At 72.2% G+C, this 55,637-nt stretch carries 57 protein-coding genes (2 of these 57 running past the window's edge); 39 read left to right on the top strand and 18 right to left on the bottom strand.

The window, feature by feature from the left end; genetic code table 11:
- Positions 1-191, top strand: partial view of a hypothetical protein gene (locus tag POL25_RS02955; RefSeq protein WP_272084260.1) — the final stretch only. 418 nt of this gene lie to the left of the window's left edge; 191 of the gene's 609 nt are visible here — the last part of the coding sequence; the start codon falls outside the window, past its left edge; it ends in the stop codon at positions 189-191.
- A 93-nt stretch (positions 192-284) separates the two neighbouring features.
- On the opposite strand, the gene POL25_RS02950 is transcribed toward POL25_RS02955, so the two are convergent.
- From POL25_RS02950 to POL25_RS02940, 3 genes are all read right to left on the bottom strand, one after another.
- On the bottom strand, positions 285-2,048 hold the full coding sequence (locus POL25_RS02950; protein ID WP_272084259.1) for an NAD(P)/FAD-dependent oxidoreductase: 1,764 nt from the start codon (positions 2,046-2,048) through the stop codon (positions 285-287).
- A 556-nt stretch (positions 2,049-2,604) separates the two neighbouring features.
- The gene (locus tag POL25_RS02945; RefSeq protein ID WP_272084258.1) at positions 2,605-3,069 is read right to left on the bottom strand and encodes a hypothetical protein; all 465 of its coding nucleotides are present in this window, start codon (positions 3,067-3,069) and stop codon (positions 2,605-2,607) included.
- A complete protein-coding gene (locus tag POL25_RS02940; protein WP_272084257.1) occupies positions 3,066-3,275 on the bottom strand; it encodes a hypothetical protein in 210 nt (69 codons plus the stop codon). The genes POL25_RS02945 and POL25_RS02940 overlap by 4 nt, the downstream gene beginning before the upstream one ends.
- 319 nt (positions 3,276-3,594) lie before the next feature.
- Here POL25_RS02940 and POL25_RS02935 point away from each other — a divergent pair, with 319 nt between their 5' ends.
- Both POL25_RS02935 and POL25_RS02930 read left to right on the top strand, forming a co-directional pair.
- Positions 3,595-4,110, top strand: coding sequence for a hypothetical protein (locus POL25_RS02935; protein WP_272084256.1), 516 nt, complete (start codon positions 3,595-3,597; stop codon positions 4,108-4,110).
- Between the two features lie 2 nt (positions 4,111-4,112).
- Complete coding sequence (locus tag POL25_RS02930; RefSeq protein WP_272084255.1) at positions 4,113-4,481, top strand: hypothetical protein; 369 nt, start codon at positions 4,113-4,115, stop codon at positions 4,479-4,481.
- Positions 4,482-4,536: 55 nt separating this feature from the next.
- Here POL25_RS02930 and POL25_RS02925 read toward each other — a convergent pair whose 3' ends face one another.
- Positions 4,537-4,683 carry a hypothetical protein gene (locus POL25_RS02925; protein WP_272084254.1) on the bottom strand — a complete coding sequence of 49 codons (147 nt, stop codon included), beginning with the start codon at positions 4,681-4,683 and terminating at the stop codon, positions 4,537-4,539.
- A 57-nt stretch (positions 4,684-4,740) separates the two neighbouring features.
- Positions 4,741-5,094, bottom strand: a complete 354-nt coding sequence (locus POL25_RS02920) for a hypothetical protein (protein ID WP_272084253.1) — start codon at positions 5,092-5,094, stop codon at positions 4,741-4,743.
- A gap of 217 nt (positions 5,095-5,311) precedes the next feature.
- On the opposite strand from POL25_RS02920, the gene POL25_RS02915 reads away from it, so the two are divergent.
- Complete coding sequence (locus POL25_RS02915; RefSeq protein WP_272084252.1) at positions 5,312-5,824, top strand: hypothetical protein; 513 nt, start codon at positions 5,312-5,314, stop codon at positions 5,822-5,824.
- Between the two features lie 122 nt (positions 5,825-5,946).
- On the opposite strand, the gene POL25_RS02910 is transcribed toward POL25_RS02915, so the two are convergent.
- Together POL25_RS02910 and POL25_RS02905 are read right to left on the bottom strand one after the other, a co-directional pair.
- Positions 5,947-6,966 (bottom strand): GAF domain-containing protein, encoded by a 1,020-nt coding sequence (locus POL25_RS02910; protein ID WP_272084251.1) that lies wholly within the window; start codon positions 6,964-6,966, stop codon positions 5,947-5,949.
- A gap of 75 nt (positions 6,967-7,041) precedes the next feature.
- The gene (locus tag POL25_RS02905) at positions 7,042-9,156 is read right to left on the bottom strand and encodes an SUMF1/EgtB/PvdO family nonheme iron enzyme (protein WP_272084250.1); all 2,115 of its coding nucleotides are present in this window, start codon (positions 9,154-9,156) and stop codon (positions 7,042-7,044) included.
- 134 nt (positions 9,157-9,290) lie between these two features.
- Here POL25_RS02905 and POL25_RS02900 point away from each other — a divergent pair, with 134 nt between their 5' ends.
- A complete protein-coding gene (locus POL25_RS02900; protein ID WP_272084249.1) occupies positions 9,291-9,791 on the top strand; it encodes an HIT family protein in 501 nt (166 codons plus the stop codon).
- Here POL25_RS02900 and POL25_RS02895 read toward each other — a convergent pair.
- Positions 9,764-10,753, bottom strand: coding sequence for a hypothetical protein (locus POL25_RS02895; protein WP_272084248.1), 990 nt, complete (start codon positions 10,751-10,753; stop codon positions 9,764-9,766). The two genes, POL25_RS02900 and POL25_RS02895, sit on opposite strands and share 28 nt — an antisense overlap.
- A gap of 547 nt (positions 10,754-11,300) precedes the next feature.
- On the opposite strand from POL25_RS02895, the gene POL25_RS02890 reads away from it, so the two are divergent.
- The 12 genes from POL25_RS02890 (at position 11,301) to POL25_RS02835 (ending at position 20,542) form a co-directional block, all read left to right on the top strand.
- Positions 11,301-11,468, top strand: coding sequence for a hypothetical protein (locus POL25_RS02890; RefSeq protein WP_272084247.1), 168 nt, complete (start codon positions 11,301-11,303; stop codon positions 11,466-11,468).
- Positions 11,469-11,550: 82 nt separating this feature from the next.
- Positions 11,551-11,721, top strand: a complete 171-nt coding sequence (locus POL25_RS02885; RefSeq protein ID WP_272084246.1) for a hypothetical protein — start codon at positions 11,551-11,553, stop codon at positions 11,719-11,721.
- A 107-nt stretch (positions 11,722-11,828) separates the two neighbouring features.
- Positions 11,829-11,990, top strand: a complete 162-nt coding sequence (locus tag POL25_RS02880; RefSeq protein WP_272084245.1) for a hypothetical protein — start codon at positions 11,829-11,831, stop codon at positions 11,988-11,990.
- 92 nt (positions 11,991-12,082) lie between these two features.
- On the top strand, positions 12,083-13,078 hold the full coding sequence (gene gwsG, locus POL25_RS02875) for a grasp-with-spasm system ATP-grasp peptide maturase (protein WP_272084244.1): 996 nt from the start codon (positions 12,083-12,085) through the stop codon (positions 13,076-13,078).
- Positions 13,079-13,082: 4 nt separating this feature from the next.
- Positions 13,083-13,262, top strand: a complete 180-nt coding sequence (locus POL25_RS02870; protein WP_272084243.1) for a hypothetical protein — start codon at positions 13,083-13,085, stop codon at positions 13,260-13,262.
- A gap of 3 nt (positions 13,263-13,265) precedes the next feature.
- Entirely contained in the window at positions 13,266-14,411 is a 1,146-nt protein-coding gene (gene gwsS, locus POL25_RS02865; RefSeq protein ID WP_272084242.1) for a grasp-with-spasm system SPASM domain peptide maturase, read from the top strand.
- A 17-nt stretch (positions 14,412-14,428) separates the two neighbouring features.
- Entirely contained in the window at positions 14,429-15,625 is a 1,197-nt protein-coding gene (locus POL25_RS02860) for an erythromycin esterase family protein (RefSeq protein ID WP_272084241.1), read from the top strand.
- Positions 15,622-16,587, top strand: a complete 966-nt coding sequence (locus POL25_RS02855; protein ID WP_272084240.1) for an efflux RND transporter periplasmic adaptor subunit — start codon at positions 15,622-15,624, stop codon at positions 16,585-16,587. Before POL25_RS02860 ends, POL25_RS02855 begins: the two co-directional genes overlap by 4 nt.
- A 6-nt stretch (positions 16,588-16,593) precedes the next feature.
- The gene (locus POL25_RS02850) at positions 16,594-18,801 is read left to right on the top strand and encodes a peptidase domain-containing ABC transporter (RefSeq protein WP_272084239.1); all 2,208 of its coding nucleotides are present in this window, start codon (positions 16,594-16,596) and stop codon (positions 18,799-18,801) included.
- A gap of 71 nt (positions 18,802-18,872) precedes the next feature.
- Positions 18,873-19,715, top strand: coding sequence for an efflux RND transporter periplasmic adaptor subunit (locus POL25_RS02845; RefSeq protein ID WP_272084238.1), 843 nt, complete (start codon positions 18,873-18,875; stop codon positions 19,713-19,715).
- A gap of 105 nt (positions 19,716-19,820) precedes the next feature.
- Positions 19,821-20,222 carry a hypothetical protein gene (locus POL25_RS02840; protein WP_272084237.1) on the top strand — a complete coding sequence of 134 codons (402 nt, stop codon included), beginning with the start codon at positions 19,821-19,823 and terminating at the stop codon, positions 20,220-20,222.
- The gene (locus POL25_RS02835) at positions 20,222-20,542 is read left to right on the top strand and encodes a hypothetical protein (protein ID WP_272084236.1); all 321 of its coding nucleotides are present in this window, start codon (positions 20,222-20,224) and stop codon (positions 20,540-20,542) included. The genes POL25_RS02840 and POL25_RS02835 overlap by 1 nt, the downstream gene beginning before the upstream one ends.
- Before the next feature lie 201 nt (positions 20,543-20,743).
- Here the strand turns inward: POL25_RS02835 and POL25_RS02830 are convergent, their stop codons facing one another.
- The gene (locus tag POL25_RS02830) at positions 20,744-21,961 is read right to left on the bottom strand and encodes an MFS transporter (protein ID WP_272084235.1); all 1,218 of its coding nucleotides are present in this window, start codon (positions 21,959-21,961) and stop codon (positions 20,744-20,746) included.
- A gap of 275 nt (positions 21,962-22,236) precedes the next feature.
- Between POL25_RS02830 and POL25_RS02825 the strand changes: the two genes are divergently transcribed.
- Positions 22,237-23,451 (top strand): hypothetical protein, encoded by a 1,215-nt coding sequence (locus tag POL25_RS02825; protein WP_272084234.1) that lies wholly within the window; start codon positions 22,237-22,239, stop codon positions 23,449-23,451.
- A 71-nt stretch (positions 23,452-23,522) separates the two neighbouring features.
- Here POL25_RS02825 and POL25_RS02820 read toward each other — a convergent pair whose 3' ends face one another.
- Positions 23,523-23,924: a hypothetical protein gene (locus POL25_RS02820; RefSeq protein ID WP_272084233.1), complete on the bottom strand. Its 402-nt coding sequence runs from the start codon at positions 23,922-23,924 to the stop codon at positions 23,523-23,525.
- A gap of 427 nt (positions 23,925-24,351) precedes the next feature.
- Here POL25_RS02820 and POL25_RS02815 point away from each other — a divergent pair, with 427 nt between their 5' ends.
- Positions 24,352-24,783 carry an OsmC family peroxiredoxin gene (locus POL25_RS02815; protein ID WP_272084232.1) on the top strand — a complete coding sequence of 144 codons (432 nt, stop codon included), beginning with the start codon at positions 24,352-24,354 and terminating at the stop codon, positions 24,781-24,783.
- Positions 24,784-24,869: 86 nt separating this feature from the next.
- Here POL25_RS02815 and POL25_RS02810 read toward each other — a convergent pair whose 3' ends face one another.
- Positions 24,870-27,044, bottom strand: a complete 2,175-nt coding sequence (locus POL25_RS02810; protein WP_272084231.1) for an amylo-alpha-1,6-glucosidase — start codon at positions 27,042-27,044, stop codon at positions 24,870-24,872.
- 263 nt (positions 27,045-27,307) lie between these two features.
- On the opposite strand from POL25_RS02810, the gene POL25_RS02805 reads away from it, so the two are divergent.
- Both POL25_RS02805 and POL25_RS02800 read left to right on the top strand, forming a co-directional pair.
- The gene (locus POL25_RS02805; protein ID WP_272084230.1) at positions 27,308-28,522 is read left to right on the top strand and encodes a zinc-dependent alcohol dehydrogenase; all 1,215 of its coding nucleotides are present in this window, start codon (positions 27,308-27,310) and stop codon (positions 28,520-28,522) included.
- Positions 28,522-29,025 carry a hypothetical protein gene (locus POL25_RS02800; protein ID WP_272084229.1) on the top strand — a complete coding sequence of 168 codons (504 nt, stop codon included), beginning with the start codon at positions 28,522-28,524 and terminating at the stop codon, positions 29,023-29,025. The genes POL25_RS02805 and POL25_RS02800 overlap by 1 nt, the downstream gene beginning before the upstream one ends.
- A 101-nt stretch (positions 29,026-29,126) precedes the next feature.
- Here POL25_RS02800 and POL25_RS02795 read toward each other — a convergent pair whose 3' ends face one another.
- On the bottom strand, positions 29,127-29,348 hold the full coding sequence (locus POL25_RS02795; RefSeq protein ID WP_272084228.1) for a hypothetical protein: 222 nt from the start codon (positions 29,346-29,348) through the stop codon (positions 29,127-29,129).
- On the opposite strand from POL25_RS02795, the gene POL25_RS02790 reads away from it, so the two are divergent.
- Complete coding sequence (locus tag POL25_RS02790) at positions 29,341-29,838, top strand: SMI1/KNR4 family protein (RefSeq protein ID WP_272084227.1); 498 nt, start codon at positions 29,341-29,343, stop codon at positions 29,836-29,838. The two genes, POL25_RS02795 and POL25_RS02790, sit on opposite strands and share 8 nt — an antisense overlap.
- 41 nt (positions 29,839-29,879) lie before the next feature.
- Here POL25_RS02790 and POL25_RS02785 read toward each other — a convergent pair whose 3' ends face one another.
- Positions 29,880-30,734 carry a hypothetical protein gene (locus POL25_RS02785; RefSeq protein WP_272084226.1) on the bottom strand — a complete coding sequence of 285 codons (855 nt, stop codon included), beginning with the start codon at positions 30,732-30,734 and terminating at the stop codon, positions 29,880-29,882.
- Positions 30,735-30,927: 193 nt separating this feature from the next.
- Here POL25_RS02785 and POL25_RS02780 point away from each other — a divergent pair, with 193 nt between their 5' ends.
- From POL25_RS02780 to POL25_RS02725, 12 genes are all read left to right on the top strand, one after another.
- Positions 30,928-31,392 (top strand): hypothetical protein, encoded by a 465-nt coding sequence (locus tag POL25_RS02780; RefSeq protein WP_272084225.1) that lies wholly within the window; start codon positions 30,928-30,930, stop codon positions 31,390-31,392.
- Positions 31,373-32,233: an HTTM domain-containing protein gene (locus tag POL25_RS02775; protein ID WP_272084224.1), complete on the top strand. Its 861-nt coding sequence runs from the start codon at positions 31,373-31,375 to the stop codon at positions 32,231-32,233. The genes POL25_RS02780 and POL25_RS02775 overlap by 20 nt, the downstream gene beginning before the upstream one ends.
- A 132-nt stretch (positions 32,234-32,365) precedes the next feature.
- Positions 32,366-33,157, top strand: a complete 792-nt coding sequence (locus POL25_RS02770) for an acyl-CoA desaturase (RefSeq protein ID WP_272084223.1) — start codon at positions 32,366-32,368, stop codon at positions 33,155-33,157.
- Positions 33,158-33,161: 4 nt separating this feature from the next.
- Positions 33,162-34,028 carry an acyl-CoA desaturase gene (locus POL25_RS02765; protein WP_272084222.1) on the top strand — a complete coding sequence of 289 codons (867 nt, stop codon included), beginning with the start codon at positions 33,162-33,164 and terminating at the stop codon, positions 34,026-34,028.
- Positions 34,029-34,036: 8 nt separating this feature from the next.
- Complete coding sequence (locus POL25_RS02760; protein WP_272084221.1) at positions 34,037-34,795, top strand: enoyl-CoA hydratase/isomerase family protein; 759 nt, start codon at positions 34,037-34,039, stop codon at positions 34,793-34,795.
- 1 nt (position 34,796) lies between these two features.
- The gene (cfa, locus tag POL25_RS02755; protein ID WP_272084220.1) at positions 34,797-35,930 is read left to right on the top strand and encodes a cyclopropane fatty acyl phospholipid synthase; all 1,134 of its coding nucleotides are present in this window, start codon (positions 34,797-34,799) and stop codon (positions 35,928-35,930) included.
- Positions 35,931-35,942: 12 nt separating this feature from the next.
- Complete coding sequence (locus POL25_RS02750) at positions 35,943-36,401, top strand: hypothetical protein (protein ID WP_272084219.1); 459 nt, start codon at positions 35,943-35,945, stop codon at positions 36,399-36,401.
- A gap of 241 nt (positions 36,402-36,642) precedes the next feature.
- The gene (locus POL25_RS02745) at positions 36,643-38,721 is read left to right on the top strand and encodes a DUF4215 domain-containing protein (RefSeq protein ID WP_272084218.1); all 2,079 of its coding nucleotides are present in this window, start codon (positions 36,643-36,645) and stop codon (positions 38,719-38,721) included.
- A gap of 240 nt (positions 38,722-38,961) precedes the next feature.
- Positions 38,962-39,861, top strand: a complete 900-nt coding sequence (locus tag POL25_RS02740; RefSeq protein WP_272084217.1) for a hypothetical protein — start codon at positions 38,962-38,964, stop codon at positions 39,859-39,861.
- Between the two features lie 409 nt (positions 39,862-40,270).
- Entirely contained in the window at positions 40,271-40,732 is a 462-nt protein-coding gene (locus POL25_RS02735; protein WP_272084216.1) for a DcrB-related protein, read from the top strand.
- Positions 40,733-40,748: 16 nt separating this feature from the next.
- Positions 40,749-41,816, top strand: a complete 1,068-nt coding sequence (locus POL25_RS02730; protein WP_272084215.1) for a PAAR domain-containing protein — start codon at positions 40,749-40,751, stop codon at positions 41,814-41,816.
- 16 nt (positions 41,817-41,832) lie between these two features.
- The gene (locus POL25_RS02725) at positions 41,833-42,291 is read left to right on the top strand and encodes a hypothetical protein (RefSeq protein WP_272084214.1); all 459 of its coding nucleotides are present in this window, start codon (positions 41,833-41,835) and stop codon (positions 42,289-42,291) included.
- Positions 42,292-42,339: 48 nt separating this feature from the next.
- On the opposite strand, the gene POL25_RS02720 is transcribed toward POL25_RS02725, so the two are convergent.
- On the bottom strand, positions 42,340-44,457 hold the full coding sequence (locus tag POL25_RS02720; RefSeq protein ID WP_272084213.1) for a protein kinase family protein: 2,118 nt from the start codon (positions 44,455-44,457) through the stop codon (positions 42,340-42,342).
- A 16-nt stretch (positions 44,458-44,473) separates the two neighbouring features.
- Entirely contained in the window at positions 44,474-46,396 is a 1,923-nt protein-coding gene (locus POL25_RS02715) for a type VI secretion system Vgr family protein (RefSeq protein WP_272084212.1), read from the bottom strand.
- A gap of 480 nt (positions 46,397-46,876) precedes the next feature.
- Here POL25_RS02715 and POL25_RS02710 point away from each other — a divergent pair, with 480 nt between their 5' ends.
- Positions 46,877-47,641: a hypothetical protein gene (locus tag POL25_RS02710; RefSeq protein WP_272084211.1), complete on the top strand. Its 765-nt coding sequence runs from the start codon at positions 46,877-46,879 to the stop codon at positions 47,639-47,641.
- Positions 47,642-47,804: 163 nt separating this feature from the next.
- On the opposite strand, the gene POL25_RS02705 is transcribed toward POL25_RS02710, so the two are convergent.
- The 3 genes from POL25_RS02705 to POL25_RS02695 form a co-directional block, all read right to left on the bottom strand.
- Complete coding sequence (locus tag POL25_RS02705) at positions 47,805-49,751, bottom strand: FG-GAP-like repeat-containing protein (protein ID WP_272084210.1); 1,947 nt, start codon at positions 49,749-49,751, stop codon at positions 47,805-47,807.
- A 262-nt stretch (positions 49,752-50,013) separates the two neighbouring features.
- Positions 50,014-50,436, bottom strand: coding sequence for a hypothetical protein (locus tag POL25_RS02700; protein ID WP_272084209.1), 423 nt, complete (start codon positions 50,434-50,436; stop codon positions 50,014-50,016).
- 101 nt (positions 50,437-50,537) lie between these two features.
- Positions 50,538-51,341 (bottom strand): hypothetical protein, encoded by an 804-nt coding sequence (locus POL25_RS02695; RefSeq protein WP_272084208.1) that lies wholly within the window; start codon positions 51,339-51,341, stop codon positions 50,538-50,540.
- 97 nt (positions 51,342-51,438) lie between these two features.
- On the opposite strand from POL25_RS02695, the gene POL25_RS02690 reads away from it, so the two are divergent.
- The 4 genes from POL25_RS02690 to POL25_RS02675 form a co-directional block, all read left to right on the top strand.
- Positions 51,439-54,045 (top strand): protein kinase domain-containing protein, encoded by a 2,607-nt coding sequence (locus POL25_RS02690; RefSeq protein WP_272084207.1) that lies wholly within the window; start codon positions 51,439-51,441, stop codon positions 54,043-54,045.
- Positions 54,046-54,344: 299 nt separating this feature from the next.
- Complete coding sequence (locus POL25_RS02685) at positions 54,345-54,665, top strand: hypothetical protein (protein ID WP_272084206.1); 321 nt, start codon at positions 54,345-54,347, stop codon at positions 54,663-54,665.
- A gap of 36 nt (positions 54,666-54,701) precedes the next feature.
- Positions 54,702-54,971, top strand: a complete 270-nt coding sequence (locus tag POL25_RS02680; protein WP_272084205.1) for a hypothetical protein — start codon at positions 54,702-54,704, stop codon at positions 54,969-54,971.
- Between the two features lie 193 nt (positions 54,972-55,164).
- Positions 55,165-55,637: the start of an IgGFc-binding protein gene (locus POL25_RS02675; RefSeq protein WP_272084204.1), read on the top strand. The gene runs 1,507 nt beyond the window's last position; only the first 473 of its 1,980 coding nucleotides appear in the window; it begins with the start codon at positions 55,165-55,167; its stop codon lies off the right edge, out of view.

Below are 55,637 nucleotides of genomic sequence, written 5' to 3'. Positions count from 1 at the left end.
TCCAGGCCCAGGTGGCAGCGGGTGATTTCGTGTCGAAGCACCTGCGCGAGGGGGCGGTCGATGTCCGCTGCCACGGGCTCGAGAAGCGCGAGCGGGCGATCCTGAAGCGGCTGGCCAAGGCGCGCGGGATCGCGGTGGTCGACGAGAGCCGCACGAGCACGCCGCATTATCATTTGAACTTCGTGCGGTGAGCGGTCGTGTCTCTGGGGACATGCACATGGGGGCATGTCCTGATGGACCTGTGGTGAAGGACATGTCCATCGAGACATGTCCCTTTGGACAAGTCAGCCTGCGGCCTGCGCCGGCGGGGCGAAGGCGTGGGCGACCAGGGCCTCGAGGGTGGCGGCGTCGTGGTCACCGGTGAGGCGGCCGAGGGTGCGCTCCATGTCGCGGATGACCGGGAGGAGGGCGCGGCGGCGTTTGCCGCCGACTTCGGCCTCGTTGGCGATGCGGTCGGCGGGGGGGCGGCGGGGCCAGCTCGGGAGGTCGACGGCGCGGGTCAGCTCGTCGCGCGCGCCGGGGGCGAGGTCGGCGAGGGCGCGCAGGGCCAGCTCGCCGAGGATCTCGCCGGCCTGGACCAGCTTGTCTTGCATGTACGCGAAGACCTCGTCGGGGCTCATGTCGCGCACGAGGTCGAGGTAGAGGGTGGCGAGCATCGAGGGGATGACGGGCAGGTCGACGCTGACGGGCCGCGGGGTGTTGTCGGCGCGGCGAGCCCACTCGCTCAGCAGCTTCTGGGCGCGGAACTGCAGGGCGGCGAACTCGAGGCCGAGCTGCTCGAAGCGCGCCTGCTGGTCGCCCGGCAGCTTGTAGAGGCCGCGGAAGAAGTACTGGCAGACGAACGACCAGTAGACGAAGTCGTCCCAGTAGACCTTGGCCGGCAGCACGCGCGGGCTGCCGTAGACGGGGGCGGCCTTGCGGTAGAGCTCGCAGGTGGTGTCGAAGAACAGCAGGTAGAGGCGATTGAAGCGCTCGGCGGCCTCGGCGAAGTCGCCGCCGCGCAGCCGGGCCTTGACGATCTCGACGGTGAAGCTGGCGGCGAGGGCGATGAAGTCGGAGCCCGGCGAATAGAAGGGGTCGGTGAAGGCCCCGGCGTCGCCGATCAGCGACCAGCGCTGCGGCGAGTACATGCGCTCGGTCGCGTGGCTGTAGTGCTTGAGGGTCAGGAAATCGACCATCGGCAGGTCCTTGATCTGGGCGAAGCAGAGGGGCTCGTGCTTCTCGACCCAGGCGAGCGAGCGCTCGCGGGTGCGGATGGTGTCGAACGGGTGCAGCTCGTCGTGGACGACGATGCCGATCGAGGTGTGGGCCTGGCCGTCGTCGCCCGGGGCCAGCGGGATGTACCAGAGCCAGTAGCCGGGGCCCATGAAGTGGACGGTCGAGTACCAGCGGATGTGCTCGGGGTCGCGCCCGTGCCAGGTGGTCGCGCTGGCGGGCACGAGGTCGGCGACGTCGACGCGGCCGGCGACGCGCCACCAGGCGGCGTTGGCGAGGTGGCCGCTCGGGCGGGTGAGGCCGAGCTTGGCCCGCAGCAGGCCGCGGCGACCGGTGGCGTCGACGAACCACCCGGCCCGCAAGGTCCGCGGCTCGCCGCCGCCGTGGGCCTCGACGTGGACGAGGTGGTCGCCGTCGTCCTCGGCGAGGGTGACGTCCCTGACGACGCAGCCCTCGATCAAGGTGACGCCTGCCTCTTCGTTCATGTCCCGAAGGTCCTGTTCGAGGCGGCCGCGATCGAGCTGGAAGGAGGGCACCGTGGCCCGCTCGGGCGGGCCGATCTCGGTGCGGTCCTCGAGCGCGTGGGTGTGGCCGCCGCCGGGGTAGAAGCGCAGGCCGTTCTTGAGGTAGTGCTTGGCCCGCAGGTACTCGTCGAGGCCGAGGATGACGCTGAAGTAGTGCGAGGACAGCTCGACCGACGACTCGCCGACCTTGTGGGCGGCGACGGGCAGCGGCCGGCGCTGGCGCTCGACGACGGCGACGGTGGCCTCGGGGACCTCGCGGCGGAGCTGACGGGCGAGGGCCTGACCGGCGAGGCCGCCCCCGCCGATCACGATGTCATAACGCGGGGGATGCGACGGGGCGGAGCTTGCTTGGGACATGGACGCGAGCGAGGGGAGGATAGCGGAGGGCGTCGCCGGTGGTACGTGCGTTCTCGCGCCGCGGAGGCGCGGCGGCCAGAGACGCGAAGGTCCGTCCGCGGCGGCTCGCTTCGGGGACTCCGCGATCCGCGGCGGCTGGCGGCGGTAGTGATCGTGTCGCCGCGGCGGGCAGCGGCGCCGACGGCGAGTCCGCGAGATCGTCGCGGGGGCGGCACGGGCGACGACGTCCGCGGCGGGGGATCGGCCCGAGACGGCGAGGCGGGCCGCGGTGGGATCGCTGCCGAGTGGTCAGGGAGGCTCATGGGACATGTCGTATCGGACATGTCGATTGGAGCATGTTCGAACGGGCATGTCTCCGAGGGCATGTGATCGGCGCCTCCCCGCGAGCCGGCTCAGAACTTGGCGCCGAGGGTGACGCGGGCGTCGAACGAGGAGGCGACGCCGCGGCCGCCGAAGAACATGTCGAACACCGCGCGCGGCTCGAAGCCGAGCAGGAAGTGGTCGCCGATCATGCCCTGGATGCCGGCGCCGATCGGGACGGCGAAGCCGACGCCGACTCGTCGTCCTCGTTGTCCATGATGAAGACGAACACGAGCAGCGCGTCGTCGCGCAAGAACCCCTCGTTGCAGCCGCCCGGGCCGTTGAGCTCGTCGGACACCGCGGCGACGAGGGTGTCGGCGAGCGGCGGATCGTCGCCGAAGGTGCCCACCTGGGCGATGCAGGCGAACGCGTCCGGGCCGGTCTCGCCCTCGATGATGTAGCGGTTGCCCCCGTAGAGCTCGCACACGTGGTTGGTGGCGTAGGGGCCGGCGTTGTAGAGCAGGCCGGCGCCGCGGGTCCGGTCGCACTTGAACACGGTGTCGGCGTGCGAGCCGCAGACGTAGTCCATGGCGTTTGGGCCGCAGTTGCCCTTGTTCCCGCAGTTTTCGGCCGCTTCGCAGTGTAGGCCGCGCCACTTTTCGTCCGTGTTCACGCTGATGATGTGCCGGTCGAAGCCTCGGGCTCGGCGCCGCCGGACGTGGAGGTCGAAGACGAGCCCGCGGAGCTGGTGGACGAGGTCGAGGTCGACGTGCCCGGCGTCGTCACGGACGTCATACCCGGCCCCGTCGAGAACCCCGGCGACGTGTTGGTGCCGCAGGCGAGGGCGGCGACGGCGACGGCGAGCGCGAGGCGGCGCATGCGACAAGGATACTCGGGGCACCGCGCTGTCCCGCACTTCGGTGCCGAACGCCCGTCCTGCGTGCTCATTCCAGCCCCCCAGATCGGCCTCTGTCGCGCGGACCCGTCGCGTTTCCCCCAGATCTCCAGGACCATAATTCGTTGCGCACGCGAACCGGAGCACTCGCTTCCTCGCTTTCGTCGCCAGTGAAGGACACGAGATGCGTTCACCCGTGGCTGTCAGATTTGCGAGGCGAGCTCGTGAACTGTCACTCTCATCCTTTCAAACTTCCTCGCCGCCACCGACGCCGCTCTGGTCCACGCAGCCGGAGCCCAGCGGTTGCTGGCGCAGTCTCTCGCGCCTGTCTCGGACGTTTGCGACGCAACGACCGGCGTTCGACGGGTCCGCTCCGCGACTCGCTACCGGGGACGGGCGGCGGTTCAGCTCGAGCTCCGAACCACCAAGCAAGGCGCTGGCCTGCTTACCGAGTACGTCGCCGACGGCGTCCTGCTCTTCACGGGCTCGGACGACGGCCCCCAGGCGACGCCGGCGGGCGTCGAGCTGCTTGCCGACACGTCGCCCCGCGCGGTCGAAATGCTCGCGGCCTTCGCCGTGCTTCAGGTCCGGGTGTTCGAGGCGGACGTAGGGGCGCCCGCCGACGCCTGCGGAGCGACGCGCGGCAAGGCGGAGGAACAAGCGAAATGCGCGTTCATCGGCGTGCTCGGGTGCATCCCGCCCGCGGCGGCGTTCACGTGCGCCGTCTCGGCGGCCCTCGCCGTCGGGTGCGGCTGGCTGGTCGAGAAGGCATGCGAGAGCGAGCCCGAGACCTGCGAGCCGGGTTGGACGGAGGGGTGACCGTGGGCGTGCTAGTTCCCGCGAGTTTCCCGAGCCAGCGCGACGCGCAGCGCCGTCTGATGACGCATCCACAGCGTCTCGGGTTCCTGCCCACCTGGTGGTTCTGGCGCGCGCTCAAGTGGGACTGGCCGCTGTTTTGCTCGTTCCTCGGCGCGGCGATTGGCGCATTCTCCGTCGCCCTCGGCTGGATCGTGCTCTACGCCGGCTTCGAGCTGCCAGCCGCGTTCATCGCCGCGTTGCTCGGGCCCGTTCTCGGGTTCGGTGTCGTCGAGCGGGGCCTGCGTGCCCTCGTCGTCCGCCGGCGCCGTGCGCTGGCAACAGGGCGGGCCGAGCTTCCGCCTGGACCGAGCGGCAACCGTTCGCCCGAGTGATCCCTAGCGACCTCTGCTTGCGAGAGGGATTGCCCCGAAAAGGTGGACACCTTGCTTATGCCGCTTGAGTCTGCGCCTGCTCGGCGTAGAAGTTCTCCTCGTAGGCGATCGGGGTCGAGTCGCCGATCGACGAGTCGCGACGCGGGCGATTATAGAACACTTCGATCCACTCCGAGATGGCCGTCCTCGGGCTCTCGTACACAGCGTTTGAAGCATGGTCTCATGGTCATGTCCGAAAGGCCTGCCAGGTCGCGCCGTCTCAGGTGCGCCAGCACTCGACGCGGTCGATGGTCTTGTGGCCCCGGGGGTCGACGCCGCTCCAGTAGACGATGCAGCGCTTGCCGGTGATGAAGGCGGCCTGCAGCAGCTCGCGCAGCTCGACGTAGAGGGGGGTGTTGCGCCACAGGCAGGCCCACGCCGACTTGCCGGGGATCGACGGCTTCATCTGCACGCACGGGCCGCGGCCCTGGACGGCGCTGTCGAGGTGGATGAGGTCGATGCGGCCGTGGTTGTTGCCGGCCAGGTACCCGTCGTCCTCGTCGTCGCCGGCGCGCGCGCGCTCGGGGGCCGCGAGGGCGAGGAGGAGGGCGAGGGTGCGGGCGGAGTGGTTCACCGGCGCAGTCATGGGCGACGGGCGCCGCGGCTCCACCGGCGCGCGGGCGGGCGGCTACGGGCGATCGCGCGCGAGGCGGGCGGTCTGCGGGCGCGTACGGTCGTTCGCGGGGCGTGTGATCGCGGCGACAGGGGGCCGGCGCGCGGCGAGCACGGGCGCTTCGCGGTCGGTGGCGGGTCCGGCGTCGGCGGCGGCGAGTCCGGGTAGGATCGCGGCGATGCTCGCCTCGCGCCGCGCCGCCACGCTCCTGCTCTCGCTGTCGTTCGCCTGTCAGGGCCAGATCGGGGGGACCACCGACACGGCGGCCGGGACGAGCACGACGACGACGACGACGACGGCCACGGACACGAGCGCCGAGCTGACGACCACGGGCACCACGAGCACGGCCGGGCAGAACACCACGGTCGACGACGGCTGTGCCGCCCACGCGATCGGGGATTGGGGGCAGTGTCAGCCCGGCGACCTGTCCGGCTGCGAATGGCAGGAGAGCGGGGCGACTGGCCAATTGCTGTGCCTGGCGCCCACCAGCGGCGGCCTCAGCGTGTGTGGGATCCGCGACTGCGTCGACGTGTGCGACTGCTTCGCCCCGCCGGCGACCGGGACCTCCGTGCCGGTGTGCGCGGCGATCCTCGGCAGCGGCGCCAACGGCTGCGCCCTCTACTGCGCGGGCGGGCAGATCTGCCCGGACGGGATGCAGTGCCAGTCGGGCTATTGCTACTGGCAGGATTGAGCGGGCCGGCGGGCCAGTGTCCCGCAGGACATGTCTCGAGAGACATGCTCTGAGGGCCATGTCGAGTCGGCGGTCTCCTGTCCCCTACGACATGTCTCGTCGGACATGCCCGATGGGCCAGCTCAGCGGGTCCGGGCGTGGGCGCGGCGGGTGACGACGTCCTGCAGGGCGTGGCGCATGTCGCGGAGGATCTGCAGGCCGCGGAGGTCGAGGTCGAGGTCGACGAAGGCGCGGGCGAGGTCGGGGCGGACGCCGCAGAGGACGCACTCGGCGCCGAGCAGGCGGACGGCGCGGGCCATGACGCCGATGGCGGCGGCGGTCTGCTCGTCGCAGTCGTCGAGGCCGGTGAGGTCGAGGATGACGTGTCTGGCCCGCGTGCGCGCCAGCTCGCCGAGCAGGCGCTCGGTCATCTGGGCGCTGCGCTCCTCGCCGAGGATGCCGATGATCGGCAGGGCCAGCACGTCGCTCCAGACCTCGAGCACAGGTGTGGACAATCGCTCGACGCTGCGGCGCAGGCGGGTGATGAGGGCCCGGTTCTCGCGGTCGAGCTGTTCGAGCGCGGCCTTGGCGTGGGCCAGGCCGTCTTCGACGCGGCGGCGGTCGGCGGCGTCGAGGGCCCGGGCGACGTTGTCGGCGATCGCGGCGGCGAACGCCTGCTCGTCGCGCGAGAACGGGCGCGCGGGGCCGACGTGCTCGTTGCAGAGGACGCCGGCGAGGCGGCCGCGGCGGCGGATCGGGGCCTCGAGCGCGGCGCCGATGCCGTGCGGGGCGAGGTAGGTGTCGGCGAGCTCGCGGGTGGCCGGGTCGGTGCGGGCGTCGGCGGCGACGAGGGTGCGGGCGGCGGCCAGGGCCTGGAAGTAGGCCGGGAACTCGGCCGCGGCCAGCAGGGTCGGCGCGGTGTCGTGCTCACCGGCGCCGCGCTGGTAGAGGTCGAGGCATTCGATCGCGGCCTGGTCGGGGGTGTAGACCCATACCGAGGCGCGCTCCAGCTGCAGGCCCTCGGCGGCGGCTTCGGTCAGGACCGCGAGCGCACGGTCGAGGTCGCCGGCGTCGATCGCTGCGGTCTCGGCCACGCGCAGGAGCACCGCGTCGTGCCGCTGCCTCGCGGCGTCCTGACCGTCCTGTCGTTGCGCGTCGACCATTGCAGCACCTCCTGTATCATACCGGGCCCTGACGGCGAATCTGCCGGCGAAGCCGCGACATGAGCGAACGCGCGCTCATTCGGTGTACCAGGCGTACAGGGGGACGTCGCCGATGTCGTAGGGGCCGCGGCCCGCGAGCACGACGGTGACCGGCTCGAAGCGGACAGTCGACCCGCCGGGCTCGCCGGGGCCCCTGTCGTTGCCGAGCGCGACCGCGACGGCGCCGCGGGCCACGCCCTTGACGGTGAAGCGGCCGGCGGCGTCGGTGCGCGTCCGCTCGCCGCCGACCCGCACGGGCACGCCGGCGACGCTCCTGCGCGACAGGCCGTCGGGCACGAGCCGGCCGCGCACGGTGTACGCCTCGGCGGCGGACGGTTGTTCGCCGCGGCCGAGCAGCCAATCGTTGCCCACCTCGCCGAAGCTGAGCAGCAGCGGTCCGCGCGGACCACCGCCGGCGAGCAGGCTGAGCGCGAACTCTCCCGCCAGCGAGATCTCGATCTGCGGCGCGCCGGTGGCCGCTTCGAGACCGATGAGGAGGTCGCGCGCCCGCCTGACGTAGACAGCCTCGCGGTCGGCGACCAGGACGTGCGGCTCGAGGCCGCCGCGGCGCCACAGCTCGCGACCGCTGGTGATGTCGTGGACCCGCAGGACTGTGATGCCGCGACCGTCGGGGACCGTGAAGGAGAATAGGCGGCTGTCCTCGAGGACAGCCGGCACCACGCCGCCCTCGTTCGGGTGGACGCCCCACACGCAGCGACCGCCGCTGCCCTCGAGGCGCCCGAGCTCGGCGCCGGTGGCCGCGTCGAGGCGTCGGTGGCCCTCGGGCTCCGGGCCCTCGACGACCATGACGCCGTCGCCTGCGACCACGCCGCAGTCGTCGTCGAGGGTGACGCCGTCCCAGAGGACCTGTCCGGTGACCAGATCGAAGGCGAGCAGGCCGCGGTCGCCGCGGACATAGCCGCGGTCGCCGTCGGTCCATACGCGACTGGCGCGGACGAACGGGCCCTGCTCGCCGCCGGCGATCCGCCACAGCTCGCGGCCGTCGGCCAGGCCGAAGCCGACGATCGCGTCGCCTTGCTGGCCGTAGATCTCGGCGACGAGGGTGCGCGGGCCGACGAACTGCTCGAAGGAGGAGCCGTAGTTGGCGAACGGGATCTGCCAGCGGATCTTGAAGCCGCTGCGCTCGACGGCGACAAAGCGCAGGCTGCTGGCCCAGCCGCCGCGCATGAGCAGGAGGTCGCTGCCGAGCTGGCGCACCGGGGTGAATTCGCGGAGGCCCTCGGGCAGGCTGGCGCGCTCGAGCACGTCGGGCAAACCGAGGACGTCGGGCTGGCCGCCGTCGTAGCCGGTCAGCCAGTCGTCGCCGACCGGCCACCAGCGGGCGGGGTCGTGCCGCTGCGGGTCGCCGCGCAGCAATTGGAGGTTGGCCAGCGGGCGCGGGGGCACGAAGGGCGGCGACGGAGCGGCCAGCACCGGCAGCTCGGCCTGGCCGGCGGTGAGCGGGGTCCAGGCTTCGAGGTCGGGGGCGGTGACGGTGGAGAACGGGGCGACGACGCAGCGCACGCCGGAGTCGGCGGCGGCCATGGAGTCGGTGGATTCTTCGCTGAAGGGGGGGCCGGGGGCGGCGCGCCAGCTGCCGCCGCGCAGCCGCAGCCGCTCGCCGTGCACGACCCATTCGGCGACGCCGCCGACGAGGTCGTGCACGCCGTCGACGCTGGCGCCGGCCGGATGCTGTCCCACGGGACAGGTGCCGCTCTGGTGAATGCAGGCGCGGGTGGCGTCGATGGCGGCGGTGCCCCAAACCCAGGCGGCGCCGGCGAGCCGCGGGCGGGCGATGTGGGCCCATTCGGCGTCGCTCGGCAGGCGCTTGCCGAGCCAGCTGCAATAGGCGCGGGCCTGCTCGAATTCGACGCAGTTGATCGGGTGCTCGCCGCGGTCGGCGCGGGTCAGGTTGCACTCGGCGACGTCGCCGACGACGGTCGGGGTGCAGGCGCCGGCGTGCACGCAGGCGCCGTAGGCAGCGGTGGTGACCTCGGTGGCGTCGACGCACAATCGATCGATCGCCGGGCTGCCTTGGAGCGAGCCCTCGACGACGACCATGCCCGCGGCGCATTCGCGCTGCGGCTCGCGCGGGTGCTCGTGCGGGGCGCAGGCGAGGAGCACGAGCGGGCCGAGCCAGCGAGGGGTCATGCGAGGACGCTATCACGGGCCCCGGGCGGGCGCGCGCGGCGGCCGGCCGCGAAGGTCACGCCCATACCGGGAATGCGCGGGGCCGGTGATGCGTCGCGGCCGGCAGCCGTGAGACACTCGCGGCGCACCCGGGCATGCCGACGCTGATCTCACGCGACGAGGCGCTGCGCCGCATCGAGGCCGAGGGCGGCGCGCCCGAGTGTCTGATGTGCGCGATCGTCCGCCGCGAGGTCGGGGCGGTCCATGCGATCTTCGAGGACGAGGCGATGCTGGTGATGCTGCCCCGCTACGTCCGCCGCTGGGGTCACGTGATGGTGGTGCCGAAGCCCCACGTGACGTCGTTCGCGGCGGTCGATCCGGCGCTGTGGGCCCGCGCCAATCAACTGGCCCACCAGGCGGCGCGCATGGTCGAACGGGTGATGCGGCCGCGCCGCTGCTATGTGGCGTCGACGGGCAGCAGCGCGGGCGAGATGACGCAGACGTCGCGTCACTTGCACGTGCACGTGATCCCGCTGTACGAGGCCGACGATCGCCCGAGCGACGTGTTCTCGTGGAGCGAGGGGATCTTCGTCGGCGCGCCGGAGGAGTGGGCGGAGCTGCAGGCCCGCTACCGCGCGGTCTGGGACGCGAGCTGACCTTCGGGGAAGGCGGCATCGGGCCGGTGGATCAGCGGCTCGCCGGCGGGGTCGTAGTCGCGTAGCGCGGCGATGATGGCGGCGAGGTTGGCAGGCGTGGGCCGGTAGCGCTCGTTGTCGAAGGCGAGCCGGGCGTGCCAGAGATCGAGCGGGGTCGGGCGGTCCGGCGCGGTGGCCCACACGGCGGTGGCCGGGCTGCGCACGGCGGCGGCGGGCAGATGGGCCAGGTCGCGGCGCCGCGCCTCGAGCAGGGCGATGTCGGCGTCGACGCGGGCGCGGAGCTCCGGCGTGGCGACCGACCAGGCGGCGATCCGCGACTCGTTGCAGACGACGTACTCGCGGAAGGCGACGGCGTCGTCGGGGCCGTCGCGGACGTGATAAACGGCGGCGATCCGCCCGGGGTCGGCGAGGGCGACGGCGAGATCGACTGGCTCTCCGGACATGTCCTCGAGGACAAACGGCTCGGCGGCGTGCGGGCGGAAGCCGACCACGAGGGCGTCGTCCGTGAGGTCGATGCGGATCAGGGCGTCGCCGTAGCGGCGCTCGCCGAGGCCGAGGGTGGTGGCGAGCGGGCTGGTCCAGGCGTAACGGCGCCGGCGATGGCCGGGGTGGTCGCGCAGGATCGCGGCGAGCGGGTGGGTGCCGGCGAGGCGGTCGAGCGCGCGCAGGTAGGGCGAGCGCTCGCCGACGTCGCTGTCGGCGACCAGCAGGCGTCGGGAGCGGCGCAGGGCGTCGATCTGGGCCGGGGTGGTCCAGGTGTAGAGGACGCGGCGGGCGAATGCCTGGTGATGCACGGAAGCGTCGTCGCGCGAGGCGGGGGGTGCTTCGAGGGGCGCGGCGGGCCCGGGCGGGTCCGCGGGCGCATGCGGGACCGGGAGCGGGGCCGGGGCCTCGTCGCGGGCCGGGCCGCACGCGAGGAGCGCCGCGAGGGCGATCGTCAGGCGGTGAGGCGCGGGGCGCATGCGCGGAGCATAACCGGGTCGCGGCCGCCGGCGAAGCGGCAGTTCGGCCCTCGCGCACCGGGGAGCATCGCGGGGGTATGGCCATTCGTGGTGCGGTGAATGGCCATGGAGAGCGGCCGTCTCGCAGCGGGCGGGCAATCCATGCAGTGGGTCGCCCGGACCCTCGCTGCGCTGGTCGCGGGCCGGCGATGGGGATAGTGTCGGAGCTCACGGAGCGCCGACCAACGAGTTCTCGATTGCGCGGAGACGGCCTCGCGCGGCGGTCGAGGATTCTCGCGTGTCGCCCCGGCGTTTCGCCGCGACACGAATGTCAGGGGCGGCGAATCATCGTCCAGCCCGCGCTATTCGGGGAAAATCAGGCCCGGTCGTGGTGCTTTGATGATTTAAAATTTTTTCGAAACCAGCGGCGAGGGGACGCGTGTCCGAGGTGCATCGTCGACTTGAGTTCGATTAGCGGCGATGACTTACACCTACCCCCGTATCACGCGGTGCGGGGAATACCCTTGAATGATTGTCCCGTGCGAAACGGGAAGGAATGGAACTAGACATGAACAAGCCCATGAAGAAGCGCGACGACGAGAAGAAGCTGCCGAGGTTCCACGGCCAGACCCTCGGCGCGGACGAGCTGTGCCAGGTCAAGGGCGGGATGCCGCCGGAGACCGCCAACACGCACAGCGTCTGCCACGTCGACGGTACTTGTGACGGCTGCAACTGACAGTGACTGGCAGCGGTACCGTCTTGAACGATGATTTTCCCGCACCTGCGGGAAGGAATGGAACTAGACCATGAATAAGCCCATGAAGAAGCGAGACCACGAGAACAAGCTCCCCAAGTTCAGCGGCCGCACGCTCGGCGCGGACGAGCTGTGCCGGGTGACCGGCGGGAGGGAGCCGGAGTCCGGCAGCACGTGGTCGATCTGCCACATCGACGGCATCGACGACGGCGACGGCGGCGGCGGCGTGGCCTGAGCCGCGGCGAAGCGAACACGCAAGAATGGACCATGAGGCTCGCCCCCGATGGTACGGGGCGAGCGCGGAGAGAACCCCGTGCGAACGGGGAGAGATGGAATCGTGTCATGAAAAAGAACCTTAGAAAGAACGAAGAGAAGCAGCTGCCCAAGTTCACGGCCAACACGCTCGGCGCGGACGAGCTGTGCCAGGTGACCGGCGGGATGCCCCCGGAGAGCTCGGGCACGAAGTCGAAGTGCCACATCGACGGCGTCAACGACAACGACTGACCCGCGCGAGGGTCGTGGCCTCTACCGGCATGTGCCGGTGGAGGCCGCGCCTCTCCGGCCCGATGCGGGCGATACGAGCGATGGAGCCTGCCATGATCTTGATCTTCAGCAATTCCGGGGATCCTTCGACCCTCGACGTGATGCGATGGATCGACCACCTGAGCGACGCGAAGGTCGTGCGGATCAACGCGGACGAGGAGTACAGCGTCGAGCTGACGATCTCGGACGATGATTTCTCCGTCCGGGTCGACGAGGACGCGTTCGGCCTCGAGGACGTGACGAGCGTCTGGCTGCGCAAGGGCGGCTTCTGGTTCAAGGGCCTGTTCCCGAGCGTGGCGGCGCCCGAGCACCCGGCGCTGGCGCGGCACCTGCAACACAAGCTCGACCTGGAGAACCGCACCCTGCGCGACCACTTTCACGACCTGCTGCGGCGGCGCAGCGCCGTGCTGGGCAGCGCCAACGGCTCGGCCCCCAACAAGCTGGTGGTGCTGGGGCGCGCGCGCGAGGTCGGCCTGCGCACGCCGCCGTACAGCGTGTCGAACCTGCGCAGCCACGCGCAGAGCCTGGTGGCTTCGGGCTGCGGCTACGTGACCAAGGCGATGTCCGACGGCCTCTATCTGTTCGACACGACCGAGAGCAGGACCGGGTACTTCACGTACACCGAGGCGCTCGAGCCGCGGGTGCTCGAGGGCGTGGGCGAGCGCATGGCGCCGTCGCTGTTCCAGCGGTACGTCGACAAGGCCTTCGAGCTGCGGGTGTTCTTCCTCGACGACCAGTTTCGCGCGGCGGCCATCTTCTCGCAGAGCGACGCGCAGACCCGCGTCGACTATCGCAAGTACAACAGCGAAAGACCGAACCGGGTGGTCCCGTTTCGCCTGCCGCCGGAGATCGAGGCCAAGCTGTCCCTGCTGGCGCGCTCGCTCGATCTGAACACCGGCTCGTTCGACATGATCGTCGACGCGCACGGCGAATACTACCTGCTCGAGGTCAACCCGGTCGGGCAGTTCGGCCCGCTGTCGGAGCGCTGCAACATGGCGATCGAGCGAATGATCGCAGAGAGGCTGGTGGCGCGTGAGCAAAGAGTTTGAAGAGATGACCCTGACCCCCCTTCTCAAGGCGAGCCTGCCGCTGGGCTACGCGCGGATCGTCATCAGCGCCGCGATCGTCGACGCCGAGGCGACGCAGCGGGCGACGCTCGAGCTGCCGAAGTACCGCCATTCGGTGATGTACGCCCGTCACGCGGGCAAACCGATCTCCAAACCGGAGCTTTGAACGATGGACTCCACTCAATTGTTACGCGACCGACGCGACGAGTACGTGTTCCTCTTCTCCGACTGCGTGCCGGTCGAGGGGGCCGCCGCGTCGGCGATCTACGACCTCACCCGCAAGCACATCTCGACGTTCCCGTCGGCCTATTTCCCGTTCTTCGCGCTGTTCCGGGCCCGCCGCCTGGGCGAGATCGTGGACGCGCTGTCGCCCGAGGAGCACGACGATTTCGTGGCGTTCCTGGATTTCTTGCTGGCGAACGAATACGTGGCGGTCGTCGCCGACGCGGCGGCGTTTCCGGAGATCTCCAGGGCCTGGGACGCGCCTTGCGCGATCCACAACGCCATCGTCGACGTCCGCGGGCAGCACCACGACTATCGCAAGATCGTCGCCGAGCTGAGCGGCCTCGGCTGCCAGCACCTCCAGGTGCGGGGCTACGCCGGGGTGTTCGGCCTGGCCGAGCTCGACGAGCTGGCGCGCCTGTGCCGGGGCTCGTCGATCCAGACGCTGGAGGCGATCCTCGCCCACGAGCCCGGGCGCAGCGACGACGACTACGTGGCGGTGGTCGGCGCCCATCGCCTCATCACCGGGCTCACGGTCCATTCGGCGCCGCAGGAGCGGCGGCTCGCGGTCGACTACGGGGCGCGTGGGGACGCCGCGACGCTGTTGACGCTCGAGATCTCGATGACCGTCAAGCCGCTCGAGTCGGCGCTGGACTGCGGGCAGATCGGCAAGCGGCAGCTGCTGCCGCCGACCACGCCGACCTTCAACGAGCTGCGGCAATTCAGCGGCTGCCTGAATCGCAAGCTGGCGATCGACGAGCGCGGCGAGGTCCGCAACTGCCCGGCCATGCGCGGGTCGTTCGGCGACCACCGGGCGGTCTCGCTGGCGCAGGTGGTCGCGGACGAGGCGTTTCGCCGGGTCTGGGCCGCCCGCAACGACGAGATCGAGGTCTGCCGCGATTGTCCGTACCGTTATGCGTGCACCGGCTGCCGGGCGCTGCTGGCCGACCCGGCGGTCGAGGACAGCAAGCCGCTCAAGTGCGGTTACGATCCGTACACCGATACGTGGGCCGACTGGCAGACTCGGGCGGGCGCCGCGGCCGCGCTGGCGCACTACCAGGCGCGCGTGCACCTGCCGATCGTGCGGGGCTGAAGGTCGAGGCGACGACCATGAAGCGGCCCACGATCGTGTTTCTGGCCCTCGCCGCGTGCGCGCCGGGGCCCGCCTCGGCGCCGGCGAGCGCGAGCGCGGAGCAGCGCGAGCTCGAGCGCCTGGTCGCCGATGTCTGCGACAAGCAGGTCGTGCTGCTCGGCGAGAGCGAGCACGGGGACGGTCGCACCTGGGCGATCAAGACCGCGCTGGTGCGCGCGCTGGTCGATTCGTGCGGGTTCGAGGCGCTGTTCATCGAGAGCGACATCTACGAGATGCTCGCGCTCGAGCACAAGTACGCCGCGGGCACTGCGACGGCGCGCGACGTGGCGAACGCCATCGGCGCGGTGTGGTCGGAGGCCCGCGAGACGCAGCCGTGGATCGGGTTCATGCACGCGGCGGCGGCGGCGGGCCGGTTGAAGCTGCGCGGGCTCGACGACCAGCTCCACTCCACGGCTTATTATGCGCAGCGAGAGCTGCCGGCGGTGCTGGCGGCCTGGCTGCCGCCGGGGCGCAAGGACGCGTGCGAGGCCCAGATCGCGCGGCATCACCTGTGGACCTACGACGAGGACCACCCGCATTCGCCGGAGACGCAGGCGGCGCTCGTGAAATGTCTCGCGGACATCCAGGCGGCGATCGCCGGCGCGGCGCCGTCGCCGAAAGCGGCCGAGGACCTGGTCATGGCGAGCAACCTGGCGCGGTGGGTCGCGCGAGATTTTGTCGTCGATCGGCGCGATGGTTTTAATGAACGCGACCGGTCGATGTTCGCCAACTTCGTGTGGCATCGGCGGCGGCAGGGCGACGCGGGCAAGACGATCGTGTGGTGCGCGACCGTGCACGCGGCCAAGGATCTCGAGGCGATCGCGGCCTATCGCGGGTTCTCGCCGCTCGGGCAGTACGTGCACGCGCAGTACGGCGAGCGGGCCGCGGCGATCGGCTTCTCCGCCTGGTCGGGGGCCACCCAGCCGCGCGGGCGCGCGGGTCGGGAGCTCTCGGTCGCGCCGCCCGCGTCGCTCGAGGGCCGGGCGCTGGGGCCCGAGCAGGCGCTGCGCTACCTCGACGCGGCGGAGCTGCGGGCGCTGGGCTCCGTCGAGGCTCGCCCCATCAACCATGAATTTCAGCGCGCAGCCTGGCACGAGGTCCTCGACGGGCTGGTCGTGGTGCGCCGCGAGGAGCCGGCGCGTCACGACGTGATCGGGGAACGGGGGGTGCGATGACCGAGTCGTTCGACGAGCCGAGCAGCGCTTCGCCGGGGGCGCGGCGGGCCATCTTCCGCGAGGCGGCCGTGCAGGCGCACCGCCGCGGCGCGGGACCGGGCCGCCCGCTGCACATCGTGGCGACGTGGACGCGCTGGGCCGTCGGCGTGACGCTGGCGCTGCTGGTCGCGAGCGTCGCGTTCGCCACCAGCGCGAGCATCGGCGAGTACGCGCAGGGCGTCGCGGTGGTGCGCCGCGAGGGCCGCGTGGCGGTCACCTCGGACGTGCCCGGCACCGTGCAGCACATCGCGGTGAGCACTGGTCAGCGCGTCGCTACCGGGCAGGTGCTGGTCCAGCTCGACGACGCCGCGCCGCGGGCCGAGCTGGCGCGCGTGGAGCAGGAGTACCGCCAGCGACTCGTCGAGCTGCTGCGCGCGCCGGCCGACGACGCCAGGCGCGAGCGGCTGGCGATCCTGAAGGCGCAGCTGCAATTGGCGCAGGCGCGGGTGCGCGAGCGGCAGATCGTCGCGCCGCAGCCGGGCAGGGTGTCGGACGTGCGCGTGCGGCCGGGGCAGCCGGTGGCGCCGGGCGACGCGGTGGTGGCGGTCGAGCAGGACACGGCGCGCACGGTCGTGTTCGGGCTGTTCCCCGGGCACTACCGGCCGCTGCTGCGCGCGGGGGACAGCCGGTTGTTCCTCGAGCTCGAGGGGTTCCCGGACAGCCGGCACGAGGTGGCGCTGCGCGTGGTGGCCGACGAGGTGGTCGGCCCCGCCGAGGCGATGCGCTACCTCGGGCGCGATCGTGAAGGTGCGATCGCGCTGGCGGGCCCGGTGGTGGTGGTGGAGACCGAGCTGCCGGCGGACACCTTCGTCGCCGACGACACCGAGTACCGGGTCTACGACGGCATGCAGGGCGTGCTCGAGGCCCGCCTGCGCTCCGAGACCGTGCTCGAGGCCCTCATCCCGGCGCTCAAACGCCTGTAGGTCGTCATGCCAACTACCGAACGAGATCGTGCGCTGTCGCGGCGCTTCCCTGCCCTGCAGCGTCTGGGGGCGATCGGGCAGCCGCGTCGGCTCGAGCACGTGCAGCAGATGACCGCGACCGACTGCGGCGCGGCCTGCCTGAGCATGGTGCTGCGTTATCACGGCCGGGCCCACCCGCTCGACGAGCTGCGCGACGCGATGGGGGTCGACCACAACGGCGTCAGCGCGCTCGGCATCCTGCGGGCCGCTCGCGGCTACGGGCTGCGCGGCCGCGGCGTGCGCATCGACGACCTCGACGAGCTCGAGATGCTGCAGGCCGGCGCGATCCTCCACTGGGAGTTCAACCACTTCGTGGTGTTCGAACGGGTCGATCGCCGCGGTCCGGTGATCCTCGATCCGGCGCACGGGCGGCGTCGGGTGTCGCGGGCCGAGTTCGAGCAGGCGTTCACCGGGGTGGCGCTGCTGCTCGAGCCCGGCGAGGCGTTCGCGGCCGGCGGTCGCCAGCAGCCGCTGGTGCGCCGTTACTTCGGCCGGATCCTGGCCTACCCCGCGCTGTGGAGCCGCGCGCTGCTGATGTCGGTGCTGGTGCAGCTGCTGGCGCTGGCGCTGCCGCTGATGACCACGCTGCTGGTCGACCGCATCCTCCCGCGCCACGACACAGACCTGCTCGGGGTGCTGGTCGCCGGGCTGGCGATGATGGTGCTCTTCACCTTCGTCAGCTCGCTGGTGCGCGCCAACCTGCTGGTGCAGCTGCGCACGCTGCTCGACGCTGACATGACGATCGGCTTCCTCGATCACCTGATCGACCTGCCGTACTCGTTCTTTCACAAGCGGTCGGCCGGCGACCTGTTGATGCGGCTCGGCAGCAACGCCACCGTCCGCGAGATCCTCACGTCGGGGGCCATGTCGGCCCTGCTCGACGGCACGCTGGTCAGCGTGTACCTGGTGCTGATCTTCTGGGTCAGCCCGCTGATGGGCGCGGTGGTGCTGGTGCTCGCGTCGCTGCAGCTGGCGCTGTACGCTGCGACGCGCCGGGTCCAGCGCGACCTGATGACCGAGGGCCTGGCGGTGCAGGCGCGGACCTCGAGCTACGAGGTCGAGATGCTCACCGGCATCGAGACGCTCAAGAGCATGGGCGCCGAGTACCGGGCGGTCGATCGCTGGTCCAACCTGTTCGTCGACTCGCTCAACGTGTCGCTGCGGCGCGGTCGCCTCGACGCGACCATCGGCTCGCTGCTCGACGCGTTCGCGATGGCGGCGCCGCTGGTGATCCTGGGCGTGGGCACCAAGCTGGTGCTGGACGGAGAGCTCGGGCTCGGGGCGATGCTCGGGCTGTCGGCGCTGGGCTCGGGGTTCTTGCGGCCGATGACCACGCTGGTCGGCGTCGCGGTCAAGTTCCAGGTGCTGGGCAGCTACCTCGAGCGCATCGAAGACGTGATGCAGACCGAGCCCGAGCAGGACGCGTCGCGGGTCCAGCGGGCGCCGCGGCTGTCGGGGCGGATCCAGGCCGAGGCGGTGACGTTCCGCTACTCGGAGTCGGTGCCGCCGGCGGTCCGCGAGGTGTCGGTGCGGGTCGAGCCGGGCCAGTTCGTGGCGGTGGTCGGCGCGTCGGGAGCAGGCAAGTCGACCCTGGCCAAGCTGCTGGTCGGCCTTTATGCGCCGCAGGGCGGGCGGGTGCTCTACGACGGCCTCGACATCGCCGGGCTCGATCTGCGCAGCGTCCGCGAGCAGCTCGGGGTGGTGACGCAGCGCGGCGACCTGTTCGGGGTGTCGGTGCGCGAGAACATCGCGCTCGGGCGGCCCGAGATCAGCCTCGACGAGGTGATCGACGCGGCCAGGCGGGCGGCGATCCACGACGAGATCGCGGCCCTGCCGATGGGCTACGACACGATCCTGGCCGACCGCGGGGCGTCGCTGTCGGGCGGCCAGCGCCAGCGACTGGTGCTGGCGCGCGCGCTGGTCGGCGCGCCGGCGATGCTGCTGCTCGACGAGGCGACCAGCAACCTCGATACGGTGACCGAGGCGGCGATTCAGCGCTCGCTGGCGTCGCTGCGCTGCACCCGCGTGGTGATCGCGCATCGGCTGTCGACGGTGGTCGACGCGGACCTGATCCTTGTGATGGACGGCGGACGGATCGTCGAGTCGGGGACGCACCGCCAGTTGATGAGCCACGGCGGCGCGTACCGCCGGCTTTATGAGAGGGAGGAGTCATGAGGCGCGCGGTAATGAGGGCAGCAGGACGTCGTCACGCAGCGATCGCGGCGTGGGGATTGTGGTGCTTCGCGGTGGCTTGTGATTCCCACGAGGACGGCCCCGGCGAATCACCACAGCCCGCTGCGGTGCGCGCGGACGAGGCGGCGGTCGCGGCTGCCGTCATTGCTTCGGAGCCGATGATCGGGGTGCTGGTGCCCGAGGCGGAGGTGGTGCTGACGGCGCCGGAATTCTCGCGGATCGATCGCATCGAGGTGCAGGTCGGCGACCACGTGAACGCGGGCGAGGTGATCGCGGCGCTCGATGTCCGCGAGGAGCGCCACGAGCTGGCAGGGGCGACGGCGGCGTGGGCTGCGAGCAAGGCCGAGCTCGAGCGACTGGAGCTCGAGCTGCAGCGGGCGAGGGAGCTGCGCGCGGACACCGAGCAGCTGGAGGGGGTGGTCTCGGGGGCGGAGGTCCGCGAGCACCGCTACGCCGAGAAGCTGGCGGCGGCCCGCAAGCGCAGCGCCAGCGCGTCGCTGCAGCGGCAGCGCAGCACGGTGGAGGACGCGTCGGCGAGGATCGTCGAGGCGCAGCTGCGGGCGCCGTTCGCCGGGGAGGTCGCGCGACGCCACGTGGACGCAGGCGCGACGGTCGAGCCGGGCCGGGCGGTGGTGCAGCTGATCTCGGACGCGCGGCGGGTGCGATTCGCGGTGCCCGAGGCGCGCAGCGCGGGGCTGCGATTGGGCGCGGCGGTGAAGGTGGCGTTCGTCGAGGAGGGGCGGACGGTGGAGGGCGAAGTGATGGCGATCGCGCCCGAGATCGATGCGGGGACGCGGCTGCTGTTCGCGGAGGCGCGGCTGCACGAGGGGGCGAGCGCGGGGCTGCGGGTCGGCAGCGTGGGGATGGTGGAGTTCGCCGGGCCCGCGGCGGATTGATGAATTTATGGTCCGCGACGACAGGACGAAAACGAGCGCGACCTGGGACATGGAAGGCTCACTGAACTCGCCGTCCGTAGCCCATACGGGCCGCGACGGGCGGCCATGGTCGGCCCCGACAACCGTTACGTGGCCGCCGCACGGCTCGATACGGGCGCTGCGATCGCGGTGCCGGAGCACCTCGAGCAACGCGGTTGGTTTGAAGATCAGTTCCGGATCTTGCGAGCGAGCGACGCCGGCGAGGTGGAGGCATTCTGGGATCCGCGGACCGGCGAGGTCCGTGATTTCTACCGGCACACGTCGCGCAATGATGGGCTCTCCCTGCGCGAACTCGATGGCGATCGGGTGGTGTACTGGTTGCCCGGCCAGGACCAAGCCGGCATAGGCAGCTTTTGGCGGGTCGATCTCGCCAGCGGCGAGAGGGAGCGGCTGCTGACGGGCGTGGGGATGGCGTCGTTTCGTCTCAACGAGACGAAGTTTTTCGAGGTAATTCCACGCGCGAGGTGATGGCGCCCCCGAGCAGCGGGCCCGGTTGGCCGGTGCTCGAGTTGCGAGATTTCGCGCTGGTCGACATCGTCAGCGGCGAGCGTGTCCCGATCGCGGAGCGTGTGTCGGGGGGGGCACGGATCGCGGAGGGCGTCCTTGTGATGGATGCGTTCGGGCCGGAGCCGGGCCTGTGGGCGCATCCGCTGCCCTACGAGGACGCGCGCTCGGGGGCGCGCAACGGCCCGGTCCGGGAGATCGAGGCGTTCTTCGAGGCGGAGGGGAGGTCGCGCTCGGCCGCGTGGGAGCGGGCCGCGATCGCCGAGGCGCGGGGTCTTCCGTGAGCACGTGAACGGAATCTGTCTCATGGGACAGGCGCGTGTTCGTCGCTAGGACATGCAAAATCTGTCTCATGGGACAGGCTGTTGTCCATCCTGAGCACGTGAACCGAGGCTGTCTCATGGGACAGGCGCCTGTTCGTCCTGGTCATGGTGTGACGCGAGCCTGAGGCGACATGTCCCGTGGGACATGCCGTGACAGGTCGCTCACGCGCGCGAGCGGACCAGCAGGACGAGCAGGCCCCAGGCGAGCAGGCCGCCGGCGGCGCCGAGCCAGCCGGCGGCGGCGGGGAACAGCAGGGCGTCGGCGACGAGCGCCCCGAGCAGGCCGCCGAGGCACTGGGCGCAGGTGTGGGCCATGAGGTCGATGGCGGCGAGGCGGCCGAGCAGGGCGTTGGGCGTGAGCAGCTGCAGGCGAGTGGTCGAGGTGACCCACGTGGCGCCCATGCCGAGGCCCCACAGGATCGAGGCGACGACGAGCACGGCGGGCAGGTCGAAGGCGGCGAACAGGGCCACGCCAGCGAGGGTGACGGCGGTGCCGAGGTGGATGCCGGGCACGGTGCCGCGCAGCCGCTCGACGCGGGCCCACAGCAGCGGGCCGAGGCCGGTGCCGAGGCCGCGCACGCCGTGCATGACGCCGAGAGTGACGGCGACGGCCCCGACGCCCTGCAGGCCGGCATAGGCGTGCAGCAGGAACCATCCGCCGCCGTTGGCGAGGGCGACGGGCATCTTGGCGAGGGCGGCTTGCAGCAGGGCCGGGTCGCGCCAGGTGCGGCGCCAGGCGGCGAGGAAGTCGGGCGAGTCGATCGCGGAGGCGGAGGCCTCGCTGGCGATCGGCTCGCCGGGGCGCAGGCGCGGGAGGGTGGCGAACAGCAGGGCGGCGAGCAAGAAGGTGGCGGCGTCGATCGCGAGGGCGCCGCGCGGGCCGACAAAGGCGGTGACGAAGCCGCCCGCGGCGACGCCGAGCGAGAAGAGGGTGCTCCAGGTGGCGCCGAGCAGGGCGTTGGCGGACCCGAGCTGGTGGGCCGGGACGAGCTGCGGCAGCGCGGCGCTGGCGGCCGGATCGGTGAAGGCCGACAGGGCCATGCGCAGGAACACGAGGCCGGCGAGGGCGACGGTGCCGGCGTCGCCGCTGCCGACGACGGCGATCATGAGGAGGACGACGAGGGCCCGCAGCAGGCTGCCGACGACGAGGATGACGCCGCGATCACGCCGATCGGCGAGGCGACCGGCGAACGGGGCGAGCACGGCCCGCGGCAAGGTGTGGGCGACCAGCACGGCGGCGACGCCGGCGAGACCTGTGCTTTCGGACAGGGCGAGGGTGCCGACGGCGACGTAGGTGAACCAGTCGCCGAACAGCGACACGGCCTGGGCCAGCCACAGGCGCCGGAAACCCCGGTTGGCGAGCAAGCCCGGCGTGGACACGCGAGGATGATAGGCGAGGTGACGCGCCGCGGGGGCCGCAGGGGACGTGCGCTGGGCCGCACGCGCGGGTGCATCCGCGCCGCTCCGCGGTCCTGGGGCCGATCGCTGACGCCGCGAGCGGGGGGCGCTGGGCGCCGCGTCGCGGGCTCACGGGGCGCGCAGGGCCGCGGACGACGGGGGGCGGGTGGCTCACGCCGCGCGGCTCGAGTTTTTGTACGCCGCGTGAAACTCGGGGCGGTGGACAGGGGGCGGCGGCGCTCGCTACATTGACGGGCGTGTCCGAGTTCGACGCCTTGCCGGCGGAGGAGCGCCGGGCGTGGCTGCTGGCGCAGCTGGCCGATCTGCTGCGGCGGGCCGACTGGCAACATTTCGTGTGCACGCCGATCGTGCTGCCGCGGCCGGAGTTCTTCCCCGACCGCTTCACGCGCACCGCGGCGGGGGTGGTGCGGCTGATCCGGCGGCTGTTTCGCTACGCGGACCTCGAGCTGGGGGCGGAGGTCGAGCTGTACGAGGGGCGACCGCCGACGCCCGAGGAGCCCACACTGATCGGGGCGTCGCAGCACCACGAGGGCGCGGCGGGGCTGTTCATGGGCATCGAGGGCGAGGTGGCGCACTTCGGCGCCGACCTGACGCTGCTCGACGACGCCGGCGGGATCACGGCGACGCTGGCCCACGAGGTGGCGCACGCGTTCCGCTCGCACCACGCGCTGTGCGTCGACGACCGCGACGAGGAGGAGGAGCTGACCGATCTGACGGCGGTGTTCCTCGGGTTCGGGGTGCTGAGCGCCAACGCGGCGCTGCGCCACCGCTCGCAGCAGGTCTTCGACGGCACGTTCCGCTCGAGCTGGTCGGTGCAGCGGATCGGCTACCTGACGCCGCAGGAGCTGTGCTTCGCCCTGGCGGCGCAGGTGAAGGTGCGCGAGGCCGGCCGCGAGGTGGTGCTGGCCTGCCTCGAGACCAATCAGGCCAGCTACTTCCGCGCGGCCCTGCGCTGGCTGGAGCGCGAGCGGCCGGCGCTGGCGAGCGAGCTGGGGCTGCCGCCGCGCGAGCGCTGGCCGCCGCCCGACAGCGTGGCGACGCTGACGCGGGCGCTGGGCGACACGCACGACGAGCTCGAGCAGGAGGAGCCGCCGGCCCTGCCGGACAAGCCGTCGAACGCGGGGCGCCCGGTGTTCCGGGTGTGGCGGCGCAGCCGGACCGATCTCGCGGCGCTGGCGGTGCCCATGGGGCTCGTCGGGCTGCTGGCGTGCATCGGCGTGGCGCTGATCCACCCGGGGTGGATCGTGGCAGTGATCGTGGTGATGATCCTGGTGGTGCGTCTGCTCGGCCGACGGCGACGCCCGTGCTGCTCGGAGCCGGAGTGCCGGGCGCTGCTGACGCGCGAAGCGACGACGTGCCCGGGCTGCGGCGGGGCGATCGCGGGGGACATCGACCACGCGGAGCAGCGCCTGGCGGCCGCGGAGGCGCTGGTGCGGCGGACGAAGGGCTGATGGGACATGTCTGAAGGGGCATGTCGCATGGGGCATGCCCGTCGGGGCATGCGCGAGAGGACAGGCGACGACTAGGCGAGCGGACAGTCGGGCCGGCACTCCTTGCTGCAGTCGATCGCCTTGATGCCGTCCTTGACGGGGTCGAGCCCGACCGAGCAGACCACGCAGGCGACCAGGCCGCCGAGGCAGCAGGTGATGTTGGCGGCGTAGGTCAGGGCCTTGAGGCCCCACCGGGTCACGCTGCACGCGGGGTTCCTGCCGGTCGCTGCGAGCGGGAGCGTCGGGCCCGGAGCGGTCGTCGGCCCGGCGGCGCGCGGCAGTTCGGCGATCCGGGGGCCAGGGTCGGTCTCTGCCGCGAGCGCGGGTGCCTGCGCGGCTGCTGGCGTCCGGGGCTCCGCGACCGGGCTGGCGGGCGGCTCCGCGGTCGCAGCGAGCGAGAGGCAGAGGGCCGCGGTGAGGATGCAATGCTGCATGGGCCTTCCATGATCCGCGTGGTCGTTCGCATGACGCGCTCGCGGCTGTGATCGATCGGGACGGGCTCGCGGGCGGGTGAGCGACGCATCGCGGCGATCGGGCGGGGCTGGCGACCGCGAATGTGCCAGCGCCGCGAGGGCGCGTCGGGATCGAGCGGCCGGCGCTTCGATGGCGGGTGCCGGGGTCGGGCGCTCGCGCAGCGGGTGGGCACGGCTTCTGCGCGGGGCGTGAGTGGGTCGGGCTCGCGGCGGTCGCGGGGTGATCGCCCGCGGGCAGCGAGGACGACAAACGCTGCTCGCCCGTGGTTCGCCGGCCGAGCCTGCCGGCCGAGCCTGCCGGCCGAGCCCGCTGCGGCGGGGCCCGGCGGTCGCGGGGCCCGCCGCCGCGCGCGGGGGACGTGCTACGTTGCGCGCCGGAGAATCATCGATGGGAATCAGCAAAGCCAGCGCTCAGTGGGAAGGTTCGATCAAGACCGGCAAGGGCACGATGAAGCCCGAGCACGCGCCCGAGATCCCGTTCTCGTTCGCCTCGCGGTTCGAGGGCCAGCCGGCCAGCAACCCCGAAGAGGTGGTGGGCGCGGCGCTGGCGGGCTGCTTCTCGATGGCGCTGTCGCTCGGCCTCGAGAAGGCCGGGACGCCGCCGCGGTCGATCCACACCTCGGCGGCGGTGAAGCTCGAGAAGGACGGCGAGGGCTTCTCGATCACCACCATCGAGCTGACCACCGAGGCCGACGTGCCGGGCCTCGACGAGGGCAAGTTCGCGGAGATCGCCGAGGCGACCAAGAAGGCCTGCCCGGTGTCCAAGGCGCTCGCCGGGGTCCGCACGATCACGCTCAAGGCGTCGCTGCGCCAGTCGTAGTCGCGCGGGTGTCGCAGAGGACATGTCCTCTGCGGCATGTTCGAGAGGACATGTCGAGATGGACATGTCCTCTTCGTCAGCGCGCCTCACTTGACGGCGACGATCTCGACGGGGCCGCGGCGGCCGAGGATGTGGATGCCGACGTCTTCGGGGTGGCGATGGAGGGCGAGGTCGATGGTGCCGGCGCCGACGCGGAGGTTGCGGATCGAGACGCGCTCGAGGGCGGGGGGCAGGGCGGAGCGGAGGAAGAGGACGCGGCCCTCGGCGCCCTCGACCTGCATGCCGAGGGCGGCCTGCAGCAGCAGCAGCGGGGCGGTGGCGGCCCACGCCTGCGGCGAGCAGGCGACGGGGTACATCGTCGGGCCGGCGCCGTCGCGGCGGGGGAAGCCGCAGAACAGCTCGGGCAGGCGGCTGAGTTCGGCGGCGCCCGAGGCCTCGAACATGGCCTGCAGGACGCGCAGGACGTGGTCCTTGAGGTTGTAGCGCGCCAGGCCGAGGGCGATAAGCGCGTTGTCGTGGGGCCAGATCGAGCCGTTGTGGTACGACATCGGGTTGTAGCGCCGCTCGCACGCGCTGACGGTGCGGATGCCCCAGCCGGAGAACATGTCGTCGGCGAGCAGGCGGTCGGCGAGGCGAGGCGCGCGCTCGGGCAGGGCGATGCCGCTGAACAGACACTGGCCGGCGTTCGAGGTGCGCACGCGACACGGCCGCTTGCCGCCGTCGAGCGCGAGCGCGTAGCCCTCGAGCTCCTCGCACCAGAACGCGGCGTCGAAGCGGGCCCGCAGGCGCTCGGCGCGGGCCCGCAAGACCCGGGCCCGGGCCTCGTCGCCGAGCAGCTCGGCCAGCCGCGCCCCGCCCTGGTACGCGGCGTACACGTAGCCCTGGACCTCGCACAGCGCGATCGGGCCCTCGGCCGGGCTGCCGTCGGCGTGGAACACGGCGTCGTGCGAGTCCTTCCAGCCGTGATGGACCAGGCCGTGCTCGGCGCGGCGGCCGTACTCGACGAAGCCGTCGCCGTCGCAGTCGCCGTGGCGCTCGATCCACAGCAGGGCGCGCTCGACCTGCGGCCACAGCTCGGCGATCGTCGCGCCGTCGCCGGTGTGCTCGTGGTAGGCGGCGGCGAGCACGACGAACAGCGGGGTGGCGTCGACGCTGCCGTAGTAGCGGCGGAACGGGATCTCGCCGAGCGTGGCCATTTCGCCGCCGCGGATCTCGTGGACGATCTTGCCGGGCTCGGCGTCGGTGGCCGGGTCCGCACGATCGGCCTGGGTGGCGGCGAGGAAGCGCAGGACGCCGCGCGCGAGGTCGGGGCTGACCCACATCGCCGCGAGGGCGGTGACGATCGCGTCGCGCCCGAACGGGGCGCAGAACCACGGCACGCCGGCGTGCGGGACCAGGCCGGCGGGCGTGCGCGTGATCATCATCCGCAGATCGGCGAGCGAGCGGCGGATCCAGTCGTCGAACTGCTCGCTCGAGCTCTCGATGGTGCAGTCGCGGGCGGCGAGCTCGTGCAGGCGCTCGGCCGCGCGGGCGTGGGCGACGGCGAAGCGCGGGCAGGCGGCGGGCTCGTCGTCGCCGAGCTCGCAGGCGACGGTGACGTGGAGCTCCTGGGTGACCCGGGCGGGGAGGTGAAGCCGGTACAGCGCGCGGTCGGGGGCGCAGACCGCGGGCGCGGGGTCGAAGCCGAGTCGGGTGCGCCGCACGAGGCCGTCGAGGCCGGTGTAGGCGAGCTCGACGGAGCTGTCCCCGAGGACAGGTGCATGCATGGCCCCGCGACGGTCGCGGCGGGTGCCGCGGACCTCGAACACGTCGGCGAAGTCGGCGGCGAAGGCGAGCTCGAGCTCGAGCTCGACCGCGTCGGGGCCGTAGTTGGTGACGTGGATCCGCTCGTGGCAGGCGGCCTGCCACAGGAACTTCTCGCGCGCGACGTGCAGGGTGCCGTGATGGACGACGACGTCGCCGCCGGGCGGGAGTTCGGGGTTCATCATGTCGACGACGAACACCATGTTGTCGGCGCCGACGGTCGAGCTGAGCAGCGGGAGCGGCTGGCCGCCGAGGCGCAGGCGCAGGGCCGAGAGGAAGCGGGCGCCGTCGTGGTAGAGGCCCTGGGCGCCGAAGGCACCGGACGGGCGGATGTCGCCGAAGCGGTCGAACACGGCGAAGGTGTCGCCCTGCTTGAGCACGCGGGCGCCGCTCAGGGTGAGCGAGGCGGTGGCGAGGATCTGGAAGCGGTCCTCTTCGTCGTCCGCGGGCTTGGTCATCGCGCTCGCAGCCACCCCGCCGCGCTCCTCCACGAGGGCACCATGGCGGCGGCTGGCGTCGCGGGCCACGCGCTCGGTGGGGAACTGCGAATCACGGGGCTGGCGCTGCCGAGGCGGGCGCAAGCCCACGCTCGCGCCGCCACCGCCCGGTCGAAGCATTCGCCGGCAGCGGTCTCGACAAGGTGGCTCGCGCAACCTCGTGCAACGTCGAGGCCCGCGGCCGGTCGGTTGACCCGCGGGCGAAACGTCGCATAAGCGCAGCGATGCGAGCCGTCGTATTTCGTGATGTGGGGGACATCCGCCTCGAGGATGTCGCCGAACCGAAGCTGCGCGAACCAACCGACGCGATCGTGCGGCTGACCGCCAGCGCGATCTGCGGGACCGACCTCCACATGATCCGCGGCAGCATGCCGGGCATGCAGCCGGGCACGATCCTCGGCCACGAGGGGGTCGGCGTGATCGAGGCGGTGGGCAAGGAGGTCCGCAACTTCCGCGTCGGCGATCGCGTGGTGATCCCTTCGACGATCGCCTGCGGTCATTGCTCGTACTGCCGCGCCGGTTACTTCGCGCAGTGCGACCGCGCCAACCCCAAGGGGTCGCAGGCGGGCACCGCGTTCTACGGCGGTCCGACCGAGACGGGGCCGTTCCACGGGCTGCAGGCCGAGAAGGCGCGCATCCCGTACGCGGCGGTCAACCTGGTCAAGCTGCCCGACGAGGTCAGCGACGACCAGGCGCTGCTGCTCTCGGACATCTTCCCGACCGGCTACATGGGCGCCGAATATGCGGAGATCAAGGACGGCGATACGGTGGTGGTGTTCGGCTGCGGGCCGGTCGGGCAGTTTGCGATCCTGAGCGCCAAGCTGATGGGCGCGGGGCGGGTCTTCGCGGTCGACAACGAGCCGACGCGCCTGGCCATGGCGCAGGCCCAGGGGGCCGAGATCATCAACTTCGAGGTCGATCACCCGGTCCAGACGCTGCGCGCGCTGACCGGCGGGATCGGGCCCGACCGGGCGATCGATGCCGTGGGCGTCGACGCCTGCCACGCGCACCGCGGGGCCGCCCGCGCCGAGGCCGAGCGCAAGTACGACCAGCACGCGCGCGAGCTCGAGGCCGTGGCGCCGCACGCCAGGCCCGACGGCGAGCACTGGCACCCCGGTGACGCGCCGTCGCAGGCGCTCGAGTGGGCGGTCGAGGCGCTGGCCAAGGCGGGCACGCTGTCGATCGTCGGGGTGTATCCGCCGACGGCGAAGTTCTTCCCGATCGGCCAGGCGATGAACAAGAACCTGACGGTGAAGATGGGCAATTGCCACCACCGCAAATACATCCCGAAGCTGCTCGACCTGGTCCAGCGCGGCACCGTCGACCCGCTGCAATTCATCACCCGCGTCGAGCCGCTGACCGACGTCATCGCGGCCTACAAGGCGTTCGACCTGCGCCAGCCAGGGTGGCTGAAGGTCGAGCTGCGGCCGGAGTCGTGATGCGGGCGAGCAGGTGGGCGCTGGCGATCGGCGTCGCTCTCATGGCGCCGGTGGCGGCGCGCGGCGCTCCGCCGGAGGACCGCGAGATGGTGCGCCCGGATCATGAGGGCGAGCCGACGCCGCGGACAGTGCCGACGCCGATGGTGGCGATCACGCCGCCCGACCTGCTGCCGCCGGTGATCCCGGAGAAGCAGTGGCAGGCGCAGCGGCGCAAGGTGAAGATCCAGGCCGCCGTGTCGTGGACGGTGGCGATCGTGGGGCTGATCGGCACGGCCGTTCCGCTGGCGTTCCTCGGCACCTGCGGCGACACGCACACGGGCAGCTACGTGCGCGACTGCCCCGATCGCCGCTGGGCCGAGATCACGGCGCCGATCTTCGCAGCAGTGGCATTGGCAGGGTTGGTGCCGGCGGCGATCTTCACCGACCGTTTGCTGTATCAACGAATGCCCGAACGAGCGCCGCAGCTCGGGCTCGGGCCGGGCGGGCTGCGGCTGCGGTTCTGAAGCGCGGACGCGCCGACGCGCCGGGGCAGCGCCGCGGGTGGTGATGCTTCGCGTCTCGGCGCGCGGCCGGATTGAAACCCGCGCGAGGAGATGGGACGCTGTCAGAGCGTGACGACCACCAAGCCCGCTGCCAGGAAGATCACCCGTTCGGCGCCGTCAGCGAGCAAGAAGACTGCGAAGTCGGCGAGCACGACGGCCGCGAAGCCGGGGACGAAGAAGCCGGTGAAAGCGGCCGCGGGCAAGACGGCGAAGAAGCCGGCGAAGTCGGCGAGCAAGAAGGCCGCGAAGTCGGCGAGCAAGAAGACCGCGAAGTCGGTGAGCAAGAAGACGGCGAAGTCGGCCGCGGGCAAGACGGCAAAGTCGGCGAGCAAGAAGGCCGCGAAGCAGCCGGTCGCGCCGCGCACGGCCGAGGAGGTGTTCGTCGAGGTCGAGGCGCGCGCCGAGGAGGTCGGGGTCGAGCTGCGGGACGGCGCCTCGGCGCGGGAGATCGCGCGCACCGAGAAGGCGCTCGGCGTGACGCTGCCCGAGGACGTGCGGGCCTGGTACCGGCGCCACGACGGCAGCGCAGGCGACGATTTCCCGTACCTGTGGCCGCTCGCGTTCATCCGCGAGCAGCAGCGGTACCTCGCCGATCTGCTCGATGCGCAGTGGTTCGTGCTCGGCGGCATCGAGGACTCCGTAAGCTGCATCGATCTGTCGCCGGCCGGCGCCGGGCGGATCTTTCACTGCTCGGCCGAGAGCGATCCGCGGCGAGAGTCCGACGGGTTCCTCGAGTGGCTGGCCAGCTTCTCCTGGGACTGGGACCTCGACTGACATGTCCCGAAGACCATGTCGCGCCGAAGCTCGCGGGCGGCTCACTCGGGGATGATGATCGCCACCAGCTTGTCGCAGAACACGGCGTCGAAGGGGCCGGAGACCCCGCCCTGCAGGCTGCCGACGAGCCGGGGCGGATCGGCGGGATCGTGCGCGTCCCAGTTGCCGAGCCGCGCGTCGATGACTACGGTCTCGGGCCGGGCGATGTCACCCACCATGCCCTCCGCGAAGACGTAGGCCGAGAGCGGCCACTGGCCGATCCAGCCGCCTTTTTCGAACGGATCGCTCCACGCGAAGCCGTGGAGGATCGGGCCGGTGCTGCCATTGAGCTGCTGTACCTCGACGGCCGGATCGGCGGCGGGCGAGACGAACAGGAGCCGCGGCGAGTACGGCTCCTCCCCGAGGGTGTCGAAGCCGAAATAGGCGCGCTGGGCGGCGAATGGGCCGAGCGTCGAGCTGCCGCTGACCATGGTGCCGGCGGGAGCGTCGAGGGTGCAACCGAACAGGCCGGAGGTCGGCTCCGGTTCGAAGAGGTCGAGCTTCGGCTGCGGATCGTCGGTGGTGCCGCCGGGATCGACGGTCGTGCCGCCGGGATCGACGGTGGTGCCAGTGCTGGGATCGACGGCCGTGGTGGCGCTCGGATCGACGGTCGTGGTGGCGCCGGGATCGATCGTGGTGGCCGTGGTCGCGTCGGTGGTCGCGGTGGTCGGCAGCGGCGACGTCGTGGTGGAGGTCGGCGTGGTCGCGGTGCCCGGCGGGTCGTCGGTGGTGCCGGTGGCAGGCGGCGATTCGCTGGTGTTCGGCCCGGCGGTGCTGGCTTCGGTCTCGCCGAGCGGGCGATCGGTGCAGGCGAAGAGGACCAGCGGGACGAGGAGCGGCGAGCGACGTGTCGGCATAGAGGTCTCGACCGGGGCGAGCACGTGCCCCTCCGAGGGAGATGGCCAGCAGTCCGGCGAGCCGTCAACGCGAGGGCCGAGGAGGGCGGCGCAGCACAGGCGCGATTGCAAGCCGCGGCGGTCGCTCGCGGATGGGGCCGGTGCGAGGCCCGTCAGCGCGCGGCGAGGTCGGAGGATCTGTTACGGTCGTGGTGTGGCGACCACGACGACGGCGAGGCGGGCGCGGGCGATCGTGTTCGTCGCGGTCGCGGCGGGGCTGTTGCTGATCCCGGCGTATCGCCAGCTGTTCGGCGGGCGCAGCCGGTTCGTGCGCGACTGGGAGCTGTTCAACGAGGTCGGTGTCGGGCTGGTGGTCGCGGAGTTCAGCGTCCGCGACGGGCAAGGGCGCGAGGCGCCGATCGATCGCTACGCGGCGCTCGGCCGCGAGCGAGCGACGGCGCCGCGGTGGTTGCGGACGATGACGGGCGAGGCGGGGCTCATGCGCGTGGCAGGCGAGCTGTGCGCGCGCCTGGGGTCGGTCGACCTGCGCGCGCGGGCCCGCATCGCCACGATGCGCGGCTGGGTGCTGCTGCACGCCGGCGAACACGACCTGTGCCGGCCGCTGCCGCCGCGGCCGCAGATCCCGGGGACGCGGCCGCGTGGCCACGAAGACCGGTGAATCCGCGTGGGCCCGCCTGGTCGCGTGGGCCGCGGCCGAGGGCTCGACGGTACCGATGGCGCTGGTGCGGATCGGCCTCGCGCTGCTGCTGTGGGCCCGCTGGGGCGAGGACATGGTGCTGGTCCACGCCGACGGGCCGGCCATGGTGGCGCTGTCGCTGGGCTTCTTCACAGCGACGGCCCTGATGTTCGTCGGCCTGTGGACGCGGGCGGCCACGGCGACGGCGGCGATCGTGGTGGCGACGATGTACTTCGGGGTCGGGGCCGCGGGCGGGCGCACGGCGTGGATCCACCACCACCATTTCCTGCTGATGTCGGCGACGGTGCTGTGCGCGCTGACGCCGTGCGGGCGGTCGCTGTCGATCGATCGCGGGCGAGCGCTGGCGCGGGCCAGTCGGCTCGGGGCGCCCGCGCCGGACGAGCGCGGACCCTTGCTGGGGCTGCGGCTGATGACGGCGCAGCTGTCGGCGATCTACCTGTGGAGCGCGATCGACAAGTGCGAGCCAGGCTTCCTGTCAGGGGCGCGGCTCGAGCAGCTCGCGGGCTTTTATTATTTCGGATCGGACCTGCCTCTCGGGACAGCTATGACGATCGCCTCGGCGATCGCGGCGTCGTCGATCGTCGCCCTGGAGTTCGCGCTGGCGATCGGGGTGTGGCGACCCCGCTGGCACCGCGTGCTGCTGCCGCTGGGCGTGCTGCTGCACGCGGCGCTGTACGTGCTGCTGCCAGTCCACACGTTCTCGGCGACGATGGTGCTGCTGTACCTGGCGGTGATCGATCCGCCGGCGGTCGAGCGGGCGGTCGCCCGGGTCGCTCCGCGGGCGGACGCGGCGCGAGGTTAACTTTGGGACATGCGCGATGCGGCATGGCCCAAAGGTCATGTCATGGGGTGAAGCGGGCCGGGGCGAGCCGGCGGGGCGCGGGGCGCGGGCGGCGTTGACTTGCCCGGGCGGCGCCTGATAAGGATCGGCGCGGTGCTCCAGGTCCTCCTTCTTTGCGTCGGGTTCGGCTGGCTGGCCAACATCAGCATCAGCGTCTATGCCCACCGCGCGCTGGCCCACCGGGCGGTCGCGCTGCACCCGCTGCCGGCGCACGTGTTCCGCTTCCTCATCTTCTTGACCACGGGCACGCGGGTGCGCGCGTGGGTGGCGGTGCACCGCAAGCACCACGCCTACGTCGACCGCGAGGGCGACCCACACTCGCCGGTGGTCCACGGGATCGCGCAGATCTTCTTCGCCGGGTACCGCTATTACTTCCGCGAGAGCACCAACGAGGCGACGCTGCGGCGGTTCGGCCACGACTGCCCCGACGATTGGCTCGAGCGGGGCCTCTACGAGGGCCGCAGCAACCTCGGGCTGCTGCTGCTGGCTGCCATCTATGTCGGGCTGCTGGGGCCGGGGCTGGGGCTGCTGGGGTTCGTGCTGCAATTGATGTGGATGCCGCTGTGCGCCGGGGTGATCAACGGGCTCGGGCACCACGCGGGGTACCGCAATCACGCGACCCGCGACGGCAGCCGCAACGTGGTCCCGCTGGCGCTGGTGATCGCCGGCGAGGAGCTTCACAACAACCATCACCGGTTCCCGCGCTCGGCCAAGTTCTCGAACCGCTGGTGGGAGTTCGACGTCGGCTGGGCGGTCATCCGCGCGCTGGCGGCGTGCGGGCTGGCGCGCGAGCTCTACGTGTACGACCGCAAGTGGCGGCCGGGGGCGCCGCTGCCGGCGGTGCGCCCGGGCGACGCGGGGCCGCTCGAGGCGGCCGGGAGCTGAGGCGATGCGAGACGACCGGCGCAAGGCTTCGCTGCCGCTGGCGCAGCTCTCGTGGTCGGCGGCGGGCTTCTACCTGCTGGTCCACGCGCTGTGCCTCGGGGTGGTCGTCACCGGGCTGTCGTGGCCGGCGTTCGCGCTGTTCGCCGCCTGCTTCGCGGCGCGGATGTTCGCGCTGACGGTCGGGTTCCACCGATATTTCGCCCACCGCGCGTTCAAGACGTCGCGGCCGTTCCAGTTCCTGCTGGCGCTGCTCGGCAGCACGACCCTGCAGGGCGGGGTGATCTGGTGGGCCGAGACGCACCGCCGCCACCACCGCAACGCCGACACCAGCCGCGACCTGCACTCGCCGCATTACCAGGGGTTCTTCTATTCGCATTACCTGTGGTTCCTCGACCGCCGCCACCGCGTGACCCACCTCGAGGCGATCCCGGACCTGGCGCGCTACCCCGAATTGCGCTGGCTCGACACCTGGCACTTCGTGCCGTTCGCGGCGATGTGCGCCGGGCTCTACTGTCATCGGGGGGCGGAGGGCGTGCTGTGGGGCGGGCTGCTGCCGACGGTGCTGATCTGGGAGATCACGCACTGGGTGCAGTCGTTCAGCCACGCCTGGGGCGGCTACCGCCGCTACGCCTGCGAGGACTTCAGCCGCAACCACTGGCCGCTCGGGGTCCTGGCGCTCGGCGAGTTTCACAACAATCATCACCGGTTCTCGTCGTCGGCCCGCCAGGGCCACGTGTGGTGGGAGTTCGACGTCGGCTGGTACGTGCTGCGCCTGTGGGCGGCGCTCGGCCTGGTGTGGGACCTGAAGACGCCGAGCAACCTGTCGCAAGGGACAGCCGGCGCCAGCGAGCGCGGGGAGCCATTCGTATGAAGTGGAGCGTGGAGCGCAGCGAGGGCGCCGTGATCGTCACGATGCGCTCGAACCCGGTCAACCGCATGAACCCGGAGTTCTTCGCCGACCTGCACGCCGCGTTCGACGCGGTCGAGCACGACCACCCGGCGCTGCCGGTGGTGCTGACGGCGGAAGGCAAGACGTTCTCGGCGGGGCTCGACTTCGAGGACGTGTTCCCGCGGTTCGCCCGCAACGACATGGACGAGCTGCAGGCGTGGTTCGACGAATTCCGCCGCAGTCTGTTACGGGTGTTCAGCCTGCCGCGGCGCACGGTCGCGGCGATCAACGGCAACACCTTCGCCGGCGGGCTGATCCTGGCGGTCGCGTGCGACGTGCGGGTCGGCGCCGAGGGCCGGGCCCGCTTCGCCATCAACGAGGTGCCGGTCGGGATCCCGATGCCGTGGACGTACATCGAGATGGTGCGCTACGCGATCGGCACGCCGGCGACCGCCGCGATGACGCTGTCGGGCCAGCTCTACGACGTCGCCGCGGCCGAGCGGCTCGGGGTGCTGCACCGCGTGGTCGCGCCCGAGCAGCTGCTGGCGACGGCGCTGGCAGAGGCGCGGCGGATCGGGGTCGACAGCGCGTCGGCCTACGCGGCCAGCAAGCTGGCGCTGCAGCAGCCGACGATGGCGGCGATCGCCGCGCACCCGGAGCTCGACCGCATGGCGATGCAGGTCGTCATGGCCCCCGACAGCGTGCGCGCCCAGGCCAGCGCGCTGGCGGGCCTCAAGAAGCGGGACTGACGTGGGCGGGCTCGACAGCGCGGCGCGCCGGGCGGTCGAGCGGGCGCTGGAGCGCGCCGGGGCGCGCGTGGGCGGACCTGACCCATGGGACATCCACGTGCACGACCCGCGGCTGTGGCGGCGGGTCGCGCTCGGCGGGTCGCTGGCGCTCGGCGACAGCTACATGGACGGCTGGTGGGACTGCGCGGCGATCGACGAGCTGACGGCGCGGGTGCTGGCGACCAGCGGCGACGAGGCGGTGCTCGACTGGCGCACGGCGGCGCTGGCGACGGCGTCGCGGCTGGTGAACCTGCAGACGACGGGGCGCTCGGGCCAGGTGGCGGAGGTCCACTACGACCTCGACACCGAGCTGTTCGCGGCGATGCTGGGGCCGACGATGGCCTACTCGTGCGGCTACTGGCGCGCGGCCGCGGACCTCGACGCGGCCCAGCGGGCCAAGTTCGAGCTGGTCTGTTCCAAGCTGTACCTCGGGACAGGTGAGTCGCTGCTCGACATCGGCTGCGGCTGGGGCGGGCTGGTCCGCCACGCGATCGCCAGCCGCGGGGCGCGAGCGACCGGGATCACGGTGTCGGCGCCGCAGCGCGACTGGGCGGCCGCGCACGACGAAGGGCACGGCGGCAGCTACCACGCGCTCGACTGGCGCGACCCGGCGCTGCTGGGCATGGGCCCGTTCGACAAGCTGGCCAGCGTCGGCATGTTCGAGCACGTCGGCCACCGCAACTACCGGGCGTTCTTCGAGTCGGCGCACCGGCTGCTGCGCGACGACGGGCTGTTCTTGCTGCACACGATCGGCAACGAGCACGGGCGCACCGACGCGTGGCTCAATCGCCACATCTTCCCCAACGGGGCCCTGCCGGCCACCGCCGACATCAGCCGGGCGGCCCACGGGCTGTTCGTGATCGAGGACTGGCACAACTTCCGCGCCGACTACGACCGCACGGTGATGGCCTGGCACGCGAACTTCGTGGCCCACGCGGAGGCCCGCGGGGCGGCGATGCCGGCGCGGTTTCGGCGGATGTGGAGCTATTATTTGCAGACGATGGCAGGGTCGTTCCGCGCCGGCTGTCGCAATCAACTGTGGCAGATCGTGCTGTCGAAGCGCGGCGTGGCGGGCGGGTACCGCTCGCTGCGGTGAGGAGGAGCGGGCATGCGCATGTCATCATTGAAAGGACTCGTGGCGCTGCTGTCGCTGGCGGCGACCGGCTGCGAGGGGCGCGAGGACGAGCGGACGGCGGAGGCGATGCGGGAGTGCGCGGCCGCCGAGACGAACGAGGCCTGCCTGGCGTCCGGCGGGGCGGAGTTTCGCTGCGCGTGGGTGCGGAGCGTGGTCGTCACGGGCGATTGCGAGACCGCGGACGAGCTGCGCTGCGTGGCCTATGTCGACACGCCGGGCCCGCCGGCCTGTCTGCCGATCCGCGGCTGCCAGGGCGACGGGGAGGCGCCGGAGCGGCTGATCGCGCCCGCCTTCCGCGAGGAGGCGCCGGGCATCACGCGGCTGGTCAATGGTTGCACCGCCGATCCGCTCGGCTACGACGCGTGCGAGGCCGGCGACCCAGACGGCGCCGCGCATCCGGCCTGCGCGTGCGTGTGTGCGCCGCCGTCGTAAGTGATGGGGACTCGCCGCGGGCGTCGGTCCGCGCGTGCGTGTGCCATCCCCGAGGGGTGATGCGTGGTGTGGGCGCGGACCCGCGAGTGGAGACGCGGGCCCTGACGGGGCGCTGGCGTCGAAGTCTGCGGTCGCCCGCGAGGAGTTCCACCCGGGGGCGGAATCATACGAGTGTCGGCGACTGCAGCGGCGCACGACATTGCGCGTTGCCGGCGTCGCGGGGCCGCTCTAATGTGCGCCGATGCGATGGAATCGTTGGATTGGCGAGCGAGAGGTGGGCGCGCTGGCGGTGACCGCGGCGCTGGTGGTCGGGTGCAGCGGACCGAGCGCGACGACCTCGGAGACGGGGACCGACGGGACGAGCACCGACGCGACGACGGACGTGGAGGCGAGCACGGGCACACCGACGACCTCGACGACGACGGCGCCGACGACCGGGACCTCGACGGACGGGACCACGACCACCACCACGACCGACCCGACCGACACGGACACCGACTCGACGACCGGCGCGCCGGTGGAGTGCGGCAACGGGGTGGTCGAGGCCGGCGAGGGCTGTGACAACGGGGCCGACAACGGCGACGACAAGGCCTGCAAGGCCGACTGTTCGCCGAACGAGTGCGGCGACGGGGCGGTCGGGCCGGGCGAGGGCTGCGACGACGGCAACCGCCGCGACGGCGACGCGTGCACCAACGCGTGCGCGGTGCCCGAGTGCGGTGACGGCATCGCCGGGCTGATGGAGGCGTGCGACGACGGCAACGACGTCGACACCGACGCGTGCACCAATGCGTGCACCCTGGCGGCGTGCGGTGATTCGCTGATCCAGGACGGCGTCGGCGAGGAGTGCGACGACGGGGCGGGCAACGGGCAGGGCGCGATGTGTACGCCGACGTGCAAGCTGGCGGCCTGCGGCGACGGCTTCGTGCTGGACGGGGTCGAGGCCTGCGATCTCGGCAAGGACAACGGGCCCGGGCAGGAGTGCCTGGAGGGCTGCGTCGCCAACGTGTGCGGCGACGGCGATCCGAGCCCGAGCGAGGCCTGCGACGACGGCAACGACGCGCCGGGCGACGGCTGCAACGCGGCCTGCGAGCTCGAGGCGTGCGGCAACGGGACGATGGACGTCGGCGAGGTCTGCGACGACGGGAACGCCGACAACGACGACGCGTGCACGAGCCTCTGCAAGGCGCCGGTGTGCGGCGACGGGTTCACCCAGGCCAGCTTGATGGAGACCTGCGACGCCGGTCCGCTCAACAAGGACACCGGCGACTGCACGTTCGGCTGCAAGCTGGCGGCCTGCGGCGACGGCCTGGTGTGGGACAACCACGAGCAGTGCGACGAGGGGGCCATGAACGGCGACGACAAGGCCTGCAAGGCGGACTGCACCGACAACGTCTGCGGCGACGGCTTCAAGGGCCCCGGCGAGGAGTGCGACGACGGCAATCAGAGCAACGACGACGCCTGCACGGCGGTGTGCAAGAACGCGGCGTGCGGCGACGGCTTCGTCCAGCCGGGCGAGACGTGCGACGAGGGCCAGGCCAACGCCGACGACGCGGCGTGCACGTCGTCGTGCCAGACGGCGACCTGCGGCGACGCGAAGGTGCAGGCGGGCGTCGAGGAGTGCGACGACGGCAACCTCGTCGACACCGACGCGTGCGCGCAGTGCAAGACCGCCAAGTGCGGCGACGGGTTCATCCGCATGGACCTCGAGCAGTGCGACGACGGCAACGCGGTGGCCGGCGACGGCTGCGACGCCAGCTGCAAGCTCGAGCTCGGCGCGCAGGTCAAGCTCACCGGCCTGGGCGCGGCCGTGCCCGACAACATGTACAAGGGGCAGCTGGCGCAGATGGTCTGCGTCGACCTCAACGTCGTCAACGCCAACAAGGTCGACGACGTCACGCTGCAGGTCGGCATCACGCACACGTGGATCGGCGACCTGGTGTTCAAGCTGGTCAGCCCCGGCGGCGCCAAGGTGCTGACGGTGATGAGCCGGCCCGGCTACACCGAGTTCGCCGACGACGGCACGTCCGGGACCGCCGGCGACAGCTCCAACCTGTCGAAGGACTTCCCCGTGCTGTTCCGCGACGGCGGGGTCAAGGACGCCGAGCTGATGGGCAACACGCTGGCCGACAGCGGGGTGGTGTGCCAGGGCGATGGGGCCTGCGACTACTTCCCCAACCACGGCGCGGGCCCCGGCCTCAACTTCGGCGACTTCGACGGCGTTTCGGCCAAGGGCGTGTGGAAGTTCTGCGCCGGCGACCGGGCGCCGCAGGACACCGGCACGCTCGACAGCGTGACGCTGACGCTGACGCTGAAGCCGTGAGGTCGTGCGCCCCGCGGGCGCTCGCTCGCGGGGCGGTCGCGGGGCGGCGATGCGCGCTTCCTGGCCGCGGCGCCGCCGAGGGCGGAGCGCATGACGGCCGTGCTTCTGGGCGATGGCAGACCTCGCCGCTCGACGTCGGTGTCATGAATGAGACGTGCGCGCGAATGCGACGAGCGCCTCCTCCATACTCTCTCCACATCGCCTGGCTATCACCGCAGCTCCTCGAAGGGAGCACTGCATATGGGTATCGGCAAGGCGTTCAAGAAGGCCGGCAAGAAGTTGAAGAAGGCGACCCACAAGGCGACGGGCGCGGTCAAGGACGCGGCCGACAAGGTCGCCGACGGGGCCGTGCAGGGGGCGGACGTCGCCGGGTCGACGCTCGCAGGCGTCGGCGCGCAGGCCGGGGCGCTGGCGGAATCGACGTACGAAGACGCGCTGCGGCTGGGCGAGAGCGCGTGGAACGAGACGCTGGCGGCGCTGGAGCGCTGGCTCGACGACGGCCTCGTCGACCTGCTGCTCGCCGCGGCGATGGCGACGGTCCGCGGGCAGAAGGCGCTGATCGACGCGATGGTCGCGGGCGGGACGGCGCTGCTCGCCGACGCCAGGGGCGCGGCGGAATTCGAGCGGGTCGTCCTCGCCGCGGCCGGCAGGCAGCGTGACGCGGTGACGCTGGCGTCGGTGAAGGCGCTGGCAGGCCGGCCCGAGCTGCGGGCGATCGCCGCGACGTGCGGAAAGTTCGCCACGCTGTCGCTGGGCGGGGGCGGCAGCGCGGCCTACGGGGCAGGCGCCGAGGGCTGCTTCGGCTACGCGTGCACGTTGCCCGACGCGGCGGCGATCGGCGGCTTCTTCGGGGTCGGCGGGGTGGCGGTCTCGATCGGCGCGTCGCTGGGGGACCAGCTCGGCGTGTGGACGCCGCGGCCCGCCGATCTGAAGGGCCCGTACTTCGCGGTGACCGTCGAGGTCGCGGTCGGCCCGGGCGCCGGCCTTCAGGTGGTCTTCGCCGTGCCCGACGACGAGGCCGGGTGGCTCGCGCTCGTCAGCGGCGAGACGACGCCGGCGCCCGTCGGCATCGTGGTGTCGCTCAGCGGCGGGGGCGAGCTGAGCGCGAGTGTCAGCGGCGGCTATACGTGGGTGTTCTGAGCGCCGGCTCGGCGGCGTTCGTCGGTCGGTTCGACGGAGCGCGGGCCTGGGCCACCGGAGCGCGCCCCGTGGTAGGATCCTATCATTCGCCGCGCGGCTCGAGCCCCGTCCGAATCCTTTCGCGGTCGATACATTTCGCGGCGAGCGGCGGGTGCGACGATAGGCGCGGGCGAATCTGGGCACCGTGTTTGCGCGGGGTAGACGACACCCGCCGTGAATGACACGAATATGCGTGGTGCCGGTCGCCCGTCGGCGCTCGCTGCCGCGCCGCCCGAGCGCGCTCGGCCGCGGCGGTGGGCGCGAGCGGGCGGGTGCTCGCATTCGCGGGCGACTCCGCCTTGACAGCCGTCGCGGGGACAGGATAGGTCGATCGGACCGTGGGCTCGCGGCGACGGAGAGGCTGATTGCGATGGCTACACCCAACAACCTGATCAACGCCGGCGAGGGCGTGCAGCTGGCGGTGCCGCCGACGTGGAAGCGCAACGCGATGGTGGTGTTCTCCAACGGCGAAGAGGGCGAGAAGGGCGCGTCGGTGGTGGTGCGGCGCGAGTCGATCGACCCGCGGACGACGCTGCAGCAATACATGGACGGGATGCTGGTGGAGTTCGCGCGGACGATGCCGGAGTTCGCGCTGATCGACCGCCGCAGCCGCACCCTCGGTTCGGTGCCGGCGGGCGAGTTTCTCTATACGCTGACCGCCCGCGGGGTCGAGTACGAGCAGCGCCAGGTGGTGGCGATCGACATGAAGGGCAGCGTGGTGTCGATCGTGATGTCGGCGACCCGCAAGGGGGTCCGCGAGATCCAGCCGCTGTGGGACGAGATCCTCGCCACTGCCACGGTGACGCCGCCGGCCGATCCGAACCGTCCGTGACGCGAGGGAGGTTGTCATGAGCTTCGCGCTGGCAGCCCGCATGGACGACACCATCAAGCACTCGTCGAAGCTGCTCGGCTTCTTCGTCGGTGCGGTGGCGGCGGTGGCGATCGGGCTGCTGGTGGTGGGCACGGGCGGCCTGGCGCTGGGGGCGATCGCCGGGCTGGCGGCGGTCGGCGGGGCGGCGGGGCTCGGGGCGGCGGCGCTTTACGACGCGCTGGCGCCGAGCCCGGGGGTCGAGACCGGCGGGGTCGGACCGGGGACCTCGAACGTCCTGATCAACAACCGCGACGCGGCGGCGGTGACCGATCTTTCGGTGTGCTACTTCCCGGTGGTCTACAACCACGGGCCCAAGGCGATCGTCGAGGGCAGCAAGACGGTCTTCTACGCGTGCCGGCCGGCGGCCCGCAAGGGCGACGCGCTGCTGTGCGACGCGAAGATCGCGACCGGCTCGGAGAACGTGCTCATCGGCGGCCCGGCGGTCCGGATCAAGGGGACGCGGCGGAGCTTCCTCGACACGATCCTCGACTACGGGAGCGTGTACCTGACGGTGATCTTCGCGGGCGGGACGCTGGCCGGCTTCGCCGTCACTGGGGTGATCGTCGGCATCTCCGACGCGTGGCAACGCAGCATGCACTCGGAGCCGGGGGTGGTCTCGGGCACCGACGTCAACCGCGGGGCGATCGTCGCCGGGGGCGGGGCGGCCACCGTCGCCGACGCCCAGAGCATCGGCTATCACAACGCGCAGCAAGTGGCGCGGACCAATGCTGCCAACGCGGCGAGCCGCCGGGCGGCCCAGAACGCGATGTACGCCGATTATGTGGCGCGCAAGACGGCGGCGGGCCAGGTGCCGTGGTCGCGGGCCCGGTACCTGAGCAACAACCTGGTCGGCCAGGCGGTCGCGCGGCGGGCCCCGGCGGTGGCGCCGAGGCTGGCGCAGCCGCCGTCGTGGAAGATGGCGGGCGCGGGGATCCTGGCGCAGCTGACGGTCGACGTGTGGCGAGGCTGGCGCGAGGCGGAGCGCGAGGCGGCGATCCCGGAGCACCCGTCGTGCGACGATACTTCGTGGCTCGAGCCGGCGTGAGGCGGACGGAGCGAGCATGAGCGAGGTTGTCGACGACGCGCTCGAGGGGTTCGAGATCCGGGCGCAGAGCGCCTGGTCGGTGCTGCAGACGGGGATCTGGGGGGCGCGCTGGGACTTCACCGAGCCGTGCCTCGATTTCTCGCGGGCGTCGCTGCTGCGGCTGTCGGACTGGCTGATGATGGCAGCGCGCGGCGAGTCGGCGCAGTCGCTCAAAGACATGATCGCGACGGCGGGGCAGTATTTCGGTGAGACGATCTGCGAGCATGCGCGGGCGCGCTGGGAGCGACGCCCGGACAAGCGAATCGGGATCCGGGTGGAGCGCGGCGACGGCGAAGCGCTCCACGTCGACATCCCGGAGGTGCTCGAGGCGTGGCGGGTGACGGCGTGCGAGCGGCAGGGTCGCGAGCGCGAGGTGTTCGTGGCATGGTTCGATCGGGCGATCGAGGGCTCGCTGCCGCCGCTGCGATTGCGGTGAATGGGGCGTGCGCTCGCGCTCGCCTGATTCGCGCGAGCTCGGCGGGGCTCAGCGCATGAACAGGTACAGGACGATCAGCGCGAGCGAGAGGTTGATGACGAAGACGGCGGCGATCAGGAGCCGCCGATCGGGAGGGCCGGATTTCGGGTGCGGGTCGGAGGTCGCGGCAGAGGAGGCGACGCGGGGCTGCGGAGGCGGGCTGGCCGGGCGTGCGGCCAGCTGAGTGGGACGCACAGGCGCGGGCGAGGGCGCCAGGGGCTCGGGCTCGAGCGGGGCAGGAGGATTGGGGCGCGAGGCGGCGGCGCGGAGCTGCTGCGAGCTGATGGCGGCGGCAGGGACCCGGGCGTCGGCGCGGAGCTGCTGCGAGCGGATGGCGGCGGCAGGGACCCGGGCGGCGGCGCGGAGCTGCTGCGAGCTGATGGCGGCGGCAGGGTCCCGGGCGTCGGCGCGGAGCTGCTGCGAGCTGATGGAGGCGGCGGGCTGGGCGAGGCGGGCGTCGGCGCGGAGCTGCGAGCTGGCGGAGGCGAGGCGGGCCGGGAGGTCGGGCAAAAGCTCGGTCGCGTCGGGCTTCGGAGCGGCCCGGACGACGGGGCGCAGGCTGGGCGGATCGATGAGGGTGGTGCCGTCGCGGGCAGGCAGCTCGGGGGACGGCGGGCTGATGAACGCGGGAGCGAGGGAAGACAGGATGTCCCGACGGACAGGTGACTCTTGGACCCGGACAGGGGTGGCGGGCGGGATAATCTCTGTCAGCGCCGCCGACACAGTGGCGCGCGGCGGGTTCAGGCGCGCGACCGCGGGCGACGGGTCGCGCAGGGTCGCAGCGGCGGGAGTGACGGCTGCCGCCGGGCGAGCGGCGAAGAGGGGGGCAGAGGCGGCGGCAGGGCTGCGAATGGCGGCAGGAGCGGCGAACCGGGGGTCGGCGGCGATCGCCGGAGCGCGGTCGGGCTGGCGAATGGCAGCAGGGGCCGCGGTGGGCCTGGGGGCGGGAATGACAGCAGGAGCCTGGACCCGGCGGGCGGGCGCGGGAATGACAGCAGGAGCCTGCATCCGGCGGTCGGGCGCGGGAATGACAGCAGGAGCCTGGACCCCGCGGTCGGTCGCGCGAATGGCAGCAGGAGCTGCGGTGGGCGCTGGGCCGGGGTCGACCATGGGAGCAGGAGTGACGCCGGGAGCGAGGATGCGGACCGAGGCCGCGGGGGCGGGCGCGGCGAGCGGCGCCGGGCCGGTGCGCAGGTCGAGCATGGCAGCCGCGGCGGGGACGATCGCGGGCGCGGGGCGAAGGGTGGCAGGCTCGGTCGGTCGCGCGAGGATCGGGCTCGCCGGCGTGACGACGCGGGCGACTGGGGCCTGCGCGAGCGCTGCGTGAAGCGCGACGCGCAGGGACTCGAGGTCGGGGTAGCGCCGCTCGGGATCGGGGGCGAGAGCCCGGGCGAACAGGTCGTCGACGTGCTGCGGCGCGTCGCGGACCGACGAGCGCAGGCGCGGCGTGAGCCGGCCCGAGGGGCGCTCGCCGGCGATGAGCTCGAACAGGATCGCGGCGAGCGAGTAGACATCGCTGCGGTGATCGCCAGGGCCGCGGCGCTGCTCGGGGGCGCGGTGGGTGGCGTCGTCCGGGCTGGCGAAGGGCTCGATCTCGGCGACGCCGTAGTCGAGGATGTGGAGGTCGTGATCGCTGGTGAGGACGCAGCGGTCGGGCGTCAATGCCCGGTGGGCGATCCCCAGCGTCGATTCGACGGCGGCGAGGATCGTGGCGAGGCGCTCGCCGAGCGCGAGGGCGCGCTGCCAGGCGATCGGGCCCTCTTCGCGCAGCAGGTGCGCGAGGGTCCGGCCGGACGCGTGGGCGAGGCAGAACGGCGGGGCGGGGGCGGCGGAGAGGCCGTGGAACAGGGCGAGGCCGGGGATCCGCGCAGCGCTGGCGAAGGCGACGACGTCGGTGAAGACGACCCAGTCGCGCGGGTCGCAGCGCGCGGGATCGACGGCCAGGAGCCCGACCTCGGCGTGCCCGTCGTGGGCGAGGTAGACGTGCGCGGCGCCCTCGCCCCGCACGCGCGTGAGCAGCTTGTAGCGGCCCGCGAGTCGGTCGCCGGGCTGCGGCGAGCCGCGCTCGCCGGGTGGCGGCGCGTCGCGGTCGGGTCCGGGGAGCGGTGCTGCGAGCGAGGTCCGCACGATCGGCCCGGTCGCCTCAGCAGTTGATCTTCACCAGCGGGCCCTTGAGGTTCAGGGCCTCGGCGCTCGCCTGGACAGACGTCGGCCCGCCGCTGACGACGTTGATCGTGCCGCCCGCGGCGATCGTGATGTCGCCGCCGGCGGCGAGGGTGATGTTGCCCTCCGCCTCGACGAACACGTCGGCGCCGTTGATGGTGATCTTCGCGGAGCCGGTGGTGACGCTGAAGAAGGTGTCCTGCATCTTCGTGCCCGTCGGCGGGACCGCCGGCGGCGGCGAGGAGGCCTGGGCGATCGTGACAGTGTGGACGGTGCCGACCAGGGTCGAGTCGCTGGCGCCGATCGTGGCGTTGCGGTCGGCGCCGACGCTCTCGGTGAGGTTGTTGAGGATCTCGGTGTTCCAGTCCTTTTGGGCGTGGAGGAAGATCTCCTCCGAGCCCTTGCGATCCTCGAAGCGCAGCTCGTTGAAGCCGCCGCCGCCGAGCGAGCTCTCGGACTTGATGGTGCTCTTGGTCTTCTCGTCGGGCAGCGGGTACGGGGTCTGGTTGTTGCCGTGGTAGATGCGGCCGATGATGATCGGCCGGTCGGGGTCGCCCTCGATGAAGTCGATCAGCACCTCGTGGCCGATGCGCGGCAGGAACATCGTGCCGTAGCCGTTGCCGGCCCACATCTGGCTGACGCGGACCCACGTCGCGCTGTTCTCGTCGTGGCCACCGGCGCGGTCCCAGTGGAACTGCACGCGCACGCGGCCGTGGGCGTCGGTGTGCACCTCTTCGCCCTCGGGCCCGACGACCGTGGCCGTCTGGACGCCGCGCATCACCGGCCGCGAGGTGCGGCGCATGGGCCGGAACGGGACCTTGAGCTCGGTGACGCTGAAGACGTTGGTGTAGCTGCTCTCGTCCTCGCCGTCCTGGTCGAGCACCTGCGGCTGGCTGCCGGTGTGGCGGACCTGGACCAGGCGGTACTCGGCGTTGAGCTCGTGCTTGGGGTGGCCGGCGATCTGCAGGGTCAGCCCGGGGGTGAGGCGCGAGCAGTCGCTGTCGCCGGTGCCGGCGCGGCGGGTCGCCTGCAACGATTCGAGCCGGATCTTGGCCAGCGATTGGCCCTGGTGCGGGCCGCCGCGCCCGGGGTCCTGGTATTCGCCCGGGAACTCGTAGATCTCGAGGTCGGCGTCGACCTTGGCGGCCTCGCGCACCTCGAGGTCGAGGTCGGGCTTGTGGATGTTGTAGTCGCGCAGGGTCACCTTGCCGGGGCGCACGCGGCCGCCGAAGCGGAAGGTGCGGATGTGCTCGCGGTCCTGCACGGTGCCGCGCGGCGGGTTGAACCACAGCGTCGAGGTGCCCTTGATCGGGGTGTGGGCCTGGGCGTTGTCCGCCATGACCCACACGTGCTTCTGCTCGTCGTGCTCGAAGAAATAGAACACGCCGTCCTCCTCGAGCAGCCGGGTGACGAAGTCGAGGTCGGTCTCGCGGTATTGCACGCAGTAGTTGCGCGGGGCGTACGACTCGGCGAGGGCGAAGCGGAACCAGTCGCGGGCCAGGCCGGCGCCGGTCAGGACCTCGGTGACGATCTGCTCGGTGGTCTTGTCCTGGAACACGCGGCAGTCCTCGCGGTGGGCCAGGCGGTGGGCCCAGGGCACGATCCGCAGCTCGTAGAGCTGGAGGCTGCGCGTGTAGCCGACGTACTCGGCCTCGGCGACGAGGCCGTGGACCAGGCGCGGCAGCTCGGCGCCGTGGAGGGTGAGCAGCGCGGGCTGGCCGAGCAGGGCCTCGGGGTCGAAGTCGAGGCCGGCGACCTCGACCTTGAAGTCGAACAGCGCCGACAGCTCCTCGGTGCCCGAGAAGCTGACGACCCGCATCGGCGTGCTGCCGACGGTGAGCTCGAAGACAGGCTTGCCGCTGGCCAGCACGGACGAGAGTGCTACGAGTTCGTTGTCGCTCATCGATAGGCCGGAGCCGATGGTGGCTCTTCGACCGGGCACCTTACGAGGCGCCGCAGCGCCGTGTCAATGCGAGGTGGCGGCACCGCAGCACCTGTGATTCGGGAATCGTGGGCCCGATTGCGCGGTGCCGGGCGCAGGCGCGCCGCGGTATTGACATGAGACGCTCGCATTCGAACGAGGCGGGCGAGGAACATGACGCCGGCGACAGTCGGCGGCCCGGGCGGTGAATTCGTGGGGCCAGCGCCGGGGGCGTGGGAAGGGACGCGATTGGCCGCACCGGGTGGGTGCATTCGCGGCAGTGCGACGATCGCCGGACCGGAGACGGAACGTTGCAGGCGCGCAAGCTTGGATCGCCGACGCGTGGGACATGTTCCATAGAACATGGCTGCTACGACAGGGCCAACAGGACATGTGGTGGGAGGCGTCGATCGCTCGCGCGCGGTTGTCGACCGGCGAGTCGGTCGATATCCTCGGCGCGAGGTGTCGGGGACGTCCCAGCAGGTGCGCGAGTTCGTGCTGGTCACCGCGGCCGCGGCGGCGCTGGTCGGGCTCGGGGTGGCCGTGACGTACCAGAGCTGCTCGCTGGCCGCCGGGACCGGCGCCACGCTGGTGCTCGGGCTGCCGCTGGTGCTGCGCGGCGTCTGGGGCGGGTTCGGGCTGGCCGGGGCGGGGCTGCTGGTGTTCCTCGGCGGGATGCCGCTGGCGGAGTACGGTCGGATCACCGGCGGCGAGCCGGTCGCGCTGTCGCTGGCCGAGTTCGCCGGGCGCCCGGAGGTCGAGCGCGCGACCTTGACGGAGGCGGCGCGGGTCGACGGGTCGCGCGCGGTCAAGGTGTCGCATCGCCACGACAACGGCAAAGCGTCGCCCCGGCGGGACCACGCGGTGGCACCGGTGGTGCCGGCGTCGTGGCAGCCCGGCGAGCCGGTGCAGGTGTTCGCCGCCTGCTACAACGTGGCGATCGATCGCGGCTGCAGCGACGCGTGGAGCGTGGCGAGCGACGAGCTGGTGCGCGTGCCGGCCGATCAGGCGGCGTGCTACCGCGAGCTGGTGCCGGCCGGGACGAACCTCGACGCGGTGGCGTTCGTGGTCTGGGACCGGCCCGGGAGCCACGTCGAGGCGCTGTGGGCAAGGTGGGTGAGGGCGCTGCGGGTCATCGGCCTGAGCTGGCTGGGCCTCGGGACGCTGATCCTGATCGGCCGCGCGGTGTCGGACCGCCGGCACGAGCGGGCGCTTCGGCGGGGTTGAGCGGGCGTCGGGCGGCGGTCCCTACAGGAGGGACGAAATCGTGACAGATGGCCCATGGGACAGGTTGATGCGTGGCCGGGCGGCGACGCCGGGAAGCTAGCGACCCCGGCCGTGCTCGCGGCGGTCGGGGTCGCATGCGCGGCCGCGGAGCCGACGCGGGCTGTCACTCGGGCGGGTTGCAGAACGGGGTCGGCAGCGCGGCGACGTTGTTGTCGAGCTTGCACTCCTGCTCGCCGGCGACGGCGCGGACGAGCAGGGCGTCGTAGCCGGCGGCGTCGATGTCGAAGCCGATCGCGGTCGCGTACTCGCCGGCCGGCAAGACCTTCAAAAAGGGCTGCGAGGCGAGCAGCGTCTCCTGGCCGTCGAGCTCGCCGTAGACCTCGATCGTGGCGCCGGCGGTGAGCGCCGAGGCGCCCGCGTTGCCGACGTTGACCCATAGCTGCAGGTCGGTGTCCTGGCACAGGTACTGGCAGATGTTGGCCTCGAGCACGAGGTCGGGCGCGGCCAGGCCGTCGGGCGGGGAGTCGTCGCCCGAGCGGTAGTTGTTGTGGGTGGTCCAGTTGTAGGCCGGCATCGCCGGGATGGTGCCGTCGTCGGCGACGTTGGTGATCGAGTACTGGAACTGGTTCCAGATCTTCCGCCCGGGCCGCCAGGACATCGCCGCGTCGCCGATCACCGAGATGCCCTTCGGGGCCGCGGGGTCGTAGTATTGATTGTTGCCGAACACGATCTCGACCTGGCCGTCGCCGTCGACGTCGACGACCACGGGCGACTCGAGCTGGGTCGCGCTGCCGTGGCCGCCGAACTCGAGCTTGACCGCGCCGTCGAGGCCGGAGAACACCCACACGCGGTTCTCGTCGGCGTGGATCACGTCGGCGATCCCGTCGCCCTCGAAGTCGTAGACGATCGAGCCGGTGGCCGACTCGGTCTCGGAGATCGGCGCTTGCCACATCAGGGTACCGTCGGTGTCGAACACCACGTAATACTCGCTGCCGGCGACGCCGACCTCGGGCTCGCCGTCGCCGTCGTAGTCGGCGATCGTCGGCGCGCCGCCGCCTCCGCCGGGGACCATGGCGGTCCACAGCACCACGCCCTGGTTGTCCTGCAGGCGCACGGTCCCGGACGCGCTGACCACGATCTCGGGCTTGGAGTCGCCCGTGAAGTCGGCGACGCCGGGGATCCCGTCGGCCTCCATGTTGAACCACTCGGGCTCGCCGAGGCCGTCGTAGACGGCGTTGCCGACCACGAGCTCCTGCTGGCCGTCCTCGTCGATGTCGGCGGCGACCGAGATCCGGAAGCCGTTGCCGTGCGGGCCGACGCCGCGCTCGTTGCCGTCGGCGTCGAGGATCACCGCGCCGGCGTAGACCTCGGGCGTGCCGTCGCCGTCGAAGTCGGCGATGCCCGGCGAGGTCGAGCAGTGCAGGCCGTACACTTCGCTGGTCCACTTGGGCGCGCCGTCGTGCTCGAACACCTTGATCGCGCCGTCGATGGTGACGACGACCAGCTCGACCTGGCCGTCGCCGTCGATGTCGCCGGCCGCGAGCCCGGAGTGGCCGCACACGTCCTGGCCCTCGACGTTGAGGAGCTCCTGTTGGCCGTCGCCTGACATCGCGCGCAGGACCCCGGGGCCGTAGTGGTTGCCGGCGACGTAGGTGACGAACGCGACGTCGGGCACCGCGTCACCGTCGAGCGAGGCGACGATCGGCGACATCAGCACCTGGTCCGAGGTGGGCGCGGTGGTCCAGGTGGCGCGGTTCCACTCGAGCATCGGCTCGAAGGTCCCGACCTGCGGGGCGGCGGCGCACGCCGGATCGGTCGGGCCGGTGAAGCCGGGCGGCGGCGTGTCGACGCAGGTCATGTCGAGGCCGGTGGTGCCGGTCTCGCCAGGGTCGTCGGTGGTGCTGCTGGTCGGGACCTCGGTGGCGCTGGCGGTCGCGGTGCCGGCCTCCGAGTCGGTCTCGCCGATGGTGGTGGTCGGCAGCGTCGAAGCGCCGGTGCTGTCGGTGACGGTGGACGTGGCAGCGCTGCCCGTCGCCGAGTCGTCGCGCACGCCGCTGTCGCCGCACGCCGCCATCCACAACACCCCGAGCGAGAACCTCTTCCATTGCATGCGGCCCACCTGAGCATGGCAGGCCGGGCGGGGTCAATCTGGGCCCCGCCGAGGCTTCACCGCGGTGAGGAGGTCCCGCGCGGGCGCTGTCATTTCTCACGGCTCGAGACCGCGAGCACGTCGCGCGATCGTGCCGCGAAGCGGGCGTCGCAGGTCGTGATGGGTCCTTCGATCTCGCGGAGGTCGGAGAGCGTGGACGACGCGAGCTGGCGCGGGGCCGGACGATCCGCGGCCCGCGGATCGTCGCTGCGAGGCGGCGCGATCAGACGCAGGCTGCGCCCTGGCTGAACACGGGCCCGCAGGCGCCGTCCTCGGCGAAGGCGGCGCAGGCGTCGACCTTGGCCGCCTTGTAGCAGTCGATGAGGTCGCCGACGGTGATGGCGCAATCCTGCGAGACCTCGTTGGCGATGCACTCGGCGGAGGTGGTGACCGTCAAGTAAGCGCCGTCGGCGTCGCAGGTGTATTGCGTGCCGGGCTCGTCGTCGATGGCGGCGAGCAGCGTCTCGCAGTAGGTGGCCTGCTGCTCCTCCGAGAGGTCGGCGAGGCGGCAGTCGGTGATCGGGCCGGAGCAGGCGTCGCCGTCGCTGTCGCCGGCGGTGTCGGTGTCGGCGCCGCCGTCGTCGTTGCAGGCCGGGAGGGAGCCGAGGAGGGAGAGGGCGAGCGCCGAGAGCAGAGTGATTCGCATGAGGAGGCCTTCTTGGGACTGGTTCGCCGACCAGACGGAGCCCGGGCTCCGAGGTCGCGGCGAAAACGACACGCGCGAGCAATTCGGCTCGCACGGCCCCTTCAGGCCGGTTCTACGGGCAGCGGCTCGGGTCCGGCGTCCAGCCGGGTGGCGATCAGTCGGAGGATGCTCTCGACCGTGCGGGTGCTCACCCCAATGGCGCGACCGAGTTCGGCGCGGGTGCCGGTGACCAGGCGCTGGCGCGCGGAGGCGCAGCGGCGCGCCGCGGTCGAGCGGTGGATCCGGTAGATGACCGCGAGCTCGTCGATGCCGACCTGATCGAGCAAGTGGTAGCGGAGGAGCAGGCGCTCGGCCATCGGCAGGCGCGCCCACGCGGCCTCGAGCGCCTCGGTGAAGCGCGTGGTGTAGAGCTGCTTTTGATAGTCGACGTCCGGATCGCTGAGCGGGGTGATGAGGCGGCGGGCCAGCTCGCCGAGATCCGGAGGGCGGCGCGCACGCTTGCGATCGAGCGCCAGCCTTACCGCGACGGTCCGCACGAAGCCGCCCAGCGCGCCGCGGCCGGCGTAGCGGGTGAATTTCGGCTCGCCACCGGGCGCGCCGATCAGCAGCGCGACGCGCAGGGTCTGCACCACCTCGTCGAGCTCGGCCCCCGCGAGGTCGAGCGCGCGGAGGTTCGGCAGCACGTCGCGGACGTAGCGGGCCTCGACGTGGCGGACGGCGTCGCGGTCGCCGAGCAGACAGGCCCAGGCGAGCAGGAGCTCGGCGCGGCGGTCGGCGGCCGCCGGCTCGGACCATAGCTGCGGGTCCACGCCGGTCAGTCGCCGCGCGATGTCCTCGCGCTGCCACGGCGCCGCGGGCCACGCGACGCGCGCTTGCTCGAGGACCGATTCGGCGAGGTCGTGCACCGGCGCGGCGATGCTAGATCTGCGACTTCTCGCGGGTCAACACTGCGGCGTCGGCGGCGGTTGACGCGTCGCGGCGATCTCGACGACATTGCGCGCGTTGGACGTCTGTCCGGAAGAAGAGACGGTCTTCGCGTATCTCGAGGGCGCGCTGGGTGCGGACGAGCGCGCCGCGCTCGACGGTCACCTCGAGGCGTGCACCGATTGTCGCGTGCTGGTCGCCGGCCTCGCGCGCGGGCAGGTCGGCGTCCGCAGCGAGGACGACCGCGGCGCGGATCCGATGACCGGGGTGGTGATCGGTCGTTACACGCTCGCCGATCTGCTCGGCTCGGGCGGGATGGGGCTGGTCTATCGCGCGCACGATCCGGTGCTCGACCGCGACGTCGCGGTCAAGCTCATCCACGCGCTCGACGTCCGCCCGGCCGATCGCGAGCGGCTGCTGCGTGAGGCGCGGGCGATGGCCCGGCTGGCGCACCCGAATGTCCTCACCGTGTTCGACGCCGGCGAGTCGGGCGAGGAGCTGTTCGTGGCGATGGCGCTGATCCGCGGCAGCACGCTGCGCGAGCACTGCGCGCGCGCGCGGCCGGCGTGGCGCGAGGTCGCGGCGCTGTGTCTGGGCGCGGCGCGTGGGCTGGCGGCGTCGCACAAAGCGGGCGTGCTCCACCGCGACGTCAAGCCGGACAACATCCTCGTCGGTGAGGACGGCAGCGTGCAGGTCACCGACTTCGGACTGGCCCGCGCGACCACGGACCCGGGCGCGCCGCTCTGGCCGACCAGCCCCGAGAGCGGCAGGGCGGGCACGCCGGGGTACCTGGCGCCCGAGCTGCGCGCGGGCGGCGAGCCGACCGCGGCGAGCGATCAGTACGCGCTGTGTCTGACGTTGAAGGAGTGCCTCGGTCGGGTGCCGCGGCGGCTCGAGCGGATCGTTCGTCGTGGGCTCGCCGAGCGGCCAGGCGATCGCTATGCGTCGATGGATGCGCTGGTGGTGGCGCTGGCGAACGCGATCGAGCCCCGGTGGGCGCGGGTCGGCGGGCTGCTGGCGTTCGGGGCCCTGGTGGCGCTGGCGCTGGCGTGGGCGCTGCGCGAGGCACCGGCGGTCGTCGCGGTCGCGGCCGATCCGTGCGACGAGCCGCGGGCGCGCATGGACGGGCTGTGGAACGCGGCGCAGAAGCAACGGCTGCGCGCGGCGATCACCGGCGGGGGCCTGGCGCGCGGCGAGCTGCTGAGCGAGCGCCTGGAGGCGCGCCTCGACGCGCAGGCGCAACGGTGGGTCGATCTGCGCACCGAGGTGTGTCGCGACGCGGGCGCGGATCGGGCGATCGCGGCGCGCCGGATCGCGTGCCTCGAGGAGGGCTTCGGCGAGCTCGAAGGGTTCCTCGGCGCCGTCGACCCCGCCGATCGGGCGGCGCTGCAGCAGGTCGAGTGGCTGTCGTACGGGCTCACGGCGCCGGATCGATGCGCGGCCGATGCTCCGCTGTCGCTGCTGCCGAGCCCCGAGCCGGCGGTGCGCGAGGAGGTCGCGCGCGCGCGCCGGGAGCTGCGCGAGGCGGTGGCGAAGGCCGACGAGGGGCGCGTCGACGAGGCGCTGCAGTCGGTGCGGGCGATCGAGGCGAGGGCGCGGGAGATGGGTTACTTGCCGCTCGCGGCGGCGGCGGCGAGCGACGAGGCCGACCTGCTCATGAGGTCCGGCGATCTGGCGGGCGCGCGGGCCCGCTTCGAGGTCGCGGCCGAGCTCGCGGAGGCGTCCGGTGACGATACGCGGCGGGCCATGGTGCTCGTCAACCTGGTCGTCATCGTCGGCGTCGGTCTGCAAGACCCGGAGGCGGCGCTGGCCTACGCCGCGCGGGCCCGACCGCTGGCCGAGCGGCTGCAGACGCCGCTGCTCGCCGGCGAGCTGGCGCGCGTCGAGGGCCAGGCGCTGCTCTACAAGGGCGACGCGGTGCAGGCGCTGGCGCGCCTCGAGAGCGCGCTGGCGGTGTGGGATCGGACTCTGGTCGGCGATCACGACGCGGTCATGGCGACGCTGATCTTCCTCGGCGCGACCGCGCAGCAGACGGGCGCGTGGGCGGCCGCCGACGATGCGTTGCGGCGCGCGCACGAGATGGCGAGCCGACTGCACGGCGAGCAGCACCCGACGACCGCGTCGTGCCTGCGCGACTGGGCGATCTGCGTCCTCAATCAGGCCGAGGCGACCGAGGCGCCCGACGAGCGCGAGCGGCTCGGGCGGCTCGCGCTCGCCAGAGCCGACCGCGCCGCGGCTGACCTCGACGCGGCGCTCGGGGTCGACAATCCGGAGAGCGCCCAGGCTCATATCATTCGCTGCCGCACGCTGAACCTGCTGGCAGAGCTCGACCGCGCGATCGCGGTGTGCGAGCAGGCGCTCGCGGTGTCGCGGCGAGCGTACGGCGAAGACAGCCCGCCGCTGGCGGAGCCGCTGCGGCTGCTCGGCGCGGCGCACTACGCCCGCGGCGAGCCAGGGCCGGCCCGCGTCGCGCTGGCGGAGGCGCTGAACCGCGGCGCGGACGGCGATCCGGCCTGGCTGGGCGAGGTGCAGTTCGAGCTGGCCAGGGTGCTCGCAGATCTGGGGCAGTCGCGTCGCGCGGTCGCGCTGGCCCGCGAGGCGCGACAGGCCCTCGCCGCGGACGCGAGGACGGCCGCGTCGGTGGTCGAGATCGACGCGTGGCTGGCGGCGCGCAAGCGGCCGTGAGGATGTGACAGTCGAGGGCTGCAGAGCCCTCGGCGACGGAGGCGTGGGCCTCGGTTGCTCGAAGGTTCGCGGTCGGTGTCGCCAATCGGGCGACGCGGCGAATCAAGCGTCGGCGGGGGTCGCATTCCGCTCCGGAGCGGGAGTTTCGCCGCGATCGTCACGAACGGGGCGCGCTGCAGCACGGCTGCGGTGGCGCGGGCGGCTGCGCGCGGGCGGTGTCGTCGGGCGCACGACAGGCTGTTTCCGCCAGCGGCGCCTGGTCGGCCGCGGGTACATATTGCTGCCAACCACGAGGAACAATGACGACAGGCATTCGCGGCTGTGACAATCAATCGAACGCCCACATCTCGATCGTGAACATGGAGCACCCGGGGGACAGCCAGACGGTGTCCCCGCGGTCGTACTCCGAGGTCTACGCCTGGATCTCCCAGCACAAGAACGTCCCGCTCAGCGTCCAGACCGGGCGGGGCCGCTGCATCCTCTGGGACGACGACTGGAAGATCAAGGCGGAGTGGGACGATGGCTCGGGCGAGGTCATCCTCGCCAACGTGAACAGCAGCCCGCAGGACTACAAGATGACCGTCGATCCCACGGGCAACATCTCCCTCGCCGAGACCTGACCGGGCCGACGCGAGCCCGCGCTTGGAGCAGCAGCCATGAGCATGACCGACTGGAAGATCACGAACTCCCTGGAGAACCTCACCGGGAACTGGGTCTATTACGTCTGCAACGTCATCGCCACCTTCGCCAACATCCACTTCAGCCGCCACGTCGACAATCCGGGCGACGATCACATGGCGACGAACGACAACGAATACTACTACTACGGGTACACCGGGGTCTTCAGCCACCGCGGCGGAGGCGCTGTCCCGCAGGCGATCCGTGATTTGCTGTATCAGGCCTGGCAGAACTACTTTCAGGTCTGACGCGCGGAGAGAGCCGGGCTCAGGCGGAGGCGCTCGCGGGTGGACGCGGCGCCAGGCCGCGTGCGCTCGCACGCGCTCTCGGGGCGCGGCCGAGCGGTCGCGCCCGCGCGTGCGAACCGTTGCGCCGCGGATCCGGGGCACGCGAGCCTCGCGCTGGCGCGGGGTGGCATCCTCGACGCCACGAGTCGACGCGATGCGCAAAATCAACCAGTCCTCCGTCACGGTCCACGTCGCCGCTTTGAGCCGTCTGTGGGCCCTGTTGCCGCTGTTCGTGCTCGCCTGCGGCGATGACGGGGGCGAGCTGTCCGGCGCGACCCAGGCCTCTGTCTCGGGCGTCACCACGCAGGGCACGAGCACCACCGCGGACGCCCCGACCACCACCGGCTCGACCACCGAAGACCCGGTCTCGGGCAGCGAGACGCAGGCCGCAGCGACCACCGAGCCGGGCACGACCACCACGGGCGAGCCGACCGGGACCTCGACCGCGCCGGGCACCAGCGAGGGCACCAGCGAGGGCACGACCGGCGGGCCGCTCGTGCTGCATTGCTCGGGCGACCTACACGACGTGCTCGACCCGTTCGACGCGGTCGTCGAGACCTGCGGCAGCGACGAGGCCTGCCTCGACGGCGCGTGCCAGCCGGTGTGCGACGTGTTCGGCGCGCTCCA

Source organism: Nannocystis bainbridge, from assembly GCF_028368995.1.
GTDB lineage: Bacteria > Myxococcota_A > Polyangia > Nannocystales > Nannocystaceae > Nannocystis > Nannocystis bainbridge.
The sequence above is the reverse complement of the archived record's forward strand: the minus strand, read 5'-3'. Positions and strand labels throughout refer to the sequence as shown.

Bases quoted from the DNA above. Each gene is read 5' to 3' on its own strand.
- POL25_RS02910 (WP_272084251.1), bottom strand. From the start codon at position 6,966: ATGGTCGACGCGCAACGACAGGACGGTCAGGACGCCGCGAGGCAGCGG.
- POL25_RS02700 (WP_272084209.1), bottom strand. From the start codon at position 50,436: ATGCGAATCACTCTGCTCTCGGCGCTCGCCCTCTCCCTCCTCGGCTCC.
- gwsS (WP_272084242.1), top strand. From the start codon at position 13,266: ATGGACTCCACTCAATTGTTACGCGACCGACGCGACGAGTACGTGTTC.
- POL25_RS02940 (WP_272084257.1), bottom strand. From the start codon at position 3,275: ATGCGCCGCCTCGCGCTCGCCGTCGCCGTCGCCGCCCTCGCCTGCGGC.
- POL25_RS02880 (WP_272084245.1), top strand. From the start codon at position 11,829: ATGAAAAAGAACCTTAGAAAGAACGAAGAGAAGCAGCTGCCCAAGTTC.
- POL25_RS02840 (WP_272084237.1), top strand. From the start codon at position 19,821: ATGGTCGGCCCCGACAACCGTTACGTGGCCGCCGCACGGCTCGATACG.
- POL25_RS02850 (WP_272084239.1), top strand. From the start codon at position 16,594: ATGCCAACTACCGAACGAGATCGTGCGCTGTCGCGGCGCTTCCCTGCC.
- POL25_RS02745 (WP_272084218.1), top strand. From the start codon at position 36,643: ATGCGATGGAATCGTTGGATTGGCGAGCGAGAGGTGGGCGCGCTGGCG.
- POL25_RS02785 (WP_272084226.1), bottom strand. From the start codon at position 30,734: ATGCCGACACGTCGCTCGCCGCTCCTCGTCCCGCTGGTCCTCTTCGCC.
- POL25_RS02730 (WP_272084215.1), top strand. From the start codon at position 40,749: ATGAGCTTCGCGCTGGCAGCCCGCATGGACGACACCATCAAGCACTCG.
- POL25_RS02895 (WP_272084248.1), bottom strand. From the start codon at position 10,753: ATGCGCCCCGCGCCTCACCGCCTGACGATCGCCCTCGCGGCGCTCCTC.
- POL25_RS02735 (WP_272084216.1), top strand. From the start codon at position 40,271: ATGGCTACACCCAACAACCTGATCAACGCCGGCGAGGGCGTGCAGCTG.
- POL25_RS02870 (WP_272084243.1), top strand. From the start codon at position 13,083: ATGACCCTGACCCCCCTTCTCAAGGCGAGCCTGCCGCTGGGCTACGCG.
- POL25_RS02715 (WP_272084212.1), bottom strand. From the start codon at position 46,396: ATGAGCGACAACGAACTCGTAGCACTCTCGTCCGTGCTGGCCAGCGGC.
- POL25_RS02705 (WP_272084210.1), bottom strand. From the start codon at position 49,751: ATGCAATGGAAGAGGTTCTCGCTCGGGGTGTTGTGGATGGCGGCGTGC.
- POL25_RS02905 (WP_272084250.1), bottom strand. From the start codon at position 9,156: ATGACCCCTCGCTGGCTCGGCCCGCTCGTGCTCCTCGCCTGCGCCCCG.
- POL25_RS02815 (WP_272084232.1), top strand. From the start codon at position 24,352: ATGGGAATCAGCAAAGCCAGCGCTCAGTGGGAAGGTTCGATCAAGACC.
- POL25_RS02855 (WP_272084240.1), top strand. From the start codon at position 15,622: ATGACCGAGTCGTTCGACGAGCCGAGCAGCGCTTCGCCGGGGGCGCGG.
- POL25_RS02740 (WP_272084217.1), top strand. From the start codon at position 38,962: ATGGGTATCGGCAAGGCGTTCAAGAAGGCCGGCAAGAAGTTGAAGAAG.
- POL25_RS02725 (WP_272084214.1), top strand. From the start codon at position 41,833: ATGAGCGAGGTTGTCGACGACGCGCTCGAGGGGTTCGAGATCCGGGCG.
- POL25_RS02800 (WP_272084229.1), top strand. From the start codon at position 28,522: ATGCGGGCGAGCAGGTGGGCGCTGGCGATCGGCGTCGCTCTCATGGCG.
- POL25_RS02750 (WP_272084219.1), top strand. From the start codon at position 35,943: ATGCGCATGTCATCATTGAAAGGACTCGTGGCGCTGCTGTCGCTGGCG.
- POL25_RS02680 (WP_272084205.1), top strand. From the start codon at position 54,702: ATGAGCATGACCGACTGGAAGATCACGAACTCCCTGGAGAACCTCACC.
- POL25_RS02820 (WP_272084233.1), bottom strand. From the start codon at position 23,924: ATGCAGCATTGCATCCTCACCGCGGCCCTCTGCCTCTCGCTCGCTGCG.
- POL25_RS02765 (WP_272084222.1), top strand. From the start codon at position 33,162: ATGCGAGACGACCGGCGCAAGGCTTCGCTGCCGCTGGCGCAGCTCTCG.
- POL25_RS02835 (WP_272084236.1), top strand. From the start codon at position 20,222: ATGGCGCCCCCGAGCAGCGGGCCCGGTTGGCCGGTGCTCGAGTTGCGA.
- POL25_RS02860 (WP_272084241.1), top strand. From the start codon at position 14,429: ATGAAGCGGCCCACGATCGTGTTTCTGGCCCTCGCCGCGTGCGCGCCG.
- POL25_RS02900 (WP_272084249.1), top strand. From the start codon at position 9,291: ATGCCGACGCTGATCTCACGCGACGAGGCGCTGCGCCGCATCGAGGCC.
- POL25_RS02685 (WP_272084206.1), top strand. From the start codon at position 54,345: ATGACGACAGGCATTCGCGGCTGTGACAATCAATCGAACGCCCACATC.
- POL25_RS02805 (WP_272084230.1), top strand. From the start codon at position 27,308: ATGCGAGCCGTCGTATTTCGTGATGTGGGGGACATCCGCCTCGAGGAT.
- POL25_RS02890 (WP_272084247.1), top strand. From the start codon at position 11,301: ATGAACAAGCCCATGAAGAAGCGCGACGACGAGAAGAAGCTGCCGAGG.
- POL25_RS02885 (WP_272084246.1), top strand. From the start codon at position 11,551: ATGAAGAAGCGAGACCACGAGAACAAGCTCCCCAAGTTCAGCGGCCGC.
- POL25_RS02810 (WP_272084231.1), bottom strand. From the start codon at position 27,044: ATGACCAAGCCCGCGGACGACGAAGAGGACCGCTTCCAGATCCTCGCC.
- gwsG (WP_272084244.1), top strand. From the start codon at position 12,083: ATGATCTTGATCTTCAGCAATTCCGGGGATCCTTCGACCCTCGACGTG.
- POL25_RS02915 (WP_272084252.1), top strand. From the start codon at position 5,312: ATGCTCGCCTCGCGCCGCGCCGCCACGCTCCTGCTCTCGCTGTCGTTC.